The sequence below is a fragment of the Sphingomonas lacusdianchii genome (genome assembly GCF_022664395.1).
GTDB classification, from domain to species: domain Bacteria; phylum Pseudomonadota; class Alphaproteobacteria; order Sphingomonadales; family Sphingomonadaceae; genus Sphingomonas; species Sphingomonas lacusdianchii.
Genome location: NZ_JAKRET010000001.1, coordinates 229219 through 286889, shown reverse-complemented (window position 1 = coordinate 286889; position 57671 = coordinate 229219). Strand labels below are relative to the sequence as shown.

General features: G+C 63.8%; 44 protein-coding genes, 2 tRNA genes and 1 pseudogene (2 of these 47 only partly in view). 15 read left to right on the top strand and 32 right to left on the bottom strand.

Going from position 1 to position 57671, the window contains the following annotated elements:
• The 11 genes from glgA to MF607_RS01275 form a co-directional block, all read right to left on the bottom strand.
• Window positions 1-450: the beginning of a glycogen synthase GlgA gene (glgA, locus tag MF607_RS01325; protein ID WP_242115598.1), read on the bottom strand. The gene continues 966 nt to the left of window position 1, outside the view; only the first 450 of its 1416 coding nucleotides appear in the window; the start codon lies at window positions 448-450; its stop codon lies beyond the left edge, outside the window.
• Window positions 451-604: 154 nt separating this feature from the next.
• Complete coding sequence (glgC, locus tag MF607_RS01320) at window positions 605-1864, bottom strand: glucose-1-phosphate adenylyltransferase (RefSeq protein ID WP_242115597.1); 1260 nt, start codon at window positions 1862-1864, stop codon at window positions 605-607.
• A 15-nt stretch (window positions 1865-1879) separates the two neighbouring features.
• Window positions 1880-4030 carry a 1,4-alpha-glucan branching protein GlgB gene (gene glgB, locus MF607_RS01315; protein WP_242115596.1) on the bottom strand — a complete coding sequence of 717 codons (2151 nt, stop codon included), beginning with the start codon at window positions 4028-4030 and terminating at the stop codon, window positions 1880-1882.
• Window positions 4027-6456 carry a glycogen/starch/alpha-glucan phosphorylase gene (locus MF607_RS01310; RefSeq protein ID WP_242115595.1) on the bottom strand — a complete coding sequence of 810 codons (2430 nt, stop codon included), beginning with the start codon at window positions 6454-6456 and terminating at the stop codon, window positions 4027-4029. The genes glgB and MF607_RS01310 overlap by 4 nt, the downstream gene beginning before the upstream one ends.
• Window positions 6457-6641: 185 nt before the next feature.
• Entirely contained in the window at window positions 6642-7253 is a 612-nt protein-coding gene (locus MF607_RS01305) for a LutC/YkgG family protein (protein ID WP_242115594.1), read from the bottom strand.
• Window positions 7250-8644, bottom strand: a complete 1395-nt coding sequence (locus MF607_RS01300; protein WP_242115593.1) for a lactate utilization protein B — start codon at window positions 8642-8644, stop codon at window positions 7250-7252. Before MF607_RS01300 ends, MF607_RS01305 begins: the two co-directional genes overlap by 4 nt.
• On the bottom strand, window positions 8641-9396 hold the full coding sequence (locus tag MF607_RS01295; protein ID WP_242115592.1) for a (Fe-S)-binding protein: 756 nt from the start codon (window positions 9394-9396) through the stop codon (window positions 8641-8643). The genes MF607_RS01300 and MF607_RS01295 overlap by 4 nt, the downstream gene beginning before the upstream one ends.
• The gene (locus MF607_RS01290) at window positions 9393-10448 is read right to left on the bottom strand and encodes an alpha/beta hydrolase (protein WP_242115591.1); all 1056 of its coding nucleotides are present in this window, start codon (window positions 10446-10448) and stop codon (window positions 9393-9395) included. Before MF607_RS01290 ends, MF607_RS01295 begins: the two co-directional genes overlap by 4 nt.
• Complete coding sequence (locus tag MF607_RS01285) at window positions 10448-11206, bottom strand: rhamnogalacturonan acetylesterase (protein WP_242115590.1); 759 nt, start codon at window positions 11204-11206, stop codon at window positions 10448-10450. The genes MF607_RS01290 and MF607_RS01285 overlap by 1 nt, the downstream gene beginning before the upstream one ends.
• Before the next feature lie 83 nt (window positions 11207-11289).
• Window positions 11290-12054: an L-rhamnose 1-dehydrogenase Lra1 gene (gene lra1, locus MF607_RS01280; protein WP_242115589.1), complete on the bottom strand. Its 765-nt coding sequence runs from the start codon at window positions 12052-12054 to the stop codon at window positions 11290-11292.
• Window positions 12055-12064: 10 nt separating this feature from the next.
• Window positions 12065-12913 carry an IclR family transcriptional regulator gene (locus MF607_RS01275; RefSeq protein WP_242115588.1) on the bottom strand — a complete coding sequence of 283 codons (849 nt, stop codon included), beginning with the start codon at window positions 12911-12913 and terminating at the stop codon, window positions 12065-12067.
• 200 nt (window positions 12914-13113) lie between these two features.
• Between MF607_RS01275 and rhmD the strand changes: the two genes are divergently transcribed.
• The 5 genes from rhmD to rhaT all read left to right on the top strand — a co-directional run bounded on the left by rhmD (window position 13114) and on the right by rhaT (window position 18050).
• Window positions 13114-14304, top strand: coding sequence for an L-rhamnonate dehydratase (gene rhmD / locus MF607_RS01270; protein ID WP_242115587.1), 1191 nt, complete (start codon window positions 13114-13116; stop codon window positions 14302-14304).
• A gap of 10 nt (window positions 14305-14314) precedes the next feature.
• Window positions 14315-15169 (top strand): 2,4-didehydro-3-deoxy-L-rhamnonate hydrolase, encoded by an 855-nt coding sequence (locus tag MF607_RS01265; RefSeq protein WP_242115586.1) that lies wholly within the window; start codon window positions 14315-14317, stop codon window positions 15167-15169.
• Window positions 15166-15909: an SDR family NAD(P)-dependent oxidoreductase gene (locus MF607_RS01260; RefSeq protein WP_242115585.1), complete on the top strand. Its 744-nt coding sequence runs from the start codon at window positions 15166-15168 to the stop codon at window positions 15907-15909. Before MF607_RS01265 ends, MF607_RS01260 begins: the two co-directional genes overlap by 4 nt.
• Window positions 15910-16095: 186 nt before the next feature.
• Complete coding sequence (locus MF607_RS01255; protein WP_242115584.1) at window positions 16096-16995, top strand: amidohydrolase family protein; 900 nt, start codon at window positions 16096-16098, stop codon at window positions 16993-16995.
• Window positions 16992-18050, top strand: coding sequence for an L-rhamnose/proton symporter RhaT (rhaT, locus tag MF607_RS01250; protein WP_242115583.1), 1059 nt, complete (start codon window positions 16992-16994; stop codon window positions 18048-18050). Before MF607_RS01255 ends, rhaT begins: the two co-directional genes overlap by 4 nt.
• Window positions 18051-18210: 160 nt before the next feature.
• Here the strand turns inward: rhaT and MF607_RS01245 are convergent, their stop codons facing one another.
• Complete coding sequence (locus tag MF607_RS01245; protein WP_242115582.1) at window positions 18211-19164, bottom strand: glycoside hydrolase family protein; 954 nt, start codon at window positions 19162-19164, stop codon at window positions 18211-18213.
• The gene (locus MF607_RS01240; RefSeq protein ID WP_242115581.1) at window positions 19161-20666 is read right to left on the bottom strand and encodes an MFS transporter; all 1506 of its coding nucleotides are present in this window, start codon (window positions 20664-20666) and stop codon (window positions 19161-19163) included. Before MF607_RS01240 ends, MF607_RS01245 begins: the two co-directional genes overlap by 4 nt.
• A 112-nt stretch (window positions 20667-20778) precedes the next feature.
• On the opposite strand from MF607_RS01240, the gene MF607_RS01235 reads away from it, so the two are divergent.
• On the top strand, window positions 20779-22107 hold the full coding sequence (locus tag MF607_RS01235; protein WP_242115580.1) for an oligogalacturonate lyase family protein: 1329 nt from the start codon (window positions 20779-20781) through the stop codon (window positions 22105-22107).
• A 6-nt stretch (window positions 22108-22113) separates the two neighbouring features.
• Here the strand turns inward: MF607_RS01235 and paoC are convergent, their stop codons facing one another.
• From paoC to MF607_RS01200, 6 genes are all read right to left on the bottom strand, one after another.
• Window positions 22114-24330 carry an aldehyde oxidoreductase molybdenum-binding subunit PaoC gene (gene paoC / locus MF607_RS01230; protein WP_242115579.1) on the bottom strand — a complete coding sequence of 739 codons (2217 nt, stop codon included), beginning with the start codon at window positions 24328-24330 and terminating at the stop codon, window positions 22114-22116.
• A gap of 3 nt (window positions 24331-24333) precedes the next feature.
• Entirely contained in the window at window positions 24334-25284 is a 951-nt protein-coding gene (locus MF607_RS01225) for an FAD binding domain-containing protein (protein ID WP_242115578.1), read from the bottom strand.
• The gene (gene paoA / locus MF607_RS01220; protein WP_242115577.1) at window positions 25281-25919 is read right to left on the bottom strand and encodes an aldehyde dehydrogenase iron-sulfur subunit PaoA; all 639 of its coding nucleotides are present in this window, start codon (window positions 25917-25919) and stop codon (window positions 25281-25283) included. The genes MF607_RS01225 and paoA overlap by 4 nt, the downstream gene beginning before the upstream one ends.
• Window positions 25920-26028: 109 nt before the next feature.
• Window positions 26029-26481, bottom strand: a complete 453-nt coding sequence (locus MF607_RS01215; protein ID WP_242115576.1) for a tRNA (cytidine(34)-2'-O)-methyltransferase — start codon at window positions 26479-26481, stop codon at window positions 26029-26031.
• A gap of 46 nt (window positions 26482-26527) precedes the next feature.
• The gene (locus tag MF607_RS22890) at window positions 26528-28612 is read right to left on the bottom strand and encodes a putative bifunctional diguanylate cyclase/phosphodiesterase (protein ID WP_347340850.1); all 2085 of its coding nucleotides are present in this window, start codon (window positions 28610-28612) and stop codon (window positions 26528-26530) included.
• Window positions 28613-28715: 103 nt separating this feature from the next.
• A complete protein-coding gene (locus MF607_RS01200) occupies window positions 28716-29876 on the bottom strand; it encodes a glycoside hydrolase 5 family protein (protein ID WP_242115575.1) in 1161 nt (386 codons plus the stop codon).
• A gap of 181 nt (window positions 29877-30057) precedes the next feature.
• On the opposite strand from MF607_RS01200, the gene MF607_RS01195 reads away from it, so the two are divergent.
• Window positions 30058-32892, top strand: coding sequence for a TonB-dependent receptor (locus MF607_RS01195; RefSeq protein WP_242115574.1), 2835 nt, complete (start codon window positions 30058-30060; stop codon window positions 32890-32892).
• Window positions 32893-33190: 298 nt separating this feature from the next.
• A complete protein-coding gene (locus MF607_RS01190; protein WP_242115573.1) occupies window positions 33191-34153 on the top strand; it encodes a family 43 glycosylhydrolase in 963 nt (320 codons plus the stop codon).
• A 67-nt stretch (window positions 34154-34220) separates the two neighbouring features.
• Here MF607_RS01190 and MF607_RS01185 read toward each other — a convergent pair whose 3' ends face one another.
• A complete protein-coding gene (locus tag MF607_RS01185) occupies window positions 34221-34784 on the bottom strand; it encodes an FKBP-type peptidyl-prolyl cis-trans isomerase (RefSeq protein ID WP_242115572.1) in 564 nt (187 codons plus the stop codon).
• 139 nt (window positions 34785-34923) lie between these two features.
• On the opposite strand from MF607_RS01185, the gene asd reads away from it, so the two are divergent.
• Window positions 34924-35775 (top strand): archaetidylserine decarboxylase, encoded by an 852-nt coding sequence (asd, locus tag MF607_RS01180; RefSeq protein ID WP_242115571.1) that lies wholly within the window; start codon window positions 34924-34926, stop codon window positions 35773-35775.
• Here asd and MF607_RS01175 read toward each other — a convergent pair.
• Window positions 35743-36729 carry a 2-hydroxyacid dehydrogenase gene (locus tag MF607_RS01175; protein WP_242115570.1) on the bottom strand — a complete coding sequence of 329 codons (987 nt, stop codon included), beginning with the start codon at window positions 36727-36729 and terminating at the stop codon, window positions 35743-35745. The two genes, asd and MF607_RS01175, sit on opposite strands and share 33 nt — an antisense overlap.
• Before the next feature lie 387 nt (window positions 36730-37116).
• On the opposite strand from MF607_RS01175, the pseudogene MF607_RS23025 reads away from it, so the two are divergent.
• From MF607_RS23025 to MF607_RS01150, 6 genes and pseudogenes are all read left to right on the top strand, one after another.
• Window positions 37117-37413 (top strand): annotated as a pseudogene (locus tag MF607_RS23025) (integrase arm-type DNA-binding domain-containing protein); the annotation flags it as partial.
• A gap of 51 nt (window positions 37414-37464) precedes the next feature.
• Complete coding sequence (locus MF607_RS01170; protein ID WP_431311887.1) at window positions 37465-38157, top strand: tyrosine-type recombinase/integrase; 693 nt, start codon at window positions 37465-37467, stop codon at window positions 38155-38157.
• Between the two features lie 875 nt (window positions 38158-39032).
• A complete protein-coding gene (locus tag MF607_RS01165) occupies window positions 39033-39215 on the top strand; it encodes a helix-turn-helix transcriptional regulator (protein WP_242115568.1) in 183 nt (60 codons plus the stop codon).
• A complete protein-coding gene (locus tag MF607_RS01160; RefSeq protein ID WP_242115567.1) occupies window positions 39212-41284 on the top strand; it encodes a phage/plasmid primase, P4 family in 2073 nt (690 codons plus the stop codon). Before MF607_RS01165 ends, MF607_RS01160 begins: the two co-directional genes overlap by 4 nt.
• A gap of 9 nt (window positions 41285-41293) precedes the next feature.
• A complete protein-coding gene (locus tag MF607_RS01155) occupies window positions 41294-41716 on the top strand; it encodes a hypothetical protein (RefSeq protein WP_242115566.1) in 423 nt (140 codons plus the stop codon).
• Window positions 41717-41883: 167 nt separating this feature from the next.
• Complete coding sequence (locus MF607_RS01150; protein ID WP_242115565.1) at window positions 41884-42450, top strand: hypothetical protein; 567 nt, start codon at window positions 41884-41886, stop codon at window positions 42448-42450.
• 32 nt (window positions 42451-42482) lie between these two features.
• Here MF607_RS01150 and MF607_RS01145 read toward each other — a convergent pair whose 3' ends face one another.
• From MF607_RS01145 to MF607_RS01095, 11 genes are all read right to left on the bottom strand, one after another.
• Window positions 42483-46127: an AAA family ATPase gene (locus tag MF607_RS01145; protein WP_242115564.1), complete on the bottom strand. Its 3645-nt coding sequence runs from the start codon at window positions 46125-46127 to the stop codon at window positions 42483-42485.
• A gap of 14 nt (window positions 46128-46141) precedes the next feature.
• The gene (locus MF607_RS01140) at window positions 46142-46870 is read right to left on the bottom strand and encodes a hypothetical protein (RefSeq protein ID WP_242115563.1); all 729 of its coding nucleotides are present in this window, start codon (window positions 46868-46870) and stop codon (window positions 46142-46144) included.
• Entirely contained in the window at window positions 46867-49389 is a 2523-nt protein-coding gene (locus tag MF607_RS01135; RefSeq protein WP_242115562.1) for an N-6 DNA methylase, read from the bottom strand. The genes MF607_RS01140 and MF607_RS01135 overlap by 4 nt, the downstream gene beginning before the upstream one ends.
• 9 nt (window positions 49390-49398) lie before the next feature.
• A complete protein-coding gene (locus MF607_RS01130) occupies window positions 49399-51933 on the bottom strand; it encodes a DEAD/DEAH box helicase family protein (RefSeq protein ID WP_242115561.1) in 2535 nt (844 codons plus the stop codon).
• A gap of 354 nt (window positions 51934-52287) precedes the next feature.
• Window positions 52288-52363: transfer RNA gene (locus MF607_RS01125), tRNA-Lys, on the bottom strand.
• Between the two features lie 11 nt (window positions 52364-52374).
• Window positions 52375-52450 (bottom strand) — tRNA-Lys (locus MF607_RS01120).
• A gap of 114 nt (window positions 52451-52564) precedes the next feature.
• Entirely contained in the window at window positions 52565-53701 is a 1137-nt protein-coding gene (rodA, locus tag MF607_RS01115; protein WP_242115560.1) for a rod shape-determining protein RodA, read from the bottom strand.
• The gene (mrdA, locus tag MF607_RS01110) at window positions 53698-55734 is read right to left on the bottom strand and encodes a penicillin-binding protein 2 (protein ID WP_242115559.1); all 2037 of its coding nucleotides are present in this window, start codon (window positions 55732-55734) and stop codon (window positions 53698-53700) included. The genes rodA and mrdA overlap by 4 nt, the downstream gene beginning before the upstream one ends.
• The gene (mreD, locus tag MF607_RS01105; RefSeq protein ID WP_242115558.1) at window positions 55731-56231 is read right to left on the bottom strand and encodes a rod shape-determining protein MreD; all 501 of its coding nucleotides are present in this window, start codon (window positions 56229-56231) and stop codon (window positions 55731-55733) included. Before mreD ends, mrdA begins: the two co-directional genes overlap by 4 nt.
• Window positions 56228-57127 (bottom strand): rod shape-determining protein MreC, encoded by a 900-nt coding sequence (gene mreC / locus MF607_RS01100; protein ID WP_242115557.1) that lies wholly within the window; start codon window positions 57125-57127, stop codon window positions 56228-56230. The genes mreD and mreC overlap by 4 nt, the downstream gene beginning before the upstream one ends.
• Before the next feature lie 17 nt (window positions 57128-57144).
• On the bottom strand, window positions 57145-57671 hold the 3' portion of the coding sequence (locus tag MF607_RS01095; RefSeq protein WP_056451917.1) for a rod shape-determining protein. It continues 514 nt past the right edge of the window; the window shows 527 of its 1041 coding nt (coding positions 515-1041); its start codon lies beyond the right edge, outside the window — the gene reads right to left on this strand; it ends in the stop codon at window positions 57145-57147.

The following is a 57671-nucleotide window of genomic DNA, read 5'->3' as shown; positions in this document are numbered from 1 at the left end:
CGGCACATCGGCGCCGTCATAGCGGAGATAGGCGGGCGCCATCGCCCCCTGCCAGTCATGCGCATGCAGCAGGTCGAAGCGCGATGCCAGATCGGCCGCCGCCCGGCCCAGCGCGGCGAAGCGCCGCCAATTGTCACTCCAGTCGCGACCGGTCGCATCGGCATAGGGGCCGCCAACACGCGCGAACAGTTCGGGCGCATCGAGGACCAGCAATGGATGGCCGTCGATCGTTCCCTCGATCAGCGCGGCTGGCGTGCCGAGCAGGGCGGTCCAGCGATGGACCGGCTTGGCCTTGCTCAGATGTTTCAGGACCGATGGGTAGCCGGGCAACAGCGTTGAGGTCTCGACGCCATGCGGCGCCAGCGCGGCAGGCAGGGCGCCGACGACATCGGCAAGACCGCCGGTCTTGACCAGTGGATAGGCTTCGGAAGCGACAGATAGTACACGCATCAAATCCTCCCCGCTGTGCGGGGAGGGGGACCAGCCAAAGGCTGGTGGAGCGGCGTCTCCCCGCCCGCGCCGGCGCTACTCGCGGACACCCCCCTCCACCGTCTTGCGGACGGTCCCCCTCCCCGCGGGGCGGGGAGGATTTGAGAACGGCACATCATGCCTCCAACCGGTCGATCATCGGTTGCGTGATCAGGCAGATTCCCCGCTCCGTCCGGCGGAAGCGGTGGCCGTCGATCACCGGGTCCTCGCCGACGATCAGCCCGTCGGGAATGGTCACGCCGGCATCGACCACGCACCGCGTCAGCCTTGCGCCGCGTCCGATATGTGTCATCGGCAGGATCACCGACTCGTCGATATTGCTGTAGCTGTGCGCGCGTACCCCGGTGCTGAGCAGGCTGCGATGGATGCTCGATCCCGAAACGATGCAGTCGCCCGACACCAGGCTCGACACCGCGCAGCCGCGCCGGCCATCGACGTCATGCACGAACTTCGCCGGCGGGGTAATTTCCGAATAGGTCCAGAGCGGCCAGCTGCGGTCGTACAGGTCGAGTTCGGGTACCACGTCGGTCAGATCGATATTCGCTTCCCAATAGGCATCGACCGTCCCGACGTCGCGCCAATAGGCGCGCGGCTCCTCCGGACTGCGCACGCAGGATGCCGAAAAGCGATGCGCCTGCGCATGGCCGTGCTTCACCAGCCACGGAATCAGATCCTTGCCGAAATCGCGGCTCGAATCCTTCGTATCGGCGTCGCGCCGCAACTCTTCGAACAGTAATTTCGTGCGGAACACATAGATGCCGAGGCTGGCGAGCGCGCGGTCCGGCTGGCCGGGGATCGCGGGCGGATCCTTTGGCTTCTCGACGAAATCGATGATCCGGTCGGTCGCGTCGACGTGCATCACACCGAACCCGACCGCCTCCATCCGCGGCACTTCCATACATGCCACGGTCACGTCGGCACCAGTGTCGACATGCTGCTGCAGCATCAACTCATAGTCCATCTTGTAGATGTGGTCGCCCGCCAGGATGACCATATATTCGGGACTATAGCTCTGGATGATATCGATATTCTGGAACACCGCGTCGGCGGTCCCCTCATACCACTGAAACTCGCTGATCCGCTGGCTGGCGGGCAGGATGTCGAAGCTTTCGTTGCGTTCGGGGCGCAGGAAGTTCCAGCCGCGCTGGAGGTGGCGGATCAGGCTATGGGCCTTGTACTGGGTCGCCACGCCGATCCGGCGGATGCCCGAATTGATCGCGTTTGACAGCGCGAAATCGATGATCCGGCTCTTGCCGCCGAAATAGACGGCAGGCTTGGCGCGGGTGTCGGTCATCTCGAACAACCGGCTGCCGCGTCCGCCCGCCAGAACATAGGCCATTGCGTCGCGCGCCAATGGTTGTCCCCGCCGTTCCATGCATCTCTCCCCGTTTTACTTTTCGTATTCGAACCAGATCGTGGCCAGCGGTGGTAGCGTCAGCGCCAACGTCCGATCCTCGCTGTCGACAACGCCCAGATTGCCGATTCCGCTGCCGCCATAATCCGATGCGTCGCTGTTCAGCACCTCGCGCCAGCGCCCGTCCTGCGATACCGGAACGCGGTATCCCGCACGTGGCACCGGCGTCAGGTTGCTGACGACCAGTACCGGCGGTTCGCCCGGTGCGTGGCGTTCCCATGCGAATACCGAATTGGCGGCATCGTCGACAACCGCCCACCGGAATCCGTCACCTTCGCAATCGCGCGCGTGCAGCGCCGGCGTCTCGCGATACAGCCGGTTCAGGTCGCGGATCAGCATCGCCACGCCGCGATGCGCCGGGGCATCCAGCAATTTCCAGTCGAGCGCACGCTCCTCCGACCATTCGCGCCGCTGCGCGAACTCCTGCCCCATGAACAGCAGCTTCTTGCCAGGATAGCCCCACATTAACGCGTAATAGGCGCGCAGATTGGCGAACTTCTGCCAATCGTCGCCCGCCATCTTGGTCAGCAGCGACCCCTTGCCATGGACCACTTCGTCGTGGCTGAGCGGCAGGACGAAATTCTCGCTGAAGGCATAGGTCAGGCCGAACGTGATTTCGTTATGGTGATGCGAGCGATACACCGGCTCGCGCGCCATATAGGCGAGCGTGTCGTGCATGAAGCCCATGTTCCACTTGAACCCGAAGCCCAGACCGCCTTCATGCGCCGGCTTCGACACGCCCGGCCACGACGTCGATTCCTCGGCGATGGTGAAGAACCCCGGATGCGCGCGATAGACGGCGCGGTTTGTGGCGCGCAAGAAGTCGACTGCCTCCCAATTCTCGCGCCCGCCGGCTTCGTTGGGGATCCATTCGCCGTCCTTGCGCGAATAGTCGCGGTACAGCATCGACGCCACCGCATCGACGCGCAGCCCGTCGACATGATAGCGCTCCGCCCAGAATAGCGCGTTGTTCACTAGGAATTGCGAAACTTCGCGCCGCCCAAAATTATAGATGGCCGTATTCCAGTCCGGATGGAACCCGAGCCGCGGATCGTCATGTTCGTAAAGCGCGGTGCCGTCGAACCGCGCGAGGCCGTGCGCGTCGGTCGGGAAGTGCGCCGGCACCCAGTCGAGCAGGACGCCGATACCCGCCTTGTGCGCACCGTCGACGAAGCGCGCGAACCCGGCCGGATCGCCGAACCTCGCCGACGGAGCGTAGAGGCCGGTGGTCTGATACCCCCAAGAAGGGTCATAGGGATGTTCGCTGATCGGCAGGAACTCGATATGGGTGAAGCCCATGTCCACGACATAGGGGATCAGCCGGTCGGCAAGCTGGTCCCATGGCAGGAACCAGCCATCATCCCCCCGTTGCCAGCTGCCGGCATGGACTTCGTAGATCGAAATCGGCACGCGACGCGGATCGACCGAAGCCCAGTGTTCGCGGTGCGCTGCGTCGCGCCAATCGTGATCGATCGGTGCGGCGGTGCGCGACGCGGTTGCCGGCCGCAATTCGCTCTCAAAGGCAAAGGGGTCGGCCTTGTGCGGAAGTCGTTCGCCGTTGGCACCTATGATCGCAAACTTGTACGCCTGACCAGGCCCGACATCGGGCAGGAAGATTTCCCAGACTCCGACATCGCTCCGCAGCCGCATCGGATGCCGTTTGGCGTCCCAATGGTTCCAGTCGCCGACCACGCTGACCAGCTGCGCATTGGGTGCCCAGACCGCGAAGTGCATGCCATCGGCACCCTCATGCCGGATCGGATGGGCACCCAGCTTGTCGTGCAGGCGCAGATGCGTGCCCTCGGCGATCAGGAAGTCATCGGTCGGCCCAAGCACCGGCCCGAAGCTATACGGGTCCTTGACCCACCATTCGCCACCACCGCCCCGCGCATAATAGAGCAGCGGCCGGGGCGGGCCATCGATCACGCCCTCGACGATACCGTCGCCCACCGGCTTCAACTCGCCCAGCAGCTTGCCCGACAGATCGTGCGCCCACACCTTCTGCGCATTCGGCAGCCACGCGCGGACGAACGTCCCCTCGGGGCCGGCATGTGGTCCGAGCAGCGCGAAAGGATCGGCATGACGCCCCGCGAGCAGCGCCGCGATGGCGTCGGCCGGGGGCCTCACATCACGTTCCAGATATCGCGGGCATATTCGCCGATGGTGCGATCGGAGGAGAACCAGCCGACCCCGCCGACATTGCGGATTGCGCTGGCGTTCCATCCCGCCCGGTCGGCCCAGCGCGCGTCGACGTCGCGCTGCGCCTGCGCATAGCTGTCGAAATCGGCGGCACACAGGAACCAGTCGCTATTCTCGATCCCGTCGATCAGCCCGGCATAGCGGCCCGGATCGTCATGGCTGAACACGCCGCCCTTGATGGCCGACAGCGCCTGCTGCAACTCGCGCGACGCGGCGATCGCCTCGCGGGGGTTGTAGCCATTGGCACGTTTTTCGGCGACCTCGTCGGCGGTCAGGCCGAAGATGATGATGTCGTCCGCGCCGACATGGTCGCGGATCTCTACATTGGCACCATCCAGCGTCCCGATAGTCAGCGCGCCGTTCAGCGCCAGCTTCATATTGCCGGTGCCCGACGCCTCCATCCCCGCCGTGCTGATCTGTTCGGACAGATCGGCGGCGGGCATGATGAGTTCGGCCAGCGACACGTTGTAGTTCGGCACGAACGCGACGCGCAGCAGCCCGCGCACCGCCGGATCGGCATTGACCCGCCGCGCGACGTCGTTGGCCAGTTTGATGATGAGCTTGGCGTTGTGATAGCTCGACGCCGCCTTGCCCGCGAACAGCTTTACGCGGGGCGTCCAGTCCTTGTCGGGATGGCTGCGGATCTGATCGTACAGCGCTACCGTTTCGAGGATATTGAGCAACTGGCGCTTATATTCGTGGATGCGCTTCACCTGCACATCGAACATCGCATCCGGATCGAGCCGGACGCCCATCACCTCGCGCAGATGCTGCGACAGCCGCACCTTGTTGGCACGCTTCACCGCCTCGAACTTTTCGCGGAACGCGGCGTCGGCGGCGAAGGGCTTGAGGTCGGCGAGTTTCGTCGCGTCGTCGAGGAACGCGTCGCCGATCGCCTCGCGGATCAACGACGTCAGTCCCGGATTGCTCTCGAACAGCCAACGGCGCGGGGTGATGCCATTGGTCTTGTTGTTGATCCGGTCGGGATAGAGGCGGTGCAGATCGGCGAACACCGTCTGTTTCATCAGGTCGGTGTGCAGCGCCGCGACGCCGTTGACGCTATGGCTGCCGGTGAACGCCAGGTTCGCCATGCGCACCCGCCGCTCGCCACCTTCGTCGATCAGGCTGATCGCGGCGATGGCGCGATCGTCCTGTCCCTGTGTCCGCGCCTCGCGCAGCACTTTCGCATTGATCGCATAGACCAGCTGCATGTGCCGCGGCAGCAGCCGTTCGAACAGCGGCAGCGGCCAGCTCTCGAGCGCTTCGGGCAGCAACGTGTGGTTGGTATAGCCGAACGTCGCCTTGGTGATGTCCCATGCGCTTTCGAAATCGAGCGAATGGTCGTCGATCAGGATGCGCATCAGTTCGGCGACCGACACCGCCGGGTGCGTATCGTTCAGCTGGATCGCTGCCTTGTCGGGCAGGGTGCGGATATCGCCGAAATACTGGACGTGGCGGCGGACGATGTCCTGGATCGATGCCGAGGAGAAGAAATATTCCTGCCGTAGTCGCAATTCCTGTCCGGCGGGCGTCGAATCCGCCGGATAGAGCACGCGCACCAGCGTGTCGGCCCGGACCGACGCGGCCAACGCGCCTTCATGGTCGCCGGCATTGAACCGATCGAGCCGGATCGGATCGCGCGCCCGCGCCGTCCACAGCCGCAGCGTGTTCACCCGCGCCCCGCGCCACCCGATCACCGGCGTATCGACCGCGACCGCCTCGACGCTTTCGCTCGGCATCCAGTGGCAATCGCCATTCTCGTCGCCGATCACCTCGCCGCCGAAGCCGATGCGATAATTGCTCTCGCGCCGTTCGAACTCCCACGGATTGCCGTGGCGCAGCCAGGTTTCGGGAAGCTCGACCTGCCAGCCATTGTCGATCCGCTGGCGGAACATGCCGTTTACATAGCGGATGCCATAGCCATAGGCAGGCAGGTCGAGGCTCGCGAGGCTTTCCATGAAACATGCCGCAAGCCGCCCGAGACCACCATTGCCCAGCGCCGCATCGGGCTCCTCGCCCTCAAGATCGGCGAGCTTTACGCCCAGCGAATCCAGCGCCTCGCGAACCTCGTCGGTCCGCGACAAATTGGCGATCGCGTCGCGCAGCAGACGCCCGATCAGGAATTCGAGGCTGAGATAATAGACCTTCTTGGCACCGGCGGCATGGGCTTGCTTGCTCGACGCCATCCAGCGTTCGATGACGTCGTTGCGCACCGTCAGGATCGTCGCCGCCAGCCAATCATGCGGCAATGCGGCCTGTGCGTCCTTGCCGATCCGGTGAACCAGCGTTTCGAGTATCGCTTCGGCGAGGGGCGGGGAGGTAGGGGAAACGGCGGTGAGGGCAGGCTGGGTCACGCAGGTTCCTCTGAACAGGGTCGGGACGACAGTATCGATTGTCGAACGCTTGTCACGCGCAATACGTATGCGTGCGATGCGTCGTTCCGGTTACCATCGGGTTAGCAGGCCATTAATGTCGAACGACTTTGTTCGAGGACGTTATCCCTGCCGTCCAGCGCGAACGGAATGGTGGAGAACGGGCGCTACCCAACCATTACGACATGCAGATATCGCGGCCCATGCGCCCCGCGCACATACTGCCCCTCGATATCGGTCGTACCCGACACGCCGGTCACCCAGTAATGCGCGCGGTGTTCGGCGAGATCGACGGAGATATCCTCGATCGTCTCGACCAGATCGGCTGTCGCCAGCACTACGATATGATGCAGCGTAAGGAAATTCGGCAGCATCGGCGCACTAGCATCGGTTTCGAACACCAGCGACCCGCTTTCGGCTACGCCAGCCTTCGCCACCGCCAGCGCGGTCATCTGATCGGCGGCGACGGCTTCGTCGATCCGGAAGCCGCGCCAATCGAGCGATGTCAGGCGCGAGTCGGGCGGCAGGTAGAGAGTGGCGGGCAGGGCATGGTGCGCGAGGTAACGCCGCACCGCATCGGGCAGGCCGCTCGCATCGTCGATCCGGTCCAATGTCGCGGACACGCTCGGCCCCGCCAGCCGCGCGGCGAAGCGTTCGACCGGCGAACCGGCCGTCTCGGGCGGCCGTTCGCTCCCCGCTACCAGCGCCGCCGCCTGCGCCGCCAGATCGAGCGGCACTGGCGCACGCAGCTTGCCGAGGATCGCGTCGCGCGCGGTCATCGCCGCCGCCCCTTCGCATATTGCGCCATGAACGTACCGCCTTCCGGGGCGGGCATGTCGCGATATTTCGTCCACGCACCGGCAAAGGGCAGCCGCGCGATCCAGCCCTGCCGCGCCAGTAGCCGCATTGCCCGCACCGTGGCCCCACTCGCCATCCGATAGAGGCGGGGGCGCAACACCGCCTGCCGCCAGAGCCCAAGCCCCTGCCGCATTGACACCGGCTCCAGCCCCTCGCGCCAGCTCTTCTCGCGCCAACCGCGCAGCAGCGTCGGCAGTGGGATTTTGACGGGACAGACCTCCTGACACCGGCCGTTCATCGTGCAGGCATGCGCCAGATCGCGATTGGCCGACAGCCCGTCCAGCGCCGGGGTGAGCACCGCACCCATTGGTCCCGGATAGGTTCCGCCGTACGCATGACCGCCGACCTGTCGAAATACCACGCAATGGTTCATACATGCACCACAGCGGATACAGCGCAGCATCTCCTTGAGCGCCGCATCGGCCGCCATCGCGCTGCGGCCGTTGTCGACCAGTACGATGTGCATCTCCTCCGGCCCGTCGCGGTCGCCTTCGCGCTTCGGTCCGGTATAAAAGGTGGTATATTGGGTCAGCGCCGCGCCGGTCGCCGACCGCGCCAGCATCCTGAGCATATGGATCGCATGCGGCAGCGACGGCACGATCTTCTCGATCCCCGCCGTCACGATGTGGACGCGCGGCGGTACCACCGACAGTTCGGCATTGCCCTCGTTGGTGACGGTGCAGATGCTTCCCGTATCGGCGATCAGGAAGTTCGCGCCGGAAATGCCGACATCGGCACCCAGCATCTCCGCACGCAAATGCCGCCGCGCGCTCTCGGCCATCGCTGCGATCGTTTCCTCGACATGCGGGTCGCGATGCTTCGCGCGGAACAGCGCCGACACCTGCTCGCGGGTCTTGTGCATCGCCGGCCAGACGATATGCGACGGCCGCTCGCCCGCCAGCTGGATGATGTGCTCGGCAAGGTCGGTCTCGACCCGCTCGATCCCCGCCTCCGCCAAGGCGTGGGGCAGACCGATTTCCTCCCCCAGCATCGATTTCGAACGCGCGACCGATTTCGCACCGGCCTTGCGGCACAGATCGACGACGATCGTCGCCGCTTCGTCCGCGGTCTGCGCCCAATGGACCTGCGCGCCCGCTGCGATCGCATTCGCCTCGAACATTTCGAGATAATGGCCGAGATGTGCGATCACATGATCCTTGATCGCCGCAGCCCGCGTCCGGGCGTCCTCGAATGCCGGAAATGCCTCGACCGCCAGCGCGCGCTTGGCTTCGGCGGTGCCGGCGGTGCGCTCGACCGCGACCTTGAGCACCTTGTCGGCCAGTGCCAGGTCGACGCGTTGCCCGAAGCTCATGACGCTTCACCGATCGCGGGTCCGTCGCCCATGCCGGCAAGGATTTCGACGGTGTGGAAGGCGCGGACGCTGCTACCGCGCCGATGCAGCTTGCCAGCCATGTTCATCAGGCAGCCGAGGTCGCCGGCGAGCAACAGCGCCGCACCGCTATCCTCGATCGCCTGCGCCTTTTCCTCGACCACCGCGTTCGAAATGGCGGGATATTTGACGCAGAAGGTGCCGCCGAAGCCGCAACAGGTTTCGGCTCCCTTCAGCGGAAGTTGCTTCAGTTCCCCGACCGCCGAGAGCAGCGCGCGCGGCTGGCGCTTGATGCCCAGTTCGCGCAGGCCAGAACAACTGTCGTGATAGGTCGCGGTGGTCGGCAACGCGACTCCATCGGGTCGCCAACCCTGTGCGTCGAGGAACGACAGCAGCTCGTGCGTCTTCGCCGCCAGCGCTTCGGCGCGCGCCAGCCACGCCGGGTCGTCGGCGAAGAGTTCGGGATAATGAACCCCGATCGTGCCGCCGCACGATCCGCTGGGCACCACGATCCTGTCATAGGGTTCGAGGCAGGCGATCGTCGCCCTGGCGATCGCGACCGCGCCGTCATGATCGCCCGAATTGAGCGCCGGCTGCCCACAGCAGGTCTGGCCCGGCGGGACGATGACGTCGAAGCCGGCTTCTTCCAACACCTTCAGGCTGGCAAAGCCGATCGCCGGCCGCATCGCATCGACCAGACAGGTCACGAACAATGCGACTGACGGCCGGCTCATAGCCCGTGCCGCTTCGCGAAGGCGAAGAACAGGTTCGTCCATGGCGCGGGCTGTCCGTCGAGCAGGACGCCGAATCCGTGGCCGCCAATCTCGGGGAAATAGGCTTCGGCCGGGACCTTGGATTTGCGAAGCGCGGCTAGCAGCGACAAGCCGTTGTCCGCCGATACCACCTTGTCATCGAGCGCATGGGCTATGAACGTCGGCGGGCTGACGACAGTGACCCGGGCATCGGTCCGATAGCGTTGCGCCAGCTCGGGCGGAGGGTCGATCCCGAGCAACTGTCGCTCCGATCCCGCATGGGTTCCCCCCGCGCCCATCAGCGCCACAGGGTAGAGCAGTCCTGCGACGCGCACTCCCAAAGGCTGCGCATCGGCGGCGTCGACCGGCGTGTAGGTCGGATCGGTCCGATAAGCGAGCATAGCCGCCAGATGCCCGCCCGCCGAAAAGCCCATCACGCCAATCCGATCGATGGCGACGCCATTGCCCTTCGCCTCCTCCTTGATAAGCCGCAGTGCGCGCTGGGCATCCTGCAACGGCGCATCCGGCCCCGCCGCCCATGGATCGCCGGGCAGCCGGTATTTGAGCAGATAGGCGTGATAGCCACGATCGGCGAAGAATTGCAGCAGCGCCCGCCCGCCATTGCCGATCGCGACGCGCAGATAGCCGCCACCCGGGATCAGCAGGATCGCCGCGCCATTGGGCCTGGCCGGCGCGACATGCGCGATCGTCGGCGTGCGGACGTGGAGGAAGGCCGTGTCGTCCTTCGGCCCGGTCGGCGAACGGGGGATTTCCTGTTCGGCCTCGGTGACCTTCTCGCCGCCGGGTGCCGCGCCCGGCCAGATCGGGCGGTAGGTGAGGGCGGTGGAGCCGGGTTGGGCGGCGGCGGGGATGGCAGTGGCGATGCCGAGGGCGAGACCACCGGCAAGGATCGCACGCCGTGCCAATCCCCAGCCAGTAACGTCACCCCAGCGCAGGCTGGGGTCTTGCTCGATCGCAGCGCCCGCTCCGCCACCGGAAGACCCCAGCCTGCGCTGGGGTGGTTTGGAGCGCATCACCGACATCCCATCTTCCCCAACGGCGTCGCCCGCGACAGGTCGGGGCGATCCTTCGCGACCTTCGCCGCGACCGGCAGTCCGGTCCGCGCCAGATCGGCGGCGATGAGATTGGCCACACCCCGCGCACCCAGTTCGCTGAAATGGGTGTCGTCGTCGATCCCGTCCTTGAACCCCGGCCAGCGTCCGGCTGGATAGTGAAGGAACAGCGCCTTCGACCCCTCGACGCCCTTGCCATCGACCCAGCCGCGCGACGACGCTTCGAGGTCGATCAACTGCGTTCCCGTCGTCGCGGCGATATCGCGCACCACCGCCGACCAAGCCGCGAAATCGGCCTTGGTCTTGCTGTCCGGCCCGAACGAGCGGCGCGTGACCGGGGTAATCAGGATCGGCGTCGCACCATGCCCCTTCGTCTCCCATACCATCCGCAACAGATTGTCGCGGTACAGCGTCGCGGCGGGGGCATAGCGTTCGGGCTTGTTCTGGCTGGCATCGTTATGGCCGAACTGGATCAGCACGACATCGCTGGGCTTCACATCGGCCATGATCTTGTCCCAACGCCCTTCGGCGATGAAGCTCTTGGTCGAACGGCCGCCCATCGCCCGGTTCTCGACCTTTGCGTCGCCGGTCAGGCCGCAGGGTAGCATCTGTCCCCATCCGGTCTGCGGATAGCGATCTTCCTTGTAGGTTTGCGCGGTCGAGTCGCCGGCGATGAAGATCGTCTCGGCTGACAATTGCGCGCCCATCAGTATCCCCACGCAGGCGGGGATCCGGAGCCGCAGACGATAGCGCTGGCCGGCCTGAACTCCCGCCTTCGCGGGAGCACGGTTGGAGCCGTGGCTCATTGCAAATTCACGAACATGCCGCCATCGACCAGCAGCGCCGCGCCGGTGACATAGGCCGCCATGTCGGAGGCGAGGAACACGATCGGCCCGACCATATCCTCGGGCTGGCCCAGTCGGCCCAGCGGCACGCGCTGTTCCATGTACTTGCGCTTGGCTTCGTCGGCCAAATCGTCCTTGTTGATTTCGGTCAGGATCGTGCCCGGCAGCACCGAATTGCAGCGAATGCCATACCGCCCCAATGCGATCGCGGTCGATTGCATCAGCGAATGCACCCCCGCCTTGGTCGGGGTATAGTGCGTCTGATATTCCCCGCCGACCAGCGCCGAGATCGACGACACGGCGACGATCGCGCCGCCATCGCCCTGATCGACCATGCGCTTCGCCGCCGCCTGACACATATAATACGCCCCGTGCAGGTTGACGCGCAGCGTCCGCTCGAGCGTTTCCGCCGGCATGTCGAGGAAGCTGTGGAACGGGCAGATGCCGGCATTCGACACCATCACGTCGACGCGACCGAATTCGGACACCGCCTTGTCGACGAAGTCGCGCGCGGTCGCCGCCTCGGCGACGTCGCCCTTGATCGCAAGGCCACGCTGCCCGGTCGCCTCGATCGCGGCGATGCAGGCGTCGGCATCGTCGTCCCGGCTGTGATAGTTGATGACGACGTTCGCACCATGCTGTGCCGCGCCGATCGCCGCCGCCCGACCGATTCCGGTCGATGCGCCGGTGACCAAAACCGTTTTACCTTCCAACAGCTTCATGCCAATCCTCTCATCGTTTGCGACGCTTTTGCAGCGCCTGTGTGTCGGGGGACCAGCCCAGATCGCGGCTGATCCGTTCGGCGGTGCCGCGCACGTCGACGCTCAGCGTTTGCATGCGGTCATCGTCCATATATTGTGCGGCACTTGATACGCTGATCGCGCCGACGATCTTCCCCGATGCATCGCGCACCGGTGCGGCGACGCAGCGGATCAAATCCTCGTTTTCCTCAAGGTCATAGGCATGGCCGCTGGCGACATAGCCGCGCATCCGTTCCATCCAGACGTCGAAGTCGGGCCGGCGCGTGCCGGGCGGATGCTCCGCCTCGAAGATCGCGGTCCAGCGCGCCTCCGAATCGTCGAGCAGCAACGCCTTGCCCAGTCCGGTCGACGACAGCGGCTGGCGATCGCCGATCCGGCTGGAGATATCGACGCGGCGCCGTCCCGGGATCTTGTCGAGATAAAGGGCGAGGTCGCTGTCGAGGCGACCGAAATGGACCGTATCTTCGGTCTGGCTGGCCAGTTCCTCGATCCGCGGCCGGGCGATCTGGACGATATCGGCCTGCCCCTGCGCGAGGAAGCCGAGTTGGAGCAACTTCGGCCCCAACAGATAGCCTTCGCGCGGCAGGAAGGTCAGAAAACCACGATCGATCAGCGCATTGGCCAGCCGGTGCGTCGTCGATCGCGTCAGCCCCATGCGTTGCGACAGTTCGGCGAGCTTCACGGGTCCGTCGATCACCTGGTCGAGCAGGTCCAGCCCGCGCACGAGCGTCTGGCTGCCCTGCGCCTTGCCGACACCCTTCGGCTCGGCATCGGCGTCGGCCGAGATCGACGATTCTTCGTTTGACGGTTTCTGTCTCATCAAGTAGCATCCTATCCCATAAAGTGAGAAAGTAAACCAGTCGGAGCGGATGTTCGCGGGATTTCCCGCAGCGGGGTTTTCCAACATTTCAAACCGCATGGCGTCGGCTTCATACCAGATGATGGTATTTGGCGCGTGCGGATATCGGATCAGTCGGCGGCGGGCCCGTGGTGGCCGTTCGCCCAACGAAGGTGGTGGCAATGAAGGCGGCGCTTCCCAGGATCAAACATGTCCGCGCGTTCACCGTGCGCGGCGGCGGGGCGGATTATCACGATCAGCAGGGCTATCACTGGATCGACGATCACATCGCGACGCCGATGAGCCGCTATCCCGAATATCGCCAGTCGCGGCAGAGCTTCGGCATCAACGTGCTTGGCACGCTGATCGTCGAGATCGAGGCGGAGGACGGCACGATCGGTTTCGCGGTGACGACCGGCGGCGAACCCGCCTGCTTCATCGTCGAAAAGCATCTTGCCCGCTTTCTCGAAGGGCGCTCGCCCACCGAATATGAGAAAATCTGGGACCAGATGTATTTCTCGACCCAATATTATGGGCGAAAGGGACTGGTCGTGAACGCCATTTCGGGCGTCGACCTCGCGCTATGGGACTTGCTCGGCAAGCTGCGCGACGAACCGGTCTATCAGATGCTGGGCGGCGCGGTGCGCGACGAACTGCAATTCTATGCGACCGGCGCGCGCCCCGATCTTGCCAAGGAGATGGGCTTCATCGGCGGCAAGATGCCGCTGCACCACGGCCCGGCCGAGGGCGTCGAGGGATTGAAGAAGAACATCGCCGAACTGGCCGAGATGCGGTCGCGCGTCGGGCCGGATTTCTGGCTGATGTGGGATTGCTGGATGGCGTTGGACGTCGATTACGCGACGCGCCTTGCCCATGCCGCGCAGGAGCACGGCCTGAAATGGATCGAGGAGGCGATCAGCCCCGACGATTACTGGGGCTATGCCGAACTGAAGCGCAACGTGCCGCGCGGCATGCTGGTCACCACCGGCGAGCATGAGGCGACCCGCTGGGGCTTCCGCATGCTGATGGACATGGACTGTTGCGACATCATCCAGCCCGATGTCGGTTGGTGCGGCGGCGTGACCGAATTGCTCAAGATTTCGGCGCTGGCCGATGCGCGCGGCAAGCTGGTCGTGCCGCACGGGTCGTCGGTCTACAGCTACCACTTCGTGGTGACGCGCCACAATTCGCCCTTCGCCGAATATCTAATGATGGCGCCCGAGGCCGATCATGTGCAGCCGATGTTCCATCCGCAGTTGATCGGCGAACCGATTCCGGAGAACGGACGGATGCGGACCAGCAAACTCGACGCTCCGGGTTTCGGGGTCGAACTGAACCGCGACCTGACCATGCACCGTCCCTTCGAACACTGAGAGAAACGACATGAAATTCTGCCGCTATGGAAATCGGGGCGATGAGAAGCCCGGCATCGTCGATGCGAACGGCCAGATCCGCGACCTGTCGGGCGTGGTCGACGACATCACCGTCGCCAGCATCGCCGGGCTGGACGTCGATGTCGACGCTCTGCCAGTCGTCGATGGCGCGCCGCGCTATGGCGTGCCGGTCGCCGGCATCGGCAAGATCGTCGCGATCGGCCTCAACTATGCCGACCACGCCGCCGAATCGAACCTGCCGGTGCCGGCCGAACCGATGATGTTCATGAAGGCGCTGTCGTCGCTGACCGGCCCGAACGACGAGGTGATGATCCCTAGGGGTTCGACCCATACCGACTGGGAAGTCGAACTGGCCGTCGTGATCGGCAAGACCGCGCGCTATGTGGCGAAGGAAGACGCGCTGACCCATGTCGCCGGCTTCGCCATCGCCAACGACGTGTCCGAACGCTTCAACCAGAAGCAGCGCGGCAGCCAGTGGTCGAAGGGCAAGGGCCACGACACCTTCTGTCCGCTCGGTCCGTGGCTGGTGACCCCGGACGAGGTCGGCGACCATCAGAATCTCGACATGTTCCTCGACGTGAATGGCGAGCGGATGCAGACCGGCAATACGAAGACGATGATCTTCGACGTCGCCGAACTCATTTCGTACGTCAGCGAGTACATCACCCTCTATCCGGGTGACGTGATGATCACCGGCACCCCGCCGGGCGTGGGCGAGGGCAAGAAGCCGAACGCCATTTACCTCAAGGCCGGCGACACGATGAAGCTGGGCATCGCAGGTCTGGGCGAACAGAAGCAGCAGGTCGTCGAATGGCGCAACCTTGGCGATGCGGTGCTCGGATGACGACCTATTCGGGGCGGTTCGCCGGGCGGAACGCGATCATCACCGGCGGCGCATCGGGGCTGGGCCTCGCCGTCGCCGAACGTATCGTGGCCGAGGGCGGTCGGGTGTCGGTGTGGGACATGAACCCCGCGCTGGAGGAGACCTGTGAACGTGCCGGTCTGCACGGCGTCCACCTCGACGTCTCCGACGCAGCGGCGGTCGCCGCCGCTGCCGAGGACAGCATGGCCGTGCTGGGCAAGGTCGATATCCTGATCTGTTCGGCGGGCATCACCGGCGCGACGGTGCCGGTCCACGAATTTCCGATCGACAGCTGGCTGCAGGTAGTGAACGTCAACCTGAACGGCCTGTTCTACTGCAACCGCACGGTCGTGCCGCACCTGCTGGCGAACGGCTATGGCCGGATCGTTAACGTCGCGTCGGTCGCGGGCAAGGAAGGCAACCCCAATGCCAGCGCCTATTCGGCGACCAAGGCGGGGGTGATCGGCTTCACCAAGTCGCTCGGCAAGGAACTGGCGGGCAAGGGCGTCATCGCCAATGCCCTGACCCCCGCGACGTTCGAAAGCCCGATCCTCGCCCAATTGCCGCAGAGCCAGGTCGATTACATGCGCTCGAAGATCCCGATGGGGCGGCTGGGCGAAGTCGACGAAAGCGCGGCGATGGTGTGCTTCATGGCGAGCGAGGAATGCAGCTTCACCACGGGCGCGGTGTTCGACACGTCGGGCGGGCGGACGACGTACTAGGACCCGTTAGCCGCATTCCCGTTCGGTTCGAGCAGCTTCGAGCTTGTCGAGAAGCGTCTGTCGAGAACGGCCCGCTTCGGGGAACCGCCTTCTCGACTTCGGTTCTCGACAAGCTCGAACCTCCGCTCGAAGCAAACGGGGTGGGGAAGTGGAAAGCGGCGGCAGACCAATTGGAAGAGCAGAGCCATGGACAAACTCCCCTTCGTCGACGCCCATGTCCACCTCTGGGACCTCGACCATATCCGCTACCCATGGCTGACGCCGCCCTTCGCCGATGGCGGTCCCAACGGCTCGGTCGAACCGATCGCGAAGACATATCTTCTGGACGACTATCGCGCCGATGTGGGTGACTGGGACGTGCGCGGCATCGTTCATGTCGATGCCGGCGCGGAGCCTGCCGCAGCGCTGGATGAAACCCGCTGGCTGCAGGCGATGGCCGATCGCCAAGTCATGCCGAACGCGATCATCGCCTTTGCCGACCTGTCCGACCCGGATGTCGATACGCTGTTGGCCCGGCATGCCGCGCACGCCAATGTCCGCGGCATCCGCCATATCGTCAACTGGCACCCCGACCCGCGGCGGACTTATACCCCCCGCGACGTCACGCAGGACGAAGCATGGGGCAGGGGCTATACCCGCCTCGCTGCGCATGGGTTGAGTTTCGACCTGCAAGCCTATCCCGGCCAGTTTTCCGGTCTCGCCCGTCTGATCGAACGCCATCCCGAAACGCCGGTGATGATAAACCATATGGGTATGTGCGTGCCCGGCGAGGAAGGCGAATGGAGCGAGGGATTGGCGACGCTTGCCCGCCTGCCGCACGTCGCCATCAAGCTGTCGGGCATCGGCTTCACCCATCGCCGGTGGACGCTGGAACAGGCGCGCGCACTGGTGCTGACCGCGATCGACCTGTTCGGCACCGACCGGGCCATGGTCGCCAGCGACTTCCCGACCGACAAGCTGTTCGGCAGCTCTGCCGTGACGCTCGGTGCCTATGCCGCCATCACCGCCGACTTCACCGATGCAGAACGCCGCGCGCTGTTCGCCGGCAACGCCGATCGTCTCTATCGACTGGGCCTGCCGCTATGACCCCCAATCCCCTGACCGGCGTCCTGTATCACTGGCTGGGCGGGTTCGCTTCGGCCAGCTTCTACGTGCCGTATCGCGGTGTCCGGCGCTGGTCATGGGAGATTTACTGGCTGACCGGCGGCATCTTTTCCTGGGTGCTGGCACCCTGGTTCTTCGCGAGTATCCAGACCGAAGACCTGCTCGGCGTGCTGGCCGCCACCCCGGCGCCGACCCTGCTCTGGCCGATCTTCTTTGGCGTATTGTGGGGTTTCGGCGGCCTCGGCTACGGGCTGGTGATGCGCTACCTCGGCCTGTCGCTCGGCATGGCCGTCGTGCTGGGACTGTGCACCGTGTTCGGCACGCTGATCCCGCCGCTGTTCGCCGGGGATTTCGCCGCGAAACTGCTCGACACGACCTCGGGCAACATCATCCTGTTCGGGCTTGCCCTGACGCTTGCCGGGATCATCGTCGTCGCGATGGCCGGCGCCCGGAAGGATCAGGCGCTGTCCCCCGAACAAAAGGCCGCCGCCGTTGCCGAGTTCGACTTTCGCAAGGGGATCGTCGTCGCGATCTTTGCCGGGATCATGTCGGCTTGCTTCGCCTTCGGCCTGGCCGCCGGCGAACCGATCAAGACGCTGTCGGTCGCGGCGGGTACCGGGCCACTCTGGACCGGGCTGCCGGTGCTGTGCCTCGTCATGTTCGGCGGGTTGCTGACCAATGCGGTGTGGTGCGCCATATTGATCGTCCGCAATCGTAGCGGCAGCGAATGGTTCGGCGGCGGCAAGGCGGCGGGCGCACCGCTGGGCCGCAACTTCGCGCTGTGCGCGCTGGCCGGCACCGCATGGTATTTCCAGTTCTTCTTCTACACCATGGGCGAAAGCCAGATGGGGCAGTTCGGTTTTTCGAGCTGGACGCTGCACATGGCGTCGATCATCATCTTTGGCACGCTTTGGGGTTTTGCGCTGAAAGAGTGGCGGGACGCCGCGCCCCGTACCCGTGCGATGGTCTGGAGCGGGGTCGCGCTCCTGATCCTCGCGACCATCGTGATCGGATACGGGAACATGATCGGCGGGTAGGGATGTTGGCCGATCTTGCACCGCACCCTCGCAAAAGCCGTCCTTCCCGCGCGGGCGGCAATCCATCATCGCTGACGCGTCGCGTCCATCGCTGCGGTTGGCGGGTCTGGACTGCCGCCTGCGCGCGAGGGACGGATGTCCGCGGGCAGTAGCGCGGCGCCTACCGCAGCGGCCGCAATACCGGGGCGTCGCGATCCACCGACAATACGCCCTTGTCCTCCCGCAACTCGGCGATCTGCAACACCGTCCGCCGGTGCCAGCGCGGGTCGCTTGCCGCTTCCGGCTCGCCGGATTGGTGGACGAAATACACGATCCATGCCCGATCGCCGGTTATGACGATATCGGGATGCTGCCCCTTCGCCCGGTCCGTCGGCCGCCTGCCCAGTTCGGCCAGCAGATAGCCCGGTTGCCGCGTCCAATGGGTCGCGTCGTCCGACCGCTGGACCAGCAGCCCCTTCCACGCGTCGCTGACCAGCCACCACGCACCACGCCAGCGAACCGCCTTCGGCCCTTCGCCCGGCGTATCGGTGACGGTCGCCTTGACCGTCCAGTGTTTCAGGTCGCTGCTGTCGGCATAGCGGATCGACTTGCCGCTGCGTTCGTCGTTGAACCACAGCCGATATCGGTTCGGCCCCAGCACCGCGACGCTGGCATCGATCACCCGGTCCGATCCCAGATCGAGCCGCTCGCCGCAGTCCCAGCGCTTCAGATCGCGGCTGGTCAGATGCACGATGAAGCGCGGCGCGTTCCAGTCGCGAAACACGCCCGGCACGACGGTCAGCCACATATGCCAGCGACCATCGATCCGTTGGACCTCCGGCGCCCATAACGTCGCACCGGTACAGCCCTTCGGGATCGCCGCCGTGCCGCCATAGCGCCAGCGAACGCCATCGCCTGACCGCGCGATGCCGATCGCGGTCCCATGGACCCATGACACGTCCTTCTCGTCCGCCACGGCAAGGTTCGCGCGCCGGTTGGTATAGAACATCACCCATTCGCCCGTCGCCGGATCGCGCACCGTCGATGCATCGGCAGCGCCGTCATGCACCGGGTCGCGCCACAGCGGGACGGGCGCGGCCGCCGCCGCCTGTGCCAGCAGCGCCGCCCAGATCATGCGGGCTTCGCCGCGACCGGATTATTGCCCCATAGCCGGTCGTGCGGCCATCCCGACAAGTCCTCGACCACCGCCTTGTGCTGCGGATCGGGCGGCGTGGTATCGCCAGCGCGGAGCCGTTCGATCTCTTCCATCAGGATCGCATGCGTCTTCGGATCGAGCCGGAACCGCAGCGACACGAGGATGCCCGCCGCCAGCACGCCGAGCGTGCCGACCCCCAGCAGCAGCGCGATGGTATTGATGGCTTCCGGCGTCTGGGTCTGTGCGCCCGATACGAATCCGCCCGCCTGGATGATGAGGCCGACGCCCGCTACCGCCGCAGCCTGCGTCGCTTTGCGCACGAAGGTCATGACCCCGGCGAAGCTGCCCTCGCGCCGCTGCCCGGTCACGATCTCGTCGACATCGGCCATATAGTTGTACGTCGCCCAGGGAATGTAGTTGAGCGCTCCGCGGCCCAGCCCGGCAAGGCCGATCGCCAGATAGATTAGCGGGCTGGTCGCGGTCGTGCCGCCTGCCCACAGCGACAGCAGCACGATCACCCCCAAGCCGAACGTCACCGCTGCCAGCCGATAGGCAAAGGCGGGCGACGCGCGCAGCGCGAGGTTGATCGCGATCACCACCGCCACGAACTGGACGATATACATCGTGCCGAGCAGCCCCGACGCCATCGCCGTCGTACCGGCCAGTGCGAAGATGACGAAGAAGGTAAAGGCGGCGTTGAAGATATCCTGGCTGATATAACCGCCCAGATACATGCCGAGATGCAGCCGGAACGCGCGGATCCGCATCGTCGAGAACAGGTTGCGGTACAGCGCCTTGAACGCCGATCCGACGCCGGCACTCTGTCGGCCGGTGGCCTGTGGGGGCAGGGGGCGTTCCCAGCTGAACCGATAGAGGAAGGCGGCGGTCGCCATGAACAGGGCCGCAAAGATCAGCCCCATGTAGAAGAAGGTCTGCGCGCTGTCCCGGCCGAGATAGTTGATGAGCCACAGCGGCAGGAAGCCGGCGAGGATCGCGGCGGTCTGTCCGAACAGGATGCGGAACCCGGCGAACTTCGCCTTGGTCTTGTAGTCGGTCGACATTTCGGCCGCCAGCGTCTCGTACGGGATGATGACCATCGCATAGACCAGCTCGAACCCGACATAGCTGACCAGATAATACCAGAAGGTCATGCCCGGCAGCCACATCAGCGCAAAGCTCGGCAATAGCGGGATGGCGGCCAGAATGAAGAAGCGCCGCCGCCCGAACCGGTCCCCCAGCGCGGTCGTGCCAAAATGGTCGGAAAGATAGCCGATTACCGGCGACGCGATCGCGTCGAGGATGCGCGCGACCGCGAAGATCAGCGCCGCCTGTCCCGCGCTCAGCCCGCAAAACTGGGTATAGAAAATCAGCACCCAGCCGGAAATGACCGCCATCGAACCCGCGCCGAGCACGTCGTTCGACCCATAGGCGAGGTAGTTGACGAGCCGGACCGGACGCTTGGCAGGTGGGGCGGATATCACGCGCGCTCTCTCCTTCGCATGGTCCGGGCTTGCGTCGCCCGCTTCATCATGCTCAACATATGAATAGCTATCATACTATGTGGAATATCCACAAGCGCGTTTGGAGAGTGCGATGCGGACCCCGATGATGCTCGGCCTTGCGACGATGCTGATGAGCGCGACACCTGCGTTCGCCAGGCCGGCGGCCGAATGGGTCGATCGCCTGACCGGCCACCGGGTCGTCCGCATCAGTCGGGTGCCCGACAGCACCAGCCTGTATTTCCATCAGAACAGCTACACCCCGCAGGGCGACCGGATGGTCGTCAGCGTCCCCGACGGCATCGCGACCGTCGACCTCAAGACATGGGAATTGAAACCGCTGGTCCGCGAAAAGGGTGTGACGCTGCTCTTCACCGGCCGGCGGACGCGCACCGCTTATTATGCGCGACAACTCCGTAACGATGCCAGCGGCCCGTCCTCGATCTATGCCGTCGACATCGACAGTGGTCGCAGCCGCAAGGTCGCCGACGTGCCCGGCGGTTCGATCGGCTCGATCAACGCCGACGAAACGCTGCTGCTGGGACAGGTCGCATTGGGCGAGGGCGCCCTACGCCCCGATGGTACGCGGCAGGACGATCGTCACGCGCCCGGCCGGGTGGTGGGACCGGGCGAGGCCGACTATCGCGCCACTCGCGCCGACGGCACGCCCTACAGCTTTGCCGAGGCGAAGGAACGTCGCCTCAACGAACGGCTGGAGGCAGGCATTCCGATGGAGATCTTCACCATCGATCTGCGCACCGGACAGCGCCGCGTCGTCACCGCATCGACCGACTGGTTGAACCATATCCAGTTCTCGCCGACCGACCCGCAACAGATCATGTATTGCCACGAAGGGCCGTGGCACAAGGTCGACCGCATCTGGACGATCCGCGCCGACGGCACGGGCAAGACGCTGGTCCACAAGCGCACGATGAACATGGAGATTGCCGGTCACGAATTCTTCTCGGTCGACGGCCGGACGATCTGGTACGATCTGCAGACGCCGCGCGGGGAGGTGTTCTGGCTCGCCGGCTATGACCTGACCACCGGCAAACGGCACTGGTACAAGGTCGACCGCAACCAATGGTCGGTCCATTACAACCAGATGCCGGGCGGCAAACGCTTTTCGGGGGACGGCGGCGACAGCGAGATGGTCGCCCATGCGCCCGACGGCAAATATCTCTACCTCTTCACGCCAAGGGCGATTCCCGACGTCGCCGACATCCACGCCGCCAATGCCGATGCGCTGATCGTGCCGGGAACGCTGGAGGTCGAGAAGCTGGTCGATATGCACCAGCACGACTATCGGCTGGAGCCGAACATGACCTTCACGCCCGACGCGAAATGGGTGGTGTTCCGCGGCAATTTCGAAGGCGCGACCCATATCTATGCGGTGGAGGTGGCGAAGCCCGCCACCCCCTGATCCGCCTCAGACGATCGGCGGCAACCGCTCCAGATGCTTTTCCAGCGTCAGCGGATAGTCGCGGATGCGCACGCCCGTCGCATTATAAACGGCGTTCGCGATCGCGCCCGCAACGCCGCACATGCCCAGTTCGCCGACGCCCTTCGCCTTCATCGGATTGGCCTTCTCATCGGCTTCGTCGAGGAACACGACTTCCTGTTGCGGGATATCGGCATGGACCGGCACCTCATAGCTGGCGAGGTCGTGGTTGACGAACATGCCGAAGCGCTTGTCGACCGCCAGTTCCTCCATCAGCGCCGATCCCGCGCCCATCGTCATCGCGCCGATCACCTGGCTGCGCGCCGATACGGGATTGATGATCCGCCCCGCCGCGCACACCGCCAGCATCCGGCGGATGCGGGTGATACCGGTATAGGCGTCGACCCCGACCTCGACGAAATGGGCGCCGAAGGTCGCGAACTGATAGGTCTTGTCGAGCTTGTCGAACTCGATCTTGTCCTCGCCGACCAGTTCGCCGCCCGACGCCGCCGCGCGCAGGTCGCCGCTCTTCCCGCCGCCGCTGACCCGGCCATCGGCGAAGTCGGCGGTCGCAGGATCGATGCCCAACCGCTGTGCCGCCTGTTCGCGCAGTTTGACGCAGGCGGCATAGACCCCGGCAGTGGCATTGGCCGCGCCCCATTGCCCGCCCGACCCTGCGGACACCGGGAAGGCCGAACTGCCCAGCTTCACCACCACTGCCTCCGCCGGTACGCCCAGCATCTCGCCCGCCGTCTGCGCGATGATCGTGTAGCTGCCGGTGCCGATATCGGTCATGTCGGTCTCGACCGTCACCACCCCGTCCTGACCCAGCCGCACCCGCGCGCCCGACGTGCGGTTGACGTGATTGCGGAACGCGGCGGCAACGCCCATGCCGACCAGCCATTTGCCGTCGCGCACCTGCCCCGGCGTGGCGCTGCGCCGCGACCAGCCGAAGCGCTGCGCACCCTCGGTCAGGCACCGCACCAGTTGCCGCTGCGAGAAGCGACGTTCGGGCTTTTCCGGATCGACCTGCGTATCGTTCTTGATGCGCAGCGCGACGGGGTCCATCCGCAGCTTCTCGGCCAATTCGTCCATCGCGATTTCCAGCGCCATCATCCCCGGCGCCTCGCCCGGCGCGCGCATCGCATTGCCCTCGGGCAGGTTGAGCACCGCCAGCCGCATCGACGTCAGCCGGTTCGCCCCGGCATAAAGCAGCTTCGTCTGGTTGACCGCCGCTTCGGGACCACCATTCGGCTGGTCGCCCGACCCACTCTCATGCGCGATCGCCGTGATCGTGCCGTCGGGCTGCGCGCCCAGCCGGATGCGCTGGCGCGTCGCCGGACGATGGGTCGCATTGTTGACCATCATCGGCCGCTGCATGGCAAGCTTGACCGGCCGCTTCGCTGCCTTCGCCCCCAGTGCCGCCAGCACTGCATCGGCGCGCAGGAACAGCTTGCCGCCAAAGCCGCCGCCGACATAGGGCGACATCAGCGTGATCTTGTCCTTCGGTATGCCCAGCGTCTTGGCAAGGTCGCCGCGTCCCCAGTCGATCATCTGGTTCGACGTCCACAACGTCAGTTCGTCGCCATTCCACGCCGCGATCGACGCGAACGGCTCCATCATCGCATGGCTGTGGTCGGGGGTCGTATATTCGGCGTCGATCTTGACCGGCGCGGCGGCGAAGGCGTCCTCGAACTTGCCCGTCCGGTCGACCGGCGGCGCGCCGCTGCCCTCGCCGCTGTCGCCACCCGTCAGCGGTGCGGACTTCAGCGCCTCGTCCAGATCGTAGCTGCCGGTTGCGCGCGCATAATCGACCCGCACCAGTGCGGCGGCGGCGCGGGCCTGTTCGAACGTTTCGGCGACGACCAGCGCCACCGCCTGATGATAATGATCGACCTGCGGCCCGGCGAGCAGCTTGACGGTGTTCATCTGCCCCTTGCCGAGCTTGCCGGCAGTCGCCGCGGTCACGATCGACAGCACGCCCGGCGCGCCGCGCGCCTCGTCCAGATTGATCGAACGGATCGTGCCCTTGGCCACCGCCGATCCGACGATATAGCCATAGGCCGGATTGGCGATCGCGCGGTGCTCATAGGCATAGGGGGCCTGACCGGTCGTCTTGAGCGGACCGTCGATTCGCTCGTGCGGGCGGCCGACCACCTTCATCCGGTCGATGGGATTGGTCGTCGCGGGGGTATCGAATTGCATGGATTACGCCTTGGCTTGCGCGATGACCGATGCCAGCGCGCGGGTCGCGAGCGGCAACTTGAACGCATTGTCCCTGGTCGGGGTCGCGCCCTGAAAGGCGCGGGCGGTGACGGCGGCGGCCCCTTGCGGCAGCAGCGCGTCCGCCGCCTCGACACGCCACGGCCGGGGGGCCACGCCGCCGAACGCGACGCGCCCGGTGCCGTCGCGCTGGATCACCGCCGCGACCGACACCAGTGCATAGGCATAGGACGCCCGGTCGCGCACCTTCTCGTAGAAATGCCGGCCACCGATCGGGCGGGGCAGGGTGACGGCGGTTATCAGCTCGCCGGGCTTCAATACCGTGTCGATCTCGGGCCGGTCGCCCCATAGCCGATGGAACTCGGCGATCGGGATGCTGCGCTTCTGCCCGCCGCCGTCGACCGTCTCGATCGCGGCGTCTAGCACGCGCATCGCCACGGCCATGTCGCCGGGAAAGGTCGCGATACAGGCGTTGCTGACGCCGATCACCCCCAATTGCCGTGAATACCCGCCGATCGCCGCGCACCCCGACCCCGGCTTGCGCTTGTTGCACGCCATATTGGTGTCGTAGAAATAGGGGCAGCGGGTCCGCTGCAGCAGATTGCCGGCGGTCGACGCCTTGTTGCGCAACTGGCCCGATGCCCCGGCGACGATCGCGCGGGTCAGCACGCCGTAATCGCGCCGCACCCGCTCGTCGGCGGCCAGATCGGTGTTGGTGACCAGCGCACCGATCCGCAGGCCGCCGTCACGGGTCTTCTCGATCTTGTCGAAGCCCAGGTCCTGTACGTCGACCAGATGCGTCGGCGTCTCGATTTCCAGCTTCATCAGGTCGAGCAGGTTGGTGCCGCCGGCGATGAACTTGGCATCGGGGCGACCGGCGACGATCCGTGCGGCCTCGACCGCGTCCTTCGCCCGTTCATAGGTGAACGCTCTCATGCCTTCACCCCCGCTACGTCGGCCATCGCATCGGCGATGTTGGAATAGGCGCCGCAGCGGCAGATGTTGCCGCTCATCCGTTCGCGCATTTCCATGTTGCTGGCGGCGGGGCGTTTCGTCAGGTCCGCCTGTACATGGCTCGGCACGCCGCGCCGTATCTCGTCGAGCACGGCGACCGCGGAACATATCTGGCCGGGGGTGCAATAGCCGCACTGATACCCGTCGTGCTTCACGAACGCCGCCTGCATCGGGTGCAGCTTGTCGGGCGTGCCGAGCCCCTCGATCGTCACGATCTCGTCGCCCTCGTGCATCACCGCCAGCGTCAGGCAGGAATTGATGCGCTTGCCGCCGACCAGCACCGTACAGGCACCGCACTGGCCATGGTCGCATCCCTTCTTGGTGCCGGTCAGGTGCAGATGCTCGCGCAACGCGTCGAGCAGCGTGGTCCGCGTGTCGAGCGTCAACTGCTGCGGCCTGCCATTGACCTTGAACCGAACCGGCATGGTCGGTGGTGCCTGCGGTTCGGGCGCGTTCTGCGCGACCGCCGCGCCCGGCGCCACGGCAATTGCGGCACCCATCGCACCGCTCGCCAACACGCCGCGGCGCGTGATTTCCAGTTCAGGCCTGTCCGCCATTCGATCGATCATCCTTGTCGGGGAATATCCCGGAGACCGGGACAACGCACGAACGCGCCGATCGCCCCGCGCGCACGACGAACGTACGCTATCGCGCGAAACGGTACGATCAGCCGGGCAGGCCGCCCGTTTGGCGCAGCGCCTCGCCCAGCGCCAGCGCGGCGGCGGTGGCAAGGTTCATCGACCGCACTTCGGCCCGGATCGGCAGGCGCAGCCGTTCGTCGCATGCATCGGCAATCGCGGGTGGAACCCCGGCGCTTTCCTTGCCGAACAACAGCACGTCGTCCGCCCGGAACGCGAAGTCATAGGCCGACCGGTCGCTCTTGGTCGTGAACAGCACCAGCCGGGGCGGCGCCACCGCCGACCGGAAAGCGTCGAAGCCGGCATGGCGGGTGACCGCGACATGGTCGATATAGTCCATCGCCGTCCGCCGCACCCGCCGGTCGTCCCATGCGAACCCCAGTGGCTCGATCAGGTCGACCGCGACGCCGAGGCAGGCGCCAAGCCGCATGACGGCTCCGACATTGCCGGCGATTTCGGGTTCGTACAGGGCGATGCGCATCGCCGCTGCTTGGCGGCTGAACGGCCGGCGCGCAAGGCCGCGTCGGTCAGATCGCCAGTTCGGCGGGCGCCAGCAGGTGATCGACGACGCGCATCGGCCGACCGATATGATATCCCTGCAACTGGTCGCAGCCCCATTCGCGCAGCTGTGCCAGTTGCTCGGCGGTCTCGACCCCTTCGGCGACGATCGACATGCCCAGGCTCTTGCCGAGGCCGATCGTTGCCTTGACGATCACGGCGGATGCATCGTCGGTCAGCATCGTCGCGACGAAGCTGCGATCGATCTTCAGCTTGTCGAAGGTGAATTCCTTCAGGTTGCTCAGCGACGAATGGCCGGTCCCGAAATCGTCCATCGCCAGGATCGCGCCCGCCGCCTGCAACCGGCGCAGCGTCGTCTGCACGGCGTGGCGATGCTGGTCGAGCAGCGTCGCGCTCTCGGTCACTTCCAGCTCCAGCCGGTCGGTGGCGATGCCGTGCTTGGTGGCAAGATCGAGCAGGCTGCCCGCCAGCTCGGCATCGCGGAATTGGAGCGGGGACAGGTTCAGCGCCAGCTTGATCGTGGCGGGCCACTGCGCGGCGGCGGCCATCGCCGTATCGGCGACCCAATGCCCGATCCGCCCGATCTGCCCGGTGGCTTCGGCGATGGGGATGAAGATGTCGGGGCGGATGTTGCCGAGGTCGGTATGGGTCCAGCGCAACAGCGCCTCGAACCCGGTGATCCGTCCCTCGGGCGTCGCGATCGGCTGATAGGCGAGGTAGAGCTGGTTCGCATCGATCGCGCGTTCCAGATCGCGGCCCAGCCGGTTGCGCAGGCTGACTTCCTCCAGCAACCCGGTATCGAAGAATCGCGCGGTGTTCCGCCCGTCCGACTTCGCCCGGTACAGCGCCATGTCGGCAAGGTTGTGCAGATCGTCGCCGCCCTGATCGGGCGAGGAGATCGCGACGCCGATGCTCATCTGGATCGGTACGTCGGCGCTCAGCGTCGCTTCGGTCGCGCGCGCGATGCGCCGCAACAGCGCCTCGGCGGCGGCGGGCTGCGCCGGCGCGACCTGGATGATGGCGAATTCGTCGCCGCCGATCCGCGCGACGAGATCGCTGGCGCGCACGCAGCCCGACAACAGCTTCGCCGCTCGCCGCAATGCGTCGTCGCCGCCGGCATGGCCGCAGCGGTCGTTGATGCTCTTGAATTCGTCCAGATCGATCGCGAACAGCGTGACCTTTTCGCCGGTCCGGCGCGCGCGGATCAGTTCATGGGCCAGCCGGTTCTCGAACAGCAGCCGGTTGGGCAGGCCGGTCAGCGCGTCGTGATGGGCGAGGAAATCGACGCGGCGTTGCGCACTGCGCTGCGCCTCCATCGCCTTATTATATTCGGAAACGCCCCGCGCGAGGTCGCCGACCTCGTCGCGCCGGTCGAGACAGGGCACGCTCTGCCCGACCGGACGATCCGCCCGGAACGCGCGCAGGATGCCGGCGATCGCGGTGATCGGTTCGATCACGCGCAGGTGCAGCCACAACGCCATGATCAGCAGCGTCAGGATCACCGCTCCCGCACTCAACAGCGCGCGGAACGTACCGCGATGGTTGAGCGCGATGGCATCGTCGGCGGCATCGCCGATCGCGCGGCCCAGCACGTCGCGGGTCTTCGTCCGTTCGCTTTCCAGCCGCTTCAGCGCGTCGAGGAAATGCGGCATCGCCGGCTTGATGCCGTCGGGGTCGCGCCGCGCGGTGTCGATCAGTTCCTGTCCGATCGGCACGAACGCCATTGTCGCGCTGCGGGTCTGCGCCAGCGCCGCCCGCAATTCGGCCGGCAGCGCCCGGTCCGGATCGGTCGCGGTGACATTGGACAATGTGCGGAACGCCCGCAACTCGGCGGACAGCGCGTGCCACTGCGCCTCGGGCACGGTGCCGTGCCGTTCGGCCAGCCGGGTCGCCTCGCCGATCGACAGCCGCAGCGCGCGCTGCGCCGCGTCCTGCCGGTCCTGCCCACGCAGCAATTCGGTCAGATGGCCGATATGCCCCGCCGCCGATCCGACCTCCGCCCCGATATGCAGCCAGCTCGCCAGCAGCAACAGCGACGGCAACAGCACGGCGGCACAGGCAACGGTTACCTTGGTCGAGATCGAGAGATGCACCGGCGACTCCCCGTGGAAGGCCACAGGATACGGTTAAAGAATTACCAAGAGGTTAGAAAAGCCGCCCGCCGTCGACACCGAATGACGGCGGGCAGGCCGGATGTCAGCGGCGGCGGCGCGGGACCGGCGCTGCCGTTGGCGGCACCGGCACCACGCCCTTGGGCGCCGTTGCCAGCCGGCGGATCAGATCGGTCTCGGCGGTGCGATAGGGCGTGCCGTCGGCGCGGAACACCTCGTGGAACCAGATGGTCGGCTCGGCCATCACATAGGGTTTCTGCCAGCTGTCCCAGGGCAGCCGCGTCTGCGTCTTGCCATCGACGAACCCCCAGTTCATCATGCCGACATTGTAGCGTTTGGCGATCGGCAGCGATCCGTCGAACGTCGATCCGTTCCCGCGCGCCATATATTCGGTGCAGATGATCGGCCGGTTATACGGCAGCAGCTGGCGGATGCGCCCCTCGAACGTCTCGGGCCAGCTATAGTCGTGGAAGGTGATGACGTCCGACTGCGCCAGTTGCAGCTTCGCCATCGCCGATGCCTTGCCCCCCGGCGTCCAGTCGTCGCCGATCCACACGCCCGAGGTGATCGGCTGCATCGGATCGGCATCGCGTGCCCAGTCGAACACCTGCGCCAGCAGCGCGCGGACCATCGGCTCCTTGCCCTCCTGACCCTTATACTGGTCGGCGCCATTGTCGGGTTCGTTCCAGACGTCCCAGCCGAGCACGCGCTCGTCGCGTCCGAACGCGCCGATCACGCCCTGCACATAGGCCTTGTACGCCGGATAGCGGCTGCGGTCGCGCAGGCCCGCCATGCCCGGCCCCTGGACCCAACCCGAATTATGCACGCCGGGGATCGGCGGATGCTGCGGCCCTAGCTTCGGGTTCGGGTCCCAGCAGCTGTCGAACAGCACGAACAGCGGCTTGATCTTGTGCCGCGCCGCGATCTGCAGAAACTCGTCGATCCGCCGCCTGAAGCCCTCCGCATCCTGCGTCCACAGCTGGTCGTGCAGGAACACGCGCATCGTGTTCATGCCGATTCCCTGCGCGAGGTTCAGCTCGTAATCGATCCGCTGCGGATCCCATGTCTCGGCCTGCCACATCTCCAGCTGGTTGATCGCGCTGGCGGGCGTGAAGTTCGCGCCGACCAGCCATGGCTGTTTCGCATACCAAGCCCCGGCCTGCGCCTCGCTCCAGCGATCGCGCGCCTCGGCCGGCGCCATGGTCAGCATGGTCGCACCCAGCAGCGCGACGACAAATCCCTTCATTCATTCTCTCCCGTTTTACGTTTCCCCCGACCGACGGCGCGGTGCCGCCAGCGAGCGAAAACGCTTCTTTCGTAACCGTTTCCAATTATCACATATATTCGTATTGTGAACGTCTTCCGGCGCTGTTAGGTCGGACAAATCGGCGGCGACAGACCGCATCGCTTTGAACTGGGGAGGAAATATGCACCGCAAGCATTTCTGGCGCGCATCCGCGTCGCTGCTGGCCGCCACCGCCGGCATGTTGCCGCTGACCGCGCTCGCGCAGACCGGCGCGCAGGAGACGCCGAAGCCGACCACGCCGTCCGACCAGTCGGTCAGCCCGACCGCACCCGCGCCCTATGAACAGGACAGCGCGACCGACGATGGCGATATCGTCGTCACCGGCCTGCGCCGCAGCCTGCAATCGGCGCAACAGTTGAAGCAGAATTCGGACGGCATCGTCGATGCGATCGTCGCCGAGGATATCGGCAAGCTCCCCGACACCTTCGCCTCCGCCGCGCTTGCGCGCGTGACCGGCGTACAGGTGACGCGTGGCGCGGGCGAGGCGGCCGGGGTCCAGATCCGCGGCCTGCCCGATATCAGCACCACCTATAATGGCCGCGAGATCTTCACCGCCGAAGGGCGCTTCGTCGCGATCCAGGATTTCCCGGCCGGCACCGTCGCCGCCCTCGAAGTCTATAAATCGAGCACCGCGAACCTGATCGAGGGCGGCATCGGTGGGCAGGTCAACGTTCGCGGCCGTCGGCCGTTCGACTTCAAGGGCCTCGAAATCTCCGGCTCGCTGAACGGCGTCAACTGGGAGCAATCGGGCGGGCTGACGTGGAACGGCAACCTCCTGGTCAGCGGACGGTGGAACACCGGCATCGGCGAGATGGGGCTGCTCGTCAACGCCTCCTATGTCGGCCTGAACTATCTCGACGCGACGCGCGAACAGTCGCTGGTGATCGGCACCACCAGCGCCGCCAATGCCGGTACCGCCGGCGTCCGCTATCCCGACGCGCAGGGCCGCTTCACCAGCAACGGCAAGCGCTGGCGTCCCTCGGCCAATGCCGCCTTCCAGTGGCGGCCGAGCGACGAACTCGAAATCTATGTCGACGGCCTGTATCAGGGCTATCGCGGTCATGATTCCAACCAGTGGATGTTCGTGCCGATCTTCGGCGGCGACGCGTTCCGCCTCAACAACCTGACTACCCGCGACGGCAATCCGACCATCGCCCAGAGCGCGACCGTGGTCGGCGCCAACACGCCTGACGGGTATTTCACGTCCGCCAACGGCCGCACCGATACCTATCAGGTCGGCGGCGGCGCAACCTGGACGCGCGACCGCCTGCGCCTGTCGGCAGATGTCGCCTATACCGACAGCGCCTACACCTTTAATCTGAACAATATCGACTATCTGTTCGCCAGTTCGCCGACCCGCAACGTCGTGTTCGAAACGCCCAGCGGCAATTATGGCGGGCCGAGCTTCAACTTCGTCGATTTCGACGTGACCGATCCCGCCAATTTCCTGACGCGCGGCTTCTTCCAGGAATTCCTGAAGGTCGGCGGCAAGGACATTCAGACCCGTTTCGATGCGCAATATGATCTGGGCGACGGCTTCCTCAAGGAATTCAAGGTCGGCTTCCGCTACAACGACCGCGACGCCAATCGCGATCGTGGCGCGCCCTATATCAACACGCTGAACGGCAGCGCGCTGACCGACCAGCGCATCCCGATCTCGGCACTGCCGATCGAGATCGGCTCGACGCGCCCGGCGTTCAAATTCGACAACGCCTTCCCGGTGAAGACCTTCGCGTCGATCACCGAACCGAGCATCCGCGCGAACATCGCCGAACTGCGGTCGTTCTTCGGCGCGCCCGCCGGCAATCCGGCCTACAACCCGACCGAGAATTTCCGCGCGAACGAGAAAGCGTTCGCGACCTATGCGCAGCTCAAATACGGCTTCGATCTCGGTTCGACGATGAGCGTTGACGGCCTGGTCGGCGTGCGCGCGGTCAAGACCAAGACGCGGATCGGCGGCTTCGCGCGGGACGAGACCGATCCGGCCAATCCGACGTTCAGCCCGGTTACGGCTGAAAACGAGTATACCGATTACCTGCCCAACGTCAGCGCGCGGGTCCGCTTCAACGAAGAATTGCAAATGCGCCTCGCCTATACCCAGACGCGGACGCGGCCGAACTTCTTCGACCTGAACCCGACGCTGACCGTCGGGCCGCCGCCGGTCGTCGACCCCAACAACCCGCCCAACCCGAACGACCCGAACAGCAATTTGCGCAACATTTCGGGCGGCAATCCCGATCTGAACCCGCTGACCTCGGACAATTACGACGTCAGTCTCGAATGGTATTTCTCGCGCACCGGGTCGCTGACCGGCGCGCTGTTCCGCCGCGATGCGCAGGGTTTCATTTCGCGCGTCGCCGTTGCTCCGGTCGATCTCGGCTATGGTCCGTCGCGCTTCGACCGGCCGGAAAATACCGGCAAGACCCGGTTCAACGGGGCGGAGGTCGCCTTCACCAGCTTCCTCGACTTCGACAGCCTGCCCGAATGGATGCGCGGCTTCGGCGTACAGGCGAACGCGACCTATATCGACGCGCGCGGCGACCTTGCCACCGGGCTCAGCGCCTCGCCCAATGTCGCCGGCACGCGCGTGCCGTTCACCGGGGTGTCGGAATGGTCGGGCAACCTTGTCGGTCTGTACGAACGCTCCTTCTTCTCCGCGCGGCTGGCGTACAACTACCGGTCGGACTTCGTCAGCTATTACAGCATCGAACCGCTCGACGTAGGCGCGGACGGATCGCCACGCACCCGCGCCGTGATCGAAAAGGGGCGGGGCCAGCTCGATTTCTCGACGACGCTGACGCCGGTACCGAACGTCACGCTGGCCTTCGACATCGTCAACCTGCTCGGCAACCCGATCAAGCGGACCCGCCAGTTCAACGATGCCGGCGACGTCTATACCCGCCAGATCCAGTATCTCGAACGCGTCTATTCGCTCGGCGTCCGTTTCCGCTTCTGACGGGTCTCCTGTTCTCCTGACCGTGGGGGGCAGGGCGGGGACGGGTGGTCGGTGATCGAGCGTCACGGCCGCCCGGACTTGCCAGCCCGCCCATTCGAGAACGTTTTTGGCAAGATCGGGTACTTAACCCGAAGCACCACGTACCCCGGCGAAGGCCGGGGTCCAGTTGGAAAGGCTTCTCGATAGTAAATCGACGTTCCCCGACTGGACCCCGGCCTCCGCCGGGGTACGGCCTGGAACGCCCCGCCAGCGACATAATCCGCGTCCGTTGACCCTCCGAACCCACGGAAACCTTCTCATGCGCAAACATCTGTTCCTCCCCTTGGTCCTCCTCGCCAGCGTCGCCGCCTCCCCGGCGGGCAATCCGCAATTCGAGGGCGCCGATCCGCATGCGATGTTCATCGGCAACGAACTCTGGGTCTTCCCGACCGGCGGCCCCGGCGGCAGTTGGGCCGCCGACCGGTTCGGCGCCTTCTCGACCCGCGACCTGAAAAACTGGCGCCCGCGCGGCGAACTGATCCGCCGCGATCAGATCGGCTGGATCAAGGATGACGGCGCACCCGAACATTTCCTGTGGGCGCCGGGCGTCGCCACGCGCAACGGCAAATATTATCTCTATTTCTCGGTCGGCCCGCAGAACCCCACCCCCAGCCGGATCGGCGTCGCCGTCGCCGACCGGCCGGAGGGGCCGTATCGCGACAGCGGTCGTCCGCTGGTGACCGGGGGGCAGGGGTTCGAGGCGATCGATCCCATGGTCTTCAACGACGCCCGCTCGGGGAAAAGCTATCTCTATGCGGGCGGCAGCGCCGGTTCGAAGCTGCGCGTCTGGGAACTCAAACCCGACATGGTGACCATCGCGCGCGAAGTGCCGGTCGCCAACCCGCCGCAATTTACCGAGGGCGCCTTCCTGCATGAACGCGGTGGCACCTATTACCTGTCGTACAGCCATGGCCGCTTCAACGGCCCCAGCTATTCGGTCCATTATGCCACCGCGCCCTCGCCGGTCGGTCCGTGGAAATATCGCGGCGCGATCCTGACCAGCGATGCGACGCACAAGGGGCCGGGGCATCACAGCTTTGTGAAGGCGCCGAACGGCCAATGGCTGATCGTCTATCACCGCTGGGAAAACCCGCAGGGCGCCGAACCCTATCGCGGCGAACGGCAAGTCGCGGTCGACCGGGTCCGCTATGCCCGCGACGGGCGCATCCTGCCGATCCGAATGACCGACGGGGCCGCCGCACCGACGCTGGCGGCCCGGTAGGGTGTGATCCGCTTGCGGAGAAGCGGCACTGCCCTGATCCGGCTTGGCCGGATCAGATTCTAAGATCTTACGGTTTGCCCGGGGCGGCGGGCTGCGGCTCCGCAGCGGGCGGGGCAGGGGTCGGATTGTTCATCGCCTGCACTTCGGCGGCGGTCTTGAAATCGAGCAGTTCGACCTGGAACACCAGATCGGAATTGGCGGGAATCGACCCGGCCTCGCGCGCGCCATAGCCGAGCGCCGCCGGAATGCAGAACCGCGCTACCGCCGTGCGGTTCATCGTCTGCAACGCTTGCGAAAAGCCGGGAATGACCTGATCGATTGGCAGCGGCGACTGCATATTCTGGTCGAACACCGCGCCGGTCGCCGCCAGATAGCCCAGATAGTTGACCAGCACGATATCGTTCGCGGCGGGCTTCGCCCCGGTGCCGGGACGCAGCACGGTATAGCCCAGCCCCGACGCGGTCTTCGCCGAACACAGCCGCTGCGCGGCCGGGACGATCGGGTTGAGCGGCAGCGGGATGATGGCGTTGTTCGGCTTCACCGCCGCCGGCTGGGTCTGGGCATGGGCGATGGGCGAAACCGCCAGCAACGGGAGGGCGACGATGCGCGCGACGCGGGACAGGATGGTCATGGGGCGCGGCTATAGGGCGGACCGCGCAGCGGCGCCACGCGTTTCCGCTGGACATCTCGCGCCGCCCGCCTAGCGTCGGGCGCCCTGCCAAAGCCGGTCGCGACGTGATCGCTATCCGCGCGTCGCTTCCCGAGGCCCAATGTCCGACCGTTTGAAGATTCTGTTCCAGCACCTCCTGCCCAAACGCCACCTGACCGGCTTCGCGGGCCGGGTGGCGCGTGCGGAATCGGCGCTGGTGACGCCGCGCCTGATCCGCTGGTTCGCGCGGCGCTATGGTGTCGACATGACCGAGGCGGCCAATCCGGACCTCAGCAGCTACAAATCGTTCAACGAATTCTTCACCCGCCCCTTGCGCGACGGCGTCCGCCCGCTCGCCGGTGTCGACTTCGTCTGTCCGGTCGACGGCGCGATCAGCCAGTTCGGGCCGATCGACGACGGCCGGATCGTCCAGGCCAAGGGGCATTGGTTCAATACGGTCGAATTGATTGGCGGCGACGCCACCCTTGCCGAACCATTCCAACGTGGCAACTTCGCCAACTTATATCTCTCGCCCCGCGACTATCACCGCCTGCACATGCCCTGCGACGGCACGCTCTCGCGGATGATCTACGTCCCCGGCTCGCTCTATTCGGTAAACCCGGTCACCGCCCGCGGCGTGCCGAACCTGTTCGCCCGCAACGAACGGGTCGTCTGCTTCTTCGACTCGCCGGAAAACGGTCGCGTCGTCATGGTGTTGGTCGGCGCGACGATCGTCGGCAGCATGGCGACCGTCTGGCACGGCGTCGTCAATCCGAAACGCTCTGGTCGGATCGCCGAATGGACCTACGCTCCCGGCCAAGTCACGCTGAAACAGGGCGAAGAAATGGGCCGTTTCCTGCTCGGCTCGACCATCGTGATGCTGTTCGAACCCGGCCGGATCGCCTTCAATCCCGACTGGGCGCCGGAACGCCCGGTCCGCCTAGGCGAAGCGATGGGCACCCGCCCGGTTTAGCGTCCGGGTCTCCGGCACCGGCGTCAGCGCCGGACGACCGTCGAACCACGCCACCAGATTGTCGACCACCAACTGCCCCATCGCCGCCCGCGTCGCGACCGACGCCGATCCGATATGCGGCAACAGCACGACGTTCGGCATCGCCAGCAGTGCCGGTGGCACGCGCGGTTCGTCCTCGAACACGTCCAGCCCGGCGCCACCGATCGTGCCGTCCTGCAACGCCGCTACCAGCGCCGCTTCATCGACCACGCTGCCCCGAGCCACGTTGATCAGCACGCCCTCGGGCCCCAGCGCCGCCAATACCGCCCCGTCGATCAGGTGCCTGGTCCCGCTATTGCCCGGCACGATCGCGATGACGACGTCCGATGCCGCCGCCAGCGCGACCGGCGTTTCATAATAGCAGTAGGCGACCCCGTCCTGCCGCGACCGACCATGATAGGCGATCGCCACGTCGAACGCCTCTAGCCGCCGCGCGATAGCCTTGCCGATCGCGCCCAGCCCGACGATCCCGACCCGCCGCCCGCGCAACGTCGGCGAAAGCGGGAAGGGGCCGGATGGCCACCGCCCCGCCCGGACGAAGGCGTCCGCCTGCGGAATGCGGCGCAGCGTCGCGAGCAGCAACCCGATGGTCAAGTCGGCGACCTCGTCGTCAAGCACGCCCGGCGTGTTCGTGACAACGACGCCCCGCGCGGCCGCAGCCTTTGCGTCGACATTATCGTAGCCGACGCCGAAGCTGGCGATGATCTCCAGCGCGGGCAGCCGGTCGAGCCACGTCGCGTCGATCGTACCCGCCAGCGTCGTCGCGGCAAGCCCGACGATATCCGGGCCGACCTTCGTCAGAAACGCATCGCGATCGTCCTGCTGCCACAACCGGTGCAACGTGAACCGTTCGTCGAGCGCTACGACGACGCCATCGGAAAGCGGCGCGGGCATCAGTATCGGTGGTTTGGCCATGCGGCGGTGTAGCATGGCAAAAGGCGGTGCCGATGCGAAAACTGGTGGACGCACTTGGGCTCGAACCAAGGACCCGCTGATTAAGAGTCTCAAGATCAGTTCTGGGCTAGGTTACGCTACGCTACGCTGTAGCCGCAAAAGTTCTTTGATTACCGTTGCTGCGAGTGCGGTTGCCTACGCTAAGCATTGTCATGCATCGCCGTAACCTGCTACTTGCGTGCTACTTGAATCGGAGTAGGTAGCATGAAAGCGAAGCTGACAGTTCGGGGGATTGAATCGGTCAAGCCCGGTTTGGCTGACATAATCATTTGGGATAGTGAGCTAGCTGGGTTCGGTTGCAAAGTGACCCCAAGGGACAAGCGATCCTAGTTCCTCTATTATCGAACAAAGGAAGGGCAGCAGCGTCGCCCGACAATTGGTGTGCATGGCCCAATGCGGCCCGAAGCTGCGCGCGAGATCGCACGCCGTTGGCTTGCCGACGTAGCGCAAGGAAAAGACCCATCCGAGGCACGGAAGAAAGATCGTACTGCCTTGACCGTACGAGACCTATGCACACGCTATATGTCCGAGCACGCGGAAACCCGGAAAAAAGATAGTTCCATTCGGAACGATCGACGTTTGATCGACGCCCATATTATTCCTGCCCTCGGCTCGAAGAAAGTAGCGTCCGTTACCCGCGCCGATATTGCAGGACTCCATCATGCCCTTCGAGCGACGCCGTACGAGGCGAACCGAATGCTGGCGATGGCGAGTAAGATGTTCGGCCTAGCGGAGCGGTGGGGCCTGCGGCCGGATCATTCTAACCCTGCCAAGAACATTGATCGATACCGGGAGCACAAGAGAGAACGCTATCTGACCAATGCCGAGGTTGCGCGGCTATGGCAGGTACTGAACTCGGATGCCGCCACCGCAAAGGCCTCACCAGCAGCGATCTCCGCAATAAAGCTGTTGATGCTGACCGGGCGGCGGTTGAACGAGGTGCTGGGGCTGAAATGGGCGTGGGTTGACCTAGACGCCAAGGTGTTGCGGTTGCCGGACACGAAGAATGGTGCATTGCTGGTATCCCTTGGGGATGCCGCCGTGTCCGTGCTCGGCGAACTGAAAGCGAGCGGTCGCGATGACAACTACGTCATCGCGGGGCAGCGCAAGGGCGCGCCGCTGGTCAACCTGCAAAAGCCGTGGCGGGCGCTCCGTGCCCTGGCAGGGCTGCATGACGTTCGCATCCATGACCTACGCCATACGTTCGCCAGCATCGGCGCCGGCATGGGCATGTCGCTCCACATGCTCGGGCGTTTGCTGGGGCACACGCAAGCCGCAACGACCAGTCGCTATGCACATCTTGCACAGGACCCCGTGCGAACCGCCGCCGACGCGATCGGCGCTGAGCTGATGCGGCTGGTCGTTGCAAGCGATCAAGCTCCCATCTAGCCCCCACATTGCCCAAGCCAAAATTTGACCTGCTTTTGCAATTCGGTTCCTTGTGTCTGCACCGCGTTGATCTGATCCATAGAAGACGTTCCTCGCAGCGAGTTGCCCAAGTCAGCAAGCGATACAGAACCTCCGTTAGCATCAAGCCTTGCGACATTTGACGTGAAGACAGCGCGAGCAGACTTCGAGTATGCGAAGAACGCTTTGCCTACATCGCCGCCAAACCGGTTCTTAGCATTATATGATCCGCATATCAGCGGCGTCTTCGTCCCGTCCTCTGTCAGCGCGGATTGAGGCTGACCGACCTCAAATTGAGCCGACGCCGGATCAATCAAAGACGCACGGATAATCCTTTTCGCTTCGGCTACATCGACCGTATCCCGCCGCTGCGAGGCGCTGCCTTTCTGACCACTTGGAGCGGCTTGTACAGCGTAGCTGGTTTATAGGAATGCGACGGCTGCAACCCTCGCCCGAACCAACCGCTTTCGACCTTCAGTTCTCATGTGCTTCTCCCCTTTTTCGGGAGCGCTGCCCGGCTGAAGCCGGGCGTGGTAATCCTTGCACGTGGCACAAGGCGCGGACGCCTTTGGGCCGAAACCTTGGACATGCGCGCCCGCCGCCCGGCCACAGAAGCAGTGACCGGCCCACGTTCGTCTGAGGATTACCAGCCCCCACGCTCAGGACATACCAAGCGTGCGTTCTTAGTCGCACGTCCAACATGCCGCGCAACGCGGCGGACAACAACCTTCGACTCTGCCTATCGACGGAACGCAACGGTTCGACTCAACGGCAGGGTGGTTGCCCAACAACCAGTAGCGGCGGGCAGCGGCGGTCGTCAGTGCCGTGCGTAACCAGTCGCACAAGGATTACTCCAGATGACAACCGCCCGTATGCTCCGTGAGACAGATGCCGCCGATTATCTCGGCCTTGCCCCTAAGACCCTGGCGCGGTGGCGCTGGGCTGGGAAAGGTCCGGCATTTCATAAACTCGGCTCGGCCGTGCGCTATTCGGTCCAAGAACTCGACTTGTATATCTCTGGCGCGACGGTTGAACGATGAACGCTATTTCTTCCGCCGCCGCCGACTATGCCGCGCGTGGTTTCCCTGTGCTGCCGTTGAAGCCAGGGAGCAAGCATCCTGCCACCCGTCACGGAAAGAATGACGCCACGACTGATGCCGGACAGGTGTCGAGCTGGTTCCCTCCTGACACCGACCGCAACGTCGGCATCGTGACCGGCGAACAGTCGCGGCTGATCGTGGTCGATATTGACCCGCGCAATGACGGCGACGCCGGTTTCGATCGGCTGGAACGCACCTATGGCAAGCTGCCCGACACTCTTCGCGCCAAGACGGGCGGCGGCGGGGGGCATCTGTACTTCCGCGTTCCGGCCGGGACGGACGGGCTGAGTGATCGGCCCAACGTGGCGAGCTACCGGGGCGTTGACGTGAAGGCGGGCGGGTATGTTGTCGCTGCTCCCAGCATCCATGAGTCCGGCAAGGCCTATGCTTGGGAGAGCGACACGCCGATTGCCGACGCGCCCGATTGGCTGATTGACCTTGCACGCGGCGACAAGCGCATCAAACCGGCCGCTTCGCCGCCCAGCAACGTTATCGCCGAGGGCGGGCGCAATAGTGCCTTGTGCAGCCTCGCTGGGGGGCTCCGCGCCAAGGGGCTTGGCGAAGAAGCCCTCCGGGTGGCGCTGCTCGCGGAAAATGAGGTGCGGTGCAATCCCCCGCTGGACCCGGAAGAAGTTGAGCGCATCGCGCGGAGCGTTGCGCGATACGCTCCTGAGTCCCGGCATCCCGAAAGCGACGTAGGCAACGCGCGCCGATTGGTTGATGCGCTGAGCGGCAAGGCACGGTTCGACCATGCAAGCCGAGCATGGTTCACGTTTGATGGCCGATACTGGCGACGCGATGCTGACGGAGCGATCATCCGTGAAGCGAAGAGCGTGGGCGACGGGCTGCTGGCTGAGGCTCAGGCCATCAATGACCATGACAGCCGCAAGCGGCGGATCGCTTTTGCTCTCAAGTCGCAGGCGAGCACACGCGTTCGGGCGATGGTGGAATTGGCACAATCTGAACCGGGCATCCCGGTCGCGGCTGATGCCTTCGACCGTCCCGCTCACCTGTTGAACGCCCGCAATGGCACGATCGACCTTCGATCCGGGGAGCTGCTGCCGCACGACGCGGCACACCTTCTGTCGCGAATGATCGACATTGACTACGCCCCCCATGCGACCTGCCCAACATGGGAGCGGTTCGTGTCCGAGGTATTCCAAAACGACGCCGAGCTGATCGAGTTCGCTCACCGTGTTATCGGCTACTGCGCGACCGGCGAAACGCGGGAGCAACTGTTCCTGATCCTGCATGGCGATGGCGCAAACGGCAAATCGACGCTGCTCAAGGCCATCTCTGATGCGCTTGGACCGTATGCTAGCCATACGCCAACGGAAACGTTGACCGTCCGCAACGGCGGCCAAAGCAACGACGTTGCTCGGCTCATGGGCGCTCGGTTCGTCACGGCTTCCGAAGCCGACTCGCACCAGCGTCTCAACGAGGGCTTTATCAAGCAAGTGACCGGCGACGAGCCCATCACCGCGCGATACCTCTACGGCGAGTTCTTTACCTTCCAACCGGTCTTTAAGCTGGCGCTGGCAACGAATGCGCTGCCCGCCGTCAACGGTGCTGACCCCGCTCTTTTCCGTCGCCTGCGCTTGATCCCGTTCAGCCGGGTATTTTCCGCCGCCGAGCAGGACAAGGGGCTAGGTGTGAAGCTCGCTAGCGAGCTGCCCGGCATTCTTGCGTGGATCGTTCGAGGCGCGGCCAAATGGTATGCGAACGGGCTGACCACGCCTGCCGCCGTGCTGCACGCAGGCGCAGAGTTCCGGGCGGACTCGGATACGGTGGGTGCCTACATCGAGGATCGCTGCGAGCTGGCAGTGGGCGAGGTGATCCAGGCGAGCCACCTTTTCGGCGACTACCGCCGCTTCACCGACAACGCGGGACGGGAGCCGCTGAACCAGACTGCTTTTGGTCGCGCCCTAACGCGACGCGGCATCCCCGCTGAGAAGCGGGGCGGGTCGGCATACCGCGTTGGCATCAAACTTCGTTCAATCGCAGCGTAGGAGAACACCATGTCAAACACCTCCCACACCTACATGTCGCTAATGGAGATGGGCAGGGCGGCGGCGCTCGCCCACGGCCTGCTCATCGTAGGCGACGCGAACTGCGCTCCCCAGGAGCGTTTCCGTGGGCGCGCTAAGCGGATCACCTTGGCTGATGGAACCCCTGCTTTGATCTACGTCGGGCCATGTTGGCGAGACGAGTGGATCATCTCCATCACGCTTTGGCCAACTCCAGATGCGGAGGAGCATGTATCCACCAGTGCGGCGAACGCCCGTGCTGGTGAGGTATTCGCTTGGGGCTGGCTTAACCGCTGGCAGTATCATGGTCGCGCCATCGGCATCGAGCGGTTTCATGATGCCCGCGCCTATGTCGCGCCTGCCCGCATGGGTGAACTTGCCGTGCTTCTGGCGAGCCATGTTCCGGCAGCTTGACGGGGCAGGACGGTCGGACGGTTCAGGACGGCTTGGAGGCTTCTGCAAGACCTACCTGTCTGACGTGGCCACCTGCTCGGCTACATACAGAAACCATCCTGAACTGTCCTTCCGTCCTATGGGAAAAAGAGCCGCATGGAGGGCGCCACCGTGGCGACGTGGTTTCAGTGACCAATTCACACTCAGAACGAGCGCTTAGGGTCGAAGGCGAATTGTGGCAGCCGGTTCGCCCGCCCAAGCGAGGGCAGGACCGAACGGCGTTCTATGCCTTCATGCTTCTGCCCGGCCTATCGCTGTCCTTTTACGCGGCGGCGCTTGGCCGCTCCCGTTCTTCTGTTTCAGCCTACCGGGCGGCAGCGATCGAAGCGTCGCGATCTGACCCGGCAATTACGGCAGCCGTGGACGCAGCCGTTCGGGCCATGCGAGCCGAACACGGCCTGCAAATGGCGCGTGTCAGGGGCAAGGCTCAACTCCCAAGCTGGTCGCGGCTCGCGATAGGCGACTACCGAAAGCGCGGCTTTACTCGTCGCGAGATTGCCGCCGCTTTTCGCTGTTCTCCCGGTACGGTCGCCAACGTGCTTCAGGGGAAAGGCGTAGCCTTCGCTCTTTTCACGGGTGAACGCCGTCTCACCCCCTCCCAAGCGCACCCGTCTGGCAAATGGAGTTCGGTTAAGCGCATCGCTTCTACATTGGTAAAACGGTGCGAAGTCGATGCTCAGCCAGGCACGGTGTAACGGAGTGAATTCATAAGCTCACCTTTAACTTTCTATCGATTGCGCGCATTTGGTATTACCCTGCCTAATACCTTGTCGATCAGGGCTTGGGCGTCGTAACTTAGCTGTCCGCTCTCCTCGGTCTCAATTAGGTCGCTAGGGAAATGTGTTTTGTACCACTTCGTTTTCTGGTCGCGGTCCGCGAGATAGCTCACATCAGTTAGCAGACCCCAATGCTCCCAGAAAATGCGTTCGCCGCCGACGCGAAGCGTAAAGTCCGGCAGGTAGAAGGTACCATCTTCGGCGTAAAGCGGCTCCTCATATGTAAAAGGGATACCCGCCTGATGCAGGAGGTTGGCAATAATGACTTCGGATTTCGAGCGGACCATGTCGCCGCTCAAAGCTTCGTGAATTTTGCCGCTTTCATACCAACCGTCCCTGTTCAGTAGCCGGTCATCGACGGTTCTGAAGTTCCCAAAGAGTGAGGAGGAGACGAGCAGGCTCTGGGAGTTCTCACGCCGCCGTGAATCGAGCAAGGGCTCGACGTTGCCTTGCACGTAAAGTCGGCAATGGGCCTGAGCGCGCGTAAGCGCCGTATAGAGCAACTCGGTTGAAAGCGGGCGGCGGGAAGCTGGCAACACCACGAACGTTCGTTCGAACTCACTTCCCTGCGACTTATGGATCGAGATTGCGTAAGCGAGCTCCAGGTTGCCTTCAACGCTCTCGAACGCCAACCTCCCCGCCCGATCCGTTGGTAAATCGCGTCCATAATTTACGCAGATTTTGCCTTTGCGCGCATATTTCACCTGAAAGCGCTTCAGTCGCTTTTTGCTGTATCCTGAAAACACCTTTTTCAGGTCTGCACGATCGAAATTATGCGGCTCAACGTATCCGATCTCACCGTTGAATAGCTCGACCTTACAAGCCTTCTTCTGATCGAAATCGTAGGCCCATAGCCCTCTTCGCGATGTTCGATTTTGGATCTGAATGACCTTATCGTTTAGCGTGATGCCGTCGAGCGCGCCGACCCGATCCATCAAATTATTAGTGAGAACCGATTGAAGCTTCACGTTAAGCGCATCGACGCCGTGCAACTCGCCGCGATGGGGTGTCAGCACCTGAAGCCGTTCAGGCCGGTTCTGCATGACCTCGTTGCGCCATGATTTGTAGAGTGGATCCCCATCATCGCCAGGAGGAAGCATGGCGGTCAGGTCGGCGAGGATGCTGTCCACCAGATCATCTGCAGTATTCCAATAGGTAATGTTCAAATCCTGATCGATCTGCCCACCTTCATGCGCCTTTTGAAGCAACTGCTCGGCTGCGGCAGACGTCTGGTCGCCCTGCGCGCTGGGATCGACGAGAAATAGCTCGGCGAAACCAAGGATGCCTTCGCCACGTCCATCCAGCCGATTTTCCATCTGGCGCATGTTGGTTTCAAGCACGGCCAGATTGGCGGCATGTTGCCCGCGCAGCCACTCGATCACGTCCGAGAACACGCGCCCGCGCCCGATCGGCGGTAGCTGATTGTGATCGCCCACGAGGATCAGGCGCTTCACATTCTGCCATTCAATTGCCCGAAAGAACGTCGCAGCAAGTTGCAGGTCCAGCATCGACGTTTCGTCGATGATGATAGTGCCCTCAAGGTCTGAGCGTTTCCCGCCTTTCCGCTTGAAGGTCAGATTATCATTCAACCAGCCATTCGACGCCAAGAAGGAATGGATCGTCGATACATCGACACCGGCAATGTTGTGCTTCTCGAAAACGGCACGAACCCGATCTGTCGCCTTGCCGGTCGGCGTCATGACATGAACGGGAGCGCCCACGCCTTCAACGTGCCGCAACCCGTTCACGATCGCCCGTATGATTGTGGTCTTTCCGGTACCCGCGCGGCCGGAAATAATCGAGAGCGGCAATCGGAAGATCTGCGCGCACTGGTCCGCCTGGGACTGAACAGCCTTGAGGTAGTCGTCGCCCCCCTTCTTCGCGAGGTTGGACTTATCGTCCGAGACTGCACGGAGCCAGAAGCCGTTTGGGACAGGGCGTTGCAGCGCGATTGGGGGCCTGTCGAACAGGCTCGTCAGTGTTCGCTCCACTGTCCGCTCATCATCATGAACCGGCATGAGATAGAGGTAGAGCCGATCAGCCTCGCTCCGAAGCACAAGCGACTTCTCAAGGTCTTCGCGGTCGACCTCGAAATAGCGCATGTTGAAGCTGTGTCGCTTCCATTCCGGCAGTCGATCCAGACGCGCGTTCACCTCTTTCAGCACGGTGTCTGCTGGGCGGAAGGTCTGATTAGGCTCTCTCCGCAGCTGTTCTGAACACAGCGAGCGGAAGCGCCGCGGGTCATCAAGCTGCATGTCGCAGAGCGGTTCAGCGCCTAATTCGGGGGAAGGGAATACACCGCGATCAACGGTGCTCCACGGGATGATATCATCAGGCCCTTCGCCAACGAACAACTCGCACAACAAATAGGGATCGTCCGTCAGCTCGCTTAGACTGTCGGGGAGGCCATGCGCTGACCGCTTTTCACCGGTGATGGATTGCAGCTGATCGATATAGAGATCGACCCGAACCGCGACATTTTTGAGGAATTCGCGAACATCGTCCTCGAGTAGTCTCCACGCGCGGGATGCTTGCTTTGCAGCGGTGCCTGAGAGGTTGAGTTCCGGGCACTCCACCCCTCTTTCCAATGCCTCAAAGAATAGCGCGAACGCCCGCTTCTCCTCGCTCGCATCACAAAGCAGCTTGGCTGGCGCTATGCAGTTCTCTGCCTTCAGCAGGTCCATGACGGTAAGAAGGCCGGGATACAAACCGCGCCGCTGCCACAACCGTGCAATCTGCACCTGAACCCACTTCTCGCGCGCGATCCAGTCTTCGTTGATATCGCCGATCGCCTTCAACCGCGCGATCACCCCGAGTAGCTGCTCCAGCATTCCGATCGTCGTGTCATCAGTGAGGTGACGCGCGCCATATTTGCAAGTTGCCGGGTGCTCAGGCGTGGCGAGGATCGATTCGAGAATATCGGGCTGATCGCGATAGGCGTGATAGGGGATGCGGAACCCCTCATCCGGGTAGTGAGACGTAACATTCCGCGCCCAGATCATCCCGCTCGCATACTTCTCCCGCACATAGTCAGACGGGTTGTTGTAGAAGAGCGGCTTACCGACCTCTTTCACGCGCGAGACGCCAACGATCACATATTTTGGATCATTCTCGTCGGTGAATGGGTTGGAGTGGTTGGCATAGTAGAAGATCAGGCTTTCGTCGTCTTCCAGTTCGTCGAAAAAGGCCTCTGCGCCCGTTCGCCGCTTGTCATTGTCCAAGCGTCCATCGGTATAGACTTCATCGTTATACATCGCCTCGTAAGGCCAGACGCAGACCGTGGCGGCGGGTATGTCCCATTCTTCACGCTCCGCGCCGCCGTAGAAGAAGTCGGGTGGATTGGAGAAGCCGCGAATGGCGTCCGGCCCAAAGGCGTTGATGCTGTAGATGCACGGTGGCAAATCCTCGCTGGCCAACTTGCAGACCGCCTTGCCCGCGCAGGCGCTTTCCCGCTCAAGGTCACGTTCGCGGTGAATGACGTCGCCGGGATATGACCTCAAACCCACGCAGTAGGTGTTCTGCTCAGGCTTTGCGCAGATGCGCCCGTTCCAGCCGTCGTCATGCCATGCAACGCGCGCAGTAAGATGAGTTGTCATGCAGCCTCTTGCTCCTAGTCAGCAGCCACCCGCGCGTTAACCTCGGCATGCAGCGCCCCGATCTCCGCGAAGTGAGGGTGATCGGCGAACTCGGAGATGTCGAAGCGAGCGCAGAAATGAAGATCGATCAGGGACATATATCCGCCGTGGATCAGCACCTCACGGACTTGGTCTGAGGCGTCGATATGCTCGCGTTCTTCGGGATCGGCGGATTCAGTCAGGAAGCGCTTATAGCCTTCGACAATGATCGCTTCGCTATGATCCTGAATCTCCGTGACGATGCGGAGCGTTTCGTGGACTTTGGCAGCAAGCTCAGCCTCGGTGGCGAAGAAGATATTGCCGTTAGAATGTGCAGTATCGTTCCGATCCTTCACCAGTTTAGTGTAGGTACCGATCTTACCGTTGTCGCATTGGATGAGCTTCAGGAAGCGCATCACGTTGCTCTCGCTGACGATGTGGAAGGTGAAGGGGCTGGTCGCGGCCAGCAAGTCCCGCTCCATATCCTTAGTGAAGCCGATCAGCGCAGTGGCGAAATGGTCTGGTCTGATCTGCTTAATCTGCCAGATGTTGAAATAGACGAAGCACATGGTGAGCATGTGGTAGGCGAGGAAGGCGAACTGATATTTACCGCTGGCGCAGTTGTCGTTGAACGCCTCCCACAGAAATCGGACATACTCCTCCTCCTTCGCCGTTCGGTAGGAGATCGGCAGAAAACCTTCGAGCTGCCCTGCCACGTCGATCATGCTGCGGCTGCCTCGCCGGCATCGCTCCAGACGCGCGCAATGGCGGCTTCGATTTTCTTGTTGAAGCGTTCGATGAGTTCGCGGTTGGCATTGACCAGTGCCTGCTCGGCTTCGATTTCAGCAACTATGGCCTGCTGGGTTTCGGGGGGGGGCAGGGCCACTCGGTAATCTTTGAGCAGGCTGAAGTGGCGTCGATAGCCATCCGTCGGAAGTGGGTAAGCTTGAAGATAATATGCGAGGTAAGCTGCGCTCAAATTGCCGGTTGGTTTCAAAATTTTGATGCCGTCCGCACCTTGCACGAACGGTTGATCGACGAATTTGATGACGCACGTATGGTCACCGAACACCACCAATCCATCAGCAGGGTCGATCACGGCATCGGCGCTGTCAGTCCAACCCGCAATGAACTCTTGGGATTGGTCAATGATTGGAAACGTGCCGGCTTCCTGATAAGCGCCGGTTTGCAGCTTTGCAGGTGGCGTCACCGCTGTAACGATTTCCTTGATGGCGCTAACTGGCCAGGTCGCGTCGATGAAAATGTGAGGGCGGTAGTTTTCGAGAACGGCGCGCGCTCCGTCGACGACCTTCTGATAGCCCTCAATCTCCGCCACAATCTCTCGTTGTATCTCGAGCGGCGGCAGGGGGATTTCGAAGCGTTCAACGAAATCTCGGGGCACACGTTGAAGCCCGCCTGTGCCCGTCATGTTGGCGACGGCCGGTGTACGGAAACTCGGGTGCGTCACGCAATGATAAACCCATTGAGCGAGAACTTGCTCGCCAGGACGAAGAACGTAGAACTCGCTTGACCCGAAGCCGATGCCGTTGGTCAGACCTCGCGCAATTCCAGCTTTCCCATTCTCGAAGCACGGTGTGACTTTCGCCAGCAATACGTCGCCATCAGCAAAGTAAGTGTAGCCGGCGCTCACTTCGCCAAGTAGCTTTGATTCGTCGCTAACGAAATTGATCCGGTGTTCATTTAGCACCGCCATCGGAACGAACGAGACCATAGTCTCAGGGTTCAGGTCACCAATTTTCGATTTGCGCGGATTAATGACGCAGATATCGCCGATCGGAACGCGTGGAACAACAAACTCAGCCGGTGCTGTCTCACGGTACCGTTCCCCGCTCAGATTGTATTGCCCGTCCTCACCGATCCGCGCCTTCTCGACCGCTAAGCCAAGCGACGAGTTCAGCACCGCCTCACCGCCGCCGCGCGTGACCTTTAGCCAAGCGCCAAGCTCGGCTTTGACCTGCGGCAACTGGCTGCCCTTCATCGTGCGACGCTGTGCACCAAGGCCGAAGCCGTCATTTTCAATCTTGAAAAAGGCAATGTTCTCGCTGGCCTTGGCCACCGAACGGTCAAGGATCAGGATTGACGTCTTCACGCCCGAATATGGGTTGAACACGCCCGCGGGCAGCGAGATCACAGCGGCCAGATAGTTGTCTTCCACCAGCATCCGCCGCAGGTCGCAATAAGCGCTCTGGCTCTGGAAAATGATGCCTTCGGGCACGACGATGGCCGCACGCCCATTGGGGTTAAGGTGCTCGGCGATGTAATCGACGAACAGCACCTCGCTGCGCTTCGACTGGACGCCAAACCGGTTGTGCGGCTTAATTCCGCCTTTTGGCGACATAAACGGGGGGTTGGCGAGGATCACGTCCGCCGTTTCGGCCCAGCGATCATCGCTGGTGAGCGTGTCATATTCCTCCACGTTCGGATCGGCGAAACCGTGAAGGTAGAGGTTCACGAGGCTAAGCCGCACCATGTCGGGGGAAATGTCATAGCCCCTGATATTGCCCGCGAGCCGCGCGCGATCGTCCTGGGTCAGCATGTCGCCAGCATAACGCAGCGGGCTATCAATCGTAGCTTCCGACGCATCGACCTCCGCGCCATGCCCATTGCCGCCGTTCGCCTCGGTCGAATTCGATTTGAGGATATGCTTGTATGAGGAGATCAAAAATCCGGCGGTGCCGCACGCCGGATCGAGAATCACCTCATCCTTTTTCGGGTCGATGATCTCGACCATGAAATCAATGATGTGGCGCGGCGTACGGAATTGACCGGCATCACCTTGGCTACCCAGCACCGACAGCAGATACTCGAACGCATCGCCCAGCCGCTCGCTGTGATCATAGGTGAAGCCGTTAATCTCGCGCAGGAATCCGCGCAGTGTCTCGGGGTCGCGATAGGGTAGGTAGGCGTTGCGGAAGATCGAACGGAACAGCTCGGGAATGCCCGGATTCTCGACCATCTTAGTCAAGGCCTCGGTGTAGGTGTTCAGCATCTCCTGCCCGCCGACACCGGGGGCGAGCAGCTTGGCCCAGCGATAGCGCTCATACTCGCCGGTGAAGAATTTGCGGTCGAAGCCCACCTCCTCGGCTTCGAGGTCCATATCGTCCATGAATTTGTAAATCAGGGCGATCGTGATCTGCTCGACCTGGCTCTTGGGATCGGGCACCTTACCGACCAGAATGTCACGGCAGGTGTTGATGCGGCGCTTGGTATCGGTGTCTAGCATGGAGCGTCTTTAAGGAAGGAATGGGTTAAAGGACACATAGTCCTTGATGTATTCGGGGATGCGCTTAACCCACTCTTTAGGAACGGCTTTCAGGTCCTTCATACCGAAAATCGGATTGACATTGAGGTCGGCGACGCGCCCGTCGTCGATGATGCGGCGGACGTTCGCATCCTTGATGTAAGCCTCGAAATAATAGCGCATTTGGGCGATGCGATCGGCCTGCTCGGGCTTTTGATCGAGGAGGAATTTTTGGAACTCGTCGTCGATCAGCTCATCGCGCGTCTTGAAACGTGGGATATGGCCGAACGCCTTCTCGATCAGCTCTCGAACGGACAGGCGACGATCCAGCCCGGCAGCGCGGCGCAGCTTGTCGAGGCTGAAGAACTCGTCGGGTTTGTCGAACAAATGCTCGACCACGCGGCGCACGGCCGCCTCCCAATTCCGTTGCTCGACCATCGCAGCGAGTGCGGCATCCTGCCGCACCAGATTCTCAAACTTCTGGAAGAGCTCGCGGTCAATCCGCATGCCTTCCGCACCGATCTGCTGCTCCTGCTGGCTGGCGATCGCATCGCCCTGAAAAGTTTCGAACCCGCGAAGGCCGGAGCGAGGAGTTTCAACTCGGTTGATGAAAGGCTGAGCTGAGGGCGCAGGCAGCGCCAGCTCCTCGTCATAGTCGAATTTCTCTTCGAAGAATTCGCAGTTGGCAAAGAAGTCGAACAGGCGGAATTGCGTCTTTTCCAGCCCAGCGATCTGCTCCTTGCGAACGGGGTCACGCATCTCCTCGGCAAAACGGTGCTTGCGCGTGCCGCGCCCCTTCATTTGCACGAAGTCAGAGGGGCTGAAGATCGGGCGCATCAACGCGAGGTTGAGCAGGTCGGGGCAGTCGTAACCCGTCGTCATCATCCCGACGGTGACGCATACACGCGCCTTGCTGGTGACGTAGTGCTCGTCAAACCCGCTGCGTCCGCCCAGATTGTTGTTGGCGAACTGGACCGTCATCGCCTGCGCATTCATGACATCGCTGGTCACCTGCATCGCGAAATCAGACTGATACTTTCCGGGCCAGATTTGCTCAGCCATTTCGTTGAGAATCTGCGCGAGTTTCGCGGCGTGGTTCTGGCTGACCGCAAAGACGATAGATTTCCCAAACTCGCCGGTCACGGGGTCGGGCAGACCGTGCTTTAGAAAGGTTTCACAGAACACGTCGTTGGTCGCTTCGGCGAAGAACTTCTTTTCGAAGTCCCGCCCGCCAAAAGCCTCTTTCACCTCGTTGCCGTTCTCGTCCGTAACATCGACCATGAAGCCCTGGTCGGAAAGCAGCTGAGTGGTGATCTCCGTCCGTGCGTCAACGACGTAAGGGTTAATCAGGAAGCCATCCCGCACGCCATCGAGCAGGGAGTAGCGGAATGTAGGCTCGCCGGTTTCGCACCCGAAGGTGCGGTAGGTGTCCAACATCATGCGGCGCTCGCTGTCGCGAGGATCGCGCGCTGGCGTGGCATGCTTGGACTGCTTGAGATAGTCTTTAGGTGTTGCAGTCAGCCCAAGTTTGTACCCAGCGAAATACTCGAACACTGCGCGAGCGTTGCCGCCGATTGAGCGATGCGCTTCGTCCGAAATGACAAGATCGAAGTCGGTCGGAGCAAACGCGCGTTGGAAATTGTCGTTGAACAGTAGCGATTGGACGGTCGTAACAACGATATCTGCCTTACGCCAATCGTCGCGCTGCTCCTTGTAGATCACGCAGGTAAAGTCGTTTTTCAGAAGCGACTTGAACGCTTTGTCCGCCTGAATCTCAAGCTCGATCCGATCGACAAGGAACAGCGCGCGGCGGGCGTTGCCGGTTTTGAGAAACAGCTTGATGATGGCCGCCGATGTGAGCGTTTTCCCAGTCCCGGTGGCCATCTCGAAAAGGAAGCGAACAGCTCCGCGCTCAACCGCACGCTGCACCGACTGAACCGCCCGGCGCTGGTATTCGCGCAGGAACCGAAGTTTGCTCTTGCCAACGAACGCTGGACGCTCGGCCTCGCTCTTCCATCCAGCCTCACTCGCGTAGTTCGGCATCTGGGTGAGGGCGATGAAATCGGTCTCTATAGGTTCGGTCGCCAACCGATGGGGGTCAGGTTGGAAGGCGTGATGATCCTTGATTGCGCCTGGGCTGGGAAACTTGGTGATTACGCTCGGGTTGCCCTGCTGCAGGTCCCACAGATAGTGAATGTTGCCATTGGATAAGATGACGAAGCGAGCGTTTTGCTCACGCGCGTAGCGCCGTGCTTGCTCCTTGGCGGATAGAGGATTCTTCCCTTCAGACTTCGCCTCCAGAACGATGAGGGGACGGCCATCGTGATCGAGCAGCAGAAAGTCGATATATCCATTCTTGACGGTCTCGAAATCTTCGCCGAGCGCATCGATCTGCGTTTCGGTGATCTTTGTATTCGGTTCGAGAACGATGTTTGCGGGTCCGCTGTCATCGTCGAAGAAGCGCCAGCCGGCTGCCTCCAAGAGCCGGTTGATCTTTATCCTTGCTGCTGCCTCCTTCGCCTTCACTCATCACCCGCCCGTTACCCGTGTTTGGTCGGTATCAGCATTCCCCTCGGAATTGACAAGCTCATACGGTGTCGCCGCCGTATGAGACATCCGCTGCTCGGCGCCTTAGCTCCATGCTCACTGCACAGCTTGCTGCCAGTGCCGCTCCCAGAGCGGTGCTGGCGAGCGCGGCTCATGGCCGTACCGGCAAAAACTTGAAAAAATATAACGGCGCCGGGATGGGCATGATCGCATTATGACTGTTCGATGGGCTTGAAAAAGGGTGTTACCCTTCCGGGCTAATGCGCCGCGCTACCTATTTGCTACCTAGCAAAACGGCCACCCCGAAGGGCGGCCGCTAAACCATTGAAAATCTGGTGGACGCACTTGGGCTCGAACCAAGGACCCGCTGATTAAGAGTCAGCTGCTCTACCAACTGAGCTATGCGTCCATTCGGACAGGTGGTGGACGCACTTGGGCTCGAACCAAGGACCCGCTGATTAAGAGTCAGCTGCTCTACCAACTGAGCTATGCGTCCGTCGCCTGCGCGATGGGGCGGGTCGGTTTGGAGCCGTTCCGCCGTTGGAGCGGCGCCTTTAGCGAACCTTGGCGGCGAAGCAAACCCTATTTTTGCCCGAGCGGAAAATAAGCGTCAGAAGCGCACCCGCTCACGGTTCTCGCGATCGATCGCCATCAGGATGCCGATACAGCCGAGCACCGTCATCTGTGCCGACCCGCCATAGCTGACCAGCGGCAGCGGGATGCCGACCACCGGGGCCAGCCCCATCACCATCATCAGGTTGATCGCGACATAGAAGAAGATCGTCGTCGCCAACCCGCCGGCGACCAGCTTCGAAAACCGCCCCTCGGCCCGCACGCCGACGCCCACGCCCCAGCGGACCAGCAGGATGAAGGCGGTGATGAGCAGCACGCCGCCGACCAGCCCCCATTCCTCCGCCATCGTCGCGAACACGAAATCGGTATGGCCTTCGGGTAGATAGTCGAGATGGCTCTGCGTGCCGTTCAGGAAGCCCTTGCCGAAAATGCCGCCCGATCCGATCGCGATCTTGGACTGGCTGATATGATAGCCGGTGCCGAGCGGGTCGCTCTCGGGGTTCAGAAAGATCAGCACACGGTTGCGCTGATAATCGTGCAGCAGGAAATTGAATGCGAGCGGGGCGGCGATCGCCACTGCCAGCGCCCCACCTGCGAACAACCGGATCGGCAGCCCTGCAAGGAACATGACGGTCAAGCCGCCGGCGGTAATCATCAGCGCCGTGCCGAGATCGGGTTGCAGCATCACCAGCACCACCGGGACGCCCAGCATCGCCGCCGCCGGCCACACCGCGCTGAACCGGCGGATTTCGCCCGCCGGTAGCAGTTCGTAGAAGCGGGCGAGCGCCAGCACGATCGCCGGCTTCATGAATTCGGAAGGTTGGACGCGGATGAAGCCGAGGTCGAGCCATCGCTGCGACCCCCCGCGCACGGCGCCGGCAAGCTCCACGAGGATCAGCATGATCGTAATGACCGCATAGGCGGGCAGCGCCAGATCGCGCCAGAAGCTCAGCCTTATGCGCGAGATGCCGATCGCGGCGAGCAGAAAGATCGCGAAGGCGATGCCCTGCCGCGACGCCCATGGCTGTAGACTGCCTCCGGCCGCCGAGAACAGCACGACCAACCCGAACCCGCCGATCGTCAGCAGCAGGAACAATACCCGCCACGGCAGTTGCGCGAGCGGGGCGGGGACGAAGCCCAGTCCGTGCGAGGTCGTCTGATTGATGCGTTTCATTCGGTGCGCTGGGTTTCGTTCGATTGGGCGACGGCGGGGTCGGGTTCGATCTGGTTGGCGACGGCCGAGTCGACGACGTTGGTCGTCGCTCCCTCGACATCGGCGGGCGTTGCGGGCACGCTCAGCACCGGCGCCTGTTGCGCGGCCTGGAAGCTGCGCCACTGCGTCGCCATGCGGGTATCGATGTCGCCGCCCCATTCGCGTTCGAGCGGTTCGAGCCGGGCCATCGCCTTGTCGCGATCGAACAGCCACGACAATATGTCGCTGGCGATCGGCGCGGCGGTATAGATATGCCCCGAATGTTCGAGCACCACCGATACCGCATAGCGCGGCGCGTTGGCCGGTGCATAGCCGATGAACAGCGAATGGTCGCGCATCTTGAACGGCAACGCACCATCGCCCAGCACGCCGGTGCGACGTTCGGCCATGGTGATGCGGCGAACCTGCGCCGTGCCGGTCTTTCCCGCCAGTTCGATCCCCGGCAGTCCCTGAAACCGCGAACGTCCGCCGGTACCGCCGCCGTTGATGACCGCCCAGGTCGCCTTGTGCACCGTGTCCAGCATCTCCGGATCGATGTTCATCGAGGGTGCGGGGCGGTGCGGCGTGTCGAGCAGAAGCCGTGGCACCACCCGTCGCCCCTGCGCGATGCGGGCGGCCATCACCGCCAGCTGCAGCGGGTTGGTCAGCACATAGCCCTGCCCGATCGACGCGTTGACCGAATCGGCGACGGTCCATTTCTGCTTGTATTTACGGAGCTTCCACGCGCTATCAGGTACCGTCCCGTAGCGTTGCGACTGGAAGGGAAGTTCAAACTCCTGTCCCAGTCCCATCGCGCGGGCGACGGGGGCGAAGCGATCATAGCCCAGTTCGCGGGCCATGGTGTAAAAGTAGATGTCGCAGCTTTGCGCTACGGCACCGACCATATCGAGCGGACCATGGCCACCGCGCTTGTGGCAGTGGAAGCGGCCGGTGCCGACTTGCAGCACCCCGGTGCAGTTGACGCGACGATGCGGGTCGATGCCGGCCTGAAGGATCGCGAGTGCATGCATCGGCTTCACCGTCGATCCCGGCGGATACAGCCCCTGCAGCGTCTTGTTCATCAGCGGAATATGGTCGTCGTCCGACAGCATCTTCCATTCGAGCCGGCCGATGCCGTCGGAAAAGCTGTTGGGGTCGTAGGCCGGCATCGACACCATCGCCAGCACGTCGCCGGTTACCGCGTCCATCACCACCGCCGACCCCGAATTGGGGCCGAGCCGCCGCGCCGCAAATTCCTGAAGGCCCAGGTCGATCGTCAGCCGGACGTTCTTGCCCTGCTTGTCGGGCCGGGTTTCGAGTTCACGGACGATCTGCCCGCGCGCGGTGACTTCGACCCGCTTGGCGCCCGCCGTGCCGCGGAGGTCGGATTCCAGCGTCTTTTCCAGACCGTCCTTGCCGAGCTTGAACCCCGGCGTCACCATCAACGGATCGCGGGTTTCCTTGAACTGCTCGGCGGTGGCAGCACCGACATAGCCGGTCAGATGCGCGACCGCCGCGCCCGGCGGGTAGCTACGCGAAAAGCCGCGGGTCGGCTGTACGCCCGGGAGTTCGGGCAGGCGGACGCTGACCGCGGCGAAGCGCTCCCAGTCGAGATTCTCGGCCACCTGTACCGGCGTGAAATTGCCGGCGCGCTTCAGGTCGGTCTGGATGCGCGCCATATCCTCGGCGGTCAGCGCCAGCAATTGCTGCAACTCGCCCAGCACCCGCGCGCCATCCTCCATCCGGTCGGGGATCAGGTCGACGCGGAAATCGGTGCGGTTATTGGCGATCGGGGCGCCGTGCCGGTCGATGATCCACCCCCGGCGCGGCGGGATCATGGTCAGGTTGACGCGGTTGCTTTCGGCGAGGAGGTTATAGCGTTCGTTCTCAGCGACCGACAGCCACGCCATGCGTGCGGCCAGCACCACGCCGACCGCCGCCTGCGCGCCGCCCAGCACCATCGCCCGCCGGGAAAAGCTGAACGCCTGTGCGGCTTCGGTGACGATCCTGCTCATTCATCCTCACGGCCCGCAAGTGCCGTACATAGCCGCGTGGCCAACGGAAACAACGCCACCGATACCACGATCTGCAACAGCAGCGCGGTATCGACATGTGCCGACAGGCTGCTCGCAAAGACCCGTCCCGCCGTGAGGCACAGCGCGATCGACCCTCCGGCCAGCAGCCAGTCCTGCCAGAAATCACGCGCGACGAGGCGCGTGTCGACAAGATCGAGCATCAGGGAACATATTTGCCATAACAACGCCGCGCTGCCCAGCGGTTGTCCACTCACCAGATCGTCGAACAGGCCGAGCGGTGCCGCTGCCCAGACCGGCAGCGCACCGGGTTTGAACAACCGCCACCCGAGGAACATCAGCAACCCGAACGGCGGCAGGAACGGCACCGACGCCACCACAGGGATGAGCGTCATCAGCGATCCGGCCATAATGCTCAGCACCGCCTTGCGTGTCAGGACGCGATCGTTGCGATCGTCGTCGGGCCCCAGCAGCTTCATTCGGCGGCGGGCTTGGGACTGGGCGTGGCGGTCGGGGTCGGGCGGGGGACGGGTGGTTGCAGGTACGCCCGCTCGACCAGCGCGAAGTCCAGCGCGTCCGGTTCGGCAAAGACCCGCGCCGGTGCCACGTCGCGCTGGCTGCGCGATACGCGTGCAACCGGGATTCCCGGTGGATAGATGCCGCCGGTACCCGACGTGACGAAGACGTCGCCCGCCAGCAGCGGCGCATTGACCACGCCCGCCGTGCGGACCTCCACCTGTCCGTTGCCCAGTCCCGCGACGATCGCCGACAGCCCGTCGCGCGTCCGGCGGACCGGCACGATACTTTCGGGGTCGAGGATCAGCAGGACGCTGGCGGTGTTCGGACTGGTTTCGACCACGCGGCCGATCAGGCCGTCGGGGCCGCGAACCGGCTGTCCGCGCAATACGCCTTGGGATGACCCGGCATTGAGCGTCGCGTAGCGGCGCGTGCTGCTGGCCGAACTGTTGACCAGCCGTGCGGCGACCACCGGCGATGCCGAACGGTCCCGCAAGGCGAGCAGCGTCCGCAGTCGCGCATTCTCGCGGTTGAGCGACCGCGCCTGCATGAGATAGCGTCGTGTCGCGGCCTCACGCGCGCGCAACCGGCGGTTCTCATCGACCGCGCCGAAATAGTCGCCGATGCCGCGCGGCACCGCCGACACCCCGTCCCACGCCCAGTCGAGCCCGGCGGAAACCGGCGTCGTCGCCTCGCGCACCGCGCCGCGGAACACGGCGAAGGCCCGCGGATCGATAATGGAGATCAGCAACAGGATGGCACCGACGAGCGCGCCGCTGGCCGCCAGCACATAGCCGGCGAACACCGTATATTGCGCCCGCCGCGAAAAGCCCGGACGATGGTTGCGTGGCGGCGCCATGCCCCCGGACCCCTATGTCAGACGGCGAGCAACACGCCCTTGTAGATCGGATCCTCCAGCGCGCGACCGGTGCCCAGCGCGACGCAGGTCAGCGGATCTTCGGCCACCGTCACCGGCAGGCCGGTTTCGTCGCGCAGCACCTCGTCGATGCCCTGCAACAGCGCGCCGCCACCGGTCAGCACGATGCCCTGATCGACGATGTCGGCGGCGAGTTCGGGCGCAGTGTTTTCGAGCGCGATGCGCACACCCTCGACGATCGCGGCGACCGGTTCGGACAGCGCCTCGGCGATCTGGCCCTGGTTGATCTGAATTTCCTTGGGCACGCCATTCACGAGGTCGCGGCCCTTGATGTAGATGAGCGTGCCGATGCCGTCGGCCGGCGGCTTGGCGGTGCCGACTTCCTGCTTGATCCGTTCAGCGGTCGCTTCGCCGATCAGCAGATTGTGGTTGCGGCGGACATAGCTGACGATCGCTTCGTCCATCTTGTCGCCGCCGACCCGGACCGACGTCGAATAGGCGAGGCCCCGCAGCGACAGCACCGCGA

Bases quoted from the DNA above. Each gene is read 5' to 3' on its own strand.
- MF607_RS01185 (WP_242115572.1), bottom strand. From the start codon at position 34,784: ATGACCATCCTGTCCCGCGTCGCGCGCATCGTCGCCCTCCCGTTGCTG.
- MF607_RS01170 (WP_431311887.1), top strand. From the start codon at position 37,465: ATGCTGGCGATGGCGAGTAAGATGTTCGGCCTAGCGGAGCGGTGGGGC.
- paoC (WP_242115579.1), bottom strand. From the start codon at position 24,330: ATGCAATTCGATACCCCCGCGACGACCAATCCCATCGACCGGATGAAG.
- MF607_RS01290 (WP_242115591.1), bottom strand. From the start codon at position 10,448: ATGCGCTCCAAACCACCCCAGCGCAGGCTGGGGTCTTCCGGTGGCGGA.
- mrdA (WP_242115559.1), bottom strand. From the start codon at position 55,734: ATGAGCAGGATCGTCACCGAAGCCGCACAGGCGTTCAGCTTTTCCCGG.
- MF607_RS01235 (WP_242115580.1), top strand. From the start codon at position 20,779: ATGCGGACCCCGATGATGCTCGGCCTTGCGACGATGCTGATGAGCGCG.
- MF607_RS01195 (WP_242115574.1), top strand. From the start codon at position 30,058: ATGCACCGCAAGCATTTCTGGCGCGCATCCGCGTCGCTGCTGGCCGCC.
- mreD (WP_242115558.1), bottom strand. From the start codon at position 56,231: ATGAAGCTGCTGGGGCCCGACGACGATCGCAACGATCGCGTCCTGACA.
- lra1 (WP_242115589.1), bottom strand. From the start codon at position 12,054: ATGAAGCTGTTGGAAGGTAAAACGGTTTTGGTCACCGGCGCATCGACC.
- mreC (WP_242115557.1), bottom strand. From the start codon at position 57,127: ATGGCGCCGCCACGCAACCATCGTCCGGGCTTTTCGCGGCGGGCGCAA.
- MF607_RS01305 (WP_242115594.1), bottom strand. From the start codon at position 7,253: ATGACCGCGCGCGACGCGATCCTCGGCAAGCTGCGTGCGCCAGTGCCG.
- rhmD (WP_242115587.1), top strand. From the start codon at position 13,114: ATGAAGGCGGCGCTTCCCAGGATCAAACATGTCCGCGCGTTCACCGTG.
- MF607_RS01255 (WP_242115584.1), top strand. From the start codon at position 16,096: ATGGACAAACTCCCCTTCGTCGACGCCCATGTCCACCTCTGGGACCTC.
- MF607_RS01245 (WP_242115582.1), bottom strand. From the start codon at position 19,164: ATGATCTGGGCGGCGCTGCTGGCACAGGCGGCGGCGGCCGCGCCCGTC.
- MF607_RS01265 (WP_242115586.1), top strand. From the start codon at position 14,315: ATGAAATTCTGCCGCTATGGAAATCGGGGCGATGAGAAGCCCGGCATC.
- MF607_RS01175 (WP_242115570.1), bottom strand. From the start codon at position 36,729: ATGGCCAAACCACCGATACTGATGCCCGCGCCGCTTTCCGATGGCGTC.
- MF607_RS01260 (WP_242115585.1), top strand. From the start codon at position 15,166: ATGACGACCTATTCGGGGCGGTTCGCCGGGCGGAACGCGATCATCACC.
- glgC (WP_242115597.1), bottom strand. From the start codon at position 1,864: ATGGAACGGCGGGGACAACCATTGGCGCGCGACGCAATGGCCTATGTT.
- MF607_RS01190 (WP_242115573.1), top strand. From the start codon at position 33,191: ATGCGCAAACATCTGTTCCTCCCCTTGGTCCTCCTCGCCAGCGTCGCC.
- MF607_RS01300 (WP_242115593.1), bottom strand. From the start codon at position 8,644: ATGAGCTTCGGGCAACGCGTCGACCTGGCACTGGCCGACAAGGTGCTC.
- asd (WP_242115571.1), top strand. From the start codon at position 34,924: ATGTCCGACCGTTTGAAGATTCTGTTCCAGCACCTCCTGCCCAAACGC.
- MF607_RS01145 (WP_242115564.1), bottom strand. From the start codon at position 46,127: ATGACAACTCATCTTACTGCGCGCGTTGCATGGCATGACGACGGCTGG.
- MF607_RS01165 (WP_242115568.1), top strand. From the start codon at position 39,033: ATGACAACCGCCCGTATGCTCCGTGAGACAGATGCCGCCGATTATCTC.
- MF607_RS01135 (WP_242115562.1), bottom strand. From the start codon at position 49,389: ATGCTAGACACCGATACCAAGCGCCGCATCAACACCTGCCGTGACATT.
- MF607_RS01155 (WP_242115566.1), top strand. From the start codon at position 41,294: ATGTCAAACACCTCCCACACCTACATGTCGCTAATGGAGATGGGCAGG.
- MF607_RS01275 (WP_242115588.1), bottom strand. From the start codon at position 12,913: ATGAGACAGAAACCGTCAAACGAAGAATCGTCGATCTCGGCCGACGCC.
- MF607_RS01225 (WP_242115578.1), bottom strand. From the start codon at position 25,284: ATGAGAGCGTTCACCTATGAACGGGCGAAGGACGCGGTCGAGGCCGCA.
- rhaT (WP_242115583.1), top strand. From the start codon at position 16,992: ATGACCCCCAATCCCCTGACCGGCGTCCTGTATCACTGGCTGGGCGGG.
- MF607_RS01200 (WP_242115575.1), bottom strand. From the start codon at position 29,876: ATGAAGGGATTTGTCGTCGCGCTGCTGGGTGCGACCATGCTGACCATG.
- MF607_RS01295 (WP_242115592.1), bottom strand. From the start codon at position 9,396: ATGAGCCGGCCGTCAGTCGCATTGTTCGTGACCTGTCTGGTCGATGCG.
- MF607_RS01215 (WP_242115576.1), bottom strand. From the start codon at position 26,481: ATGCGCATCGCCCTGTACGAACCCGAAATCGCCGGCAATGTCGGAGCC.
- rodA (WP_242115560.1), bottom strand. From the start codon at position 53,701: ATGAAACGCATCAATCAGACGACCTCGCACGGACTGGGCTTCGTCCCC.
- MF607_RS01160 (WP_242115567.1), top strand. From the start codon at position 39,212: ATGAACGCTATTTCTTCCGCCGCCGCCGACTATGCCGCGCGTGGTTTC.
- paoA (WP_242115577.1), bottom strand. From the start codon at position 25,919: ATGGCGGACAGGCCTGAACTGGAAATCACGCGCCGCGGCGTGTTGGCG.
- MF607_RS01140 (WP_242115563.1), bottom strand. From the start codon at position 46,870: ATGATCGACGTGGCAGGGCAGCTCGAAGGTTTTCTGCCGATCTCCTAC.